The following is a 56,636-nucleotide window of genomic DNA, read 5'->3' on the forward strand; positions in this document are numbered from 1 at the left end:
ACGTGGTGGTGCTGGCCAACGGCGGACATCCGTTCCTCGAGCAGAACGAACACTGGGGCGCCGCCGAAGGCCTGGTGGTGAGCAGCTGGGACGTGCTCGACGGCACGGTCGAGCCAGGCAAGAACGTGCTGGTCTACGACACCATCTGCGAGTTCAGCGGCATGTCGGTGGCGGACTTCCTCGCCGACAAGGGCGCCCAGGTGGAGATCGTCACCGACGACATCAAGCCGGGCGTGGCCATCGGCGGCACCACCTTCCCCACCTACTACCGCAGCATGTATCCCAAGGAAGTGATCATGACCGGCGACCTCATGCTGGAGAAGGTCTACCGCGAGGGCGACAAGCTGGTGGCGGTGCTGGAGAACGAATACACCGGCGCGCGGGAAGAGCGGGTGGTCGACCAGGTGGTGGTGGAAAACGGCGTGCGCCCCGACGAGAGCCTCTACTACGCGCTCAAGCAGGGCTCGCGGAACAAGGGCCAGATCGACGTCGAGGCGCTGTTCGCGATCCAGCCGCAGCCCTGCCTCAGCCAGTCCGGAGAAGGCTACCTGCTGTTCCGCATCGGCGACTGCGTGGCCCAGCGCAACACCCATGCGGCGATCTATGACGCGCTGCGCTTGTGCAAGGATTTCTAAGACACGCCTCGTGGCATCCGACCGGCACGGCCGGCCCCCCTCTCCCGCAAGCGGGAGAGGAGGCCGATCCAGCGCCGCCTGACGTCCCGCAGGGAGACCAGAAATGCTCGACACCCTCCTCCCCGTCCTGCTCTTCGCCGCCCTGGCACTTGCCGTGCTCGGCGCCGCGAAGCGCTTCCTCATGTGGCGCCGCGGCCGACCCGCCAAGGTCGACTGGATCGGCGGCCTCATGCAGATGCCGCGTCGCTACCTGGTGGACCTGCACCATGTGGTAGAGCGCGACAGGTACATGTCCAGAACCCACGTCGCCACCGCCGGCGGCTTCGTCCTGGCGGCGCTGCTGGCGATCCTGGTGCACGGTTTCGGGCTGCACGGCCGGATCCTCGGCTTCGCCCTGCTGGCGGCCACGGCGCTGATGTTCGTCGGCGCGCTGTTCGTCGCCCGCCGCCGCCTCGACCCACCGTCGCGGCTGTCGAAGGGCCCCTGGATGCGCCTGCCGAAGAGCCTGCTGGCGTTCGCCGCGAGCTTCTTCCTCGCCACCCTGCCGGTGGCCGGGATCCTGCCGGAAGGCTTCGGCGGCTGGTTCCTCGCCGGCCTCCTCGCCATTGGCGTGGCCTGGGGCGTGTCCGAGCTGTTCCTCGGCATGACCTGGGGCGGGCCGATGAAGCACGCCTTCGCCGGTGCCCTGCACCTGGCCTGGCACCGCCGCGCCGAACGCTTCGGCGGCGGCCGCTCCACCGGCCTCAAGGCGCTCGACCTGGCCGATCCGCAGGCGCCGCTGGGCGTGGAAAAGCCCAGCGACTTCACCTGGAACCAGTTGCTCGGGTTCGACGCCTGCGTGCAGTGCGGCAAGTGCGAGGCGATGTGCCCGGCGTTCGCCGCCGGCCAGCCGCTGAACCCGAAGAAGCTGATCCAGGACATGGTCATCGGCCTGGCCGGAGGCAACGACGCGAAGTTCGCCGGCAGCCCCTATCCAGGCAAACCGCTGGGCGAGCACGGCGGCGGCCCGCACCAGCCGATCGTCGCGCTGGATGGCAAGGCCCTGGTCGACGCCGACACCCTGTGGTCCTGCACCACCTGCCGGGCCTGCGTCGAGGAGTGCCCGATGATGATCGAGCACGTCGACGCCATCGTCGACATGCGCCGCCACCTGACCCTGGAGAAAGGCGCCACACCGAACAAGGGCGCCGAGGTGCTGGACAACCTGATCGCCACCGACAACCCCGGCGGCTTCGCCCCCGGCGGCCGGTTGAACTGGGCGGCCGACCTGAACCTGCCGCTGATGAGCGAGAAGAAGAGCGCCGACGTGCTGTTCTGGGTCGGCGATGGCGCCTTCGACATGCGCAACCAGCGCACCCTGCGCGCCTTCGTGAAGATCCTCAAGGCGGCCGCGGTGGACTTCGCCGTGCTCGGCCTGGAGGAGCGCGACAGCGGCGACGTGGCGCGCCGGCTGGGCGACGAGGCGACCTTCCAGAACCTGGCCAGGCGCAATATCGCAACCCTGGCGAAATACCGCTTCACCCGCATCGTCAGCTGCGACCCGCACAGCTTCCATGTGCTGAAGAACGAATACGGCGCCCTCGGCGGCGACTACCAGGTACTGCACCACAGCACCTTCATCGACGAACTGCTGCGCGCCGGCACACTGCAACCGGGCCGCAGCAAGGCCGGCAGCGTCACCTACCACGACCCCTGCTACCTGGGCCGCTACAACGGCGAGTACGAGGCGCCGCGCAACGTGCTGCGCGCACTCGGCATCGAGGTCAAGGAAATGCAACGCTCCGGCTTCCGCTCGCGCTGTTGCGGCGGCGGTGGCGGCGCGCCGATCACCGACATCCCCGGCAAGCAACGGATTCCCGACATGCGCATGGCCGACATCCGCGAGACCGGCGCCGAGCTGGTGGCCGTCGGCTGCCCGCAGTGCACCGCGATGCTCGAAGGCGTGGTGGCACCGCGGCCGGAGATCAAGGACATCGCCGAGCTGGTGGCGGAAGCGCTGATAGAGCAGGCGGAAGCGCCGGCAAAAAAGCCGGTGCGGCGTGAAGCCGTGGCGGAGGTGCATTGATGAGAGTGTCGAGCTTCACATCGAATCCGCTGCTGACCGGGGCAGCACGGATAGCGGCCTCTCCCTCCAGGGAGGGGGCCGCGGGATCGGGTAGCCGCAGCCACAGGAAGCATTCCGCATGAACGACATCGTCCGTCGCGATCCACGCGCCGAATGGATCGCCCGCAACCGCCTGCATCCGCTGCATGCGGCCATGCAGTCCGCCCAAGGCGGCGAGGTGCGCTGGATGGGCCCCCACGGCGTGATCCGCAAGAACCCGCACGCCGTCGGCTTCCTCGGCCCCAACGGCATCCGCCGCATCGATCGCTCCGGCGGCCAGCAGGGCAGCGGCGCGCGCCGCGCCAGCGTAGCGCAGGAAGCGCAGTTGCCGCTGCATGTGGTCGAGCAACCGGCATTCCTCGTCGCGGTGGTCCCGGACATGGTCGGCGGCCGTCTCTCCAGCCACGACAAGGACCTCCTCGGACTGGCCCGCAAGCTCGCCGGCAACGACGGCGCGGTGCTCGCCGTGGTGTTCGGCGAACACAAGGAAAGCGCCTTCGACAGCGCCGGCGTCGACCGCCTGCTGCACCTCTCCGGCGGCGAGTACGACGGCTACGCGCCCGAGCAGCGAATACTCGCCCTGCGCAACCTGGAGAACCAGCTCGCCCCGCGCCACTGGCTGTTCCCGGACAGTCGCAACGGCGGCGGCGAACTGGGCCGGCGCCTGGCCGCCGCGCTCGGCGAGCGGCCGGCCGGTCGCGTCTGGCAGGTCGAGGACGGCCGCTGCATCGGCCGCGCCGGCGCCGGCCGCGAGGACATCCAGCGCGCCCTGCCGCGCCTGCTGCTGGCCGCGGCGGAATGCGCCGAGCCGGTCAGCGAGACCCGCCATGAGGTTCGCGAACTGCACATGGCCGAGCAGGTGGCGCGCAACCTGCCACGCATCGAGGACCTCGGCCCGGTGGCCGTGGACCCGGCGCGGATTCCCATGGCCGAGGCCGAATTCATTCTCTCCGGCGGCAACGGCGTGCAGGACTGGACGCTGTTCCACCAGGCCGCCGCCGTCCTCGGCGCCACCGAGGGCGCCTCGCGGGTGGCGGTGGACGACGGGCACATGCCGCGCAACCGTCAGGTCGGCGCCACCGGTACCTGGGTCACCGCGCGGGTCTACCTGGCGGTGGGCATCTCCGGGGCGATCCAGCACCTGCAGGGCATCGGCGCCTGCGACAAGGTGGTGGCGGTGAACCGCGACGCCGGCTGCGACATGATCAAGCGCGCCGATCTCTCGGTGATCGGCGACTCGACGGAAATCCTCCGCGCGCTGATCCGCCTGGCCGAGGCACACCGCAACGGCGCCGCCCGCGATGCGGCCTGAACCCGCTTCCACGTACCTTTCATCGGTATCGAACCATGACTGAGCTGAACATCGTCGCGCTGGTCTCCATCGGCGCCCATCCAGCCTCCGGACGCCCGCGCCGTGCCGAACAGGACGCCCGCGCGGTGGAACTCGGCCTGCGCCTGAGCGGCCCACGCCTACAGGTGCTGCACGCCGGCGACCCGCACGCCGAGGCGCTGCGCGGCTATCTCGGCATGGGCCTGGAACGCTTGTCCGTGCTGGAACAGCCGGCCGGCGCCGACGCCCTGCCCGCACTGGCCGAGCACCTGCGCGACTCTCGCGCGCAACTGGTGCTCACCGGCAGCCAGGCGGAAACCGGGGAAGGCTCCGGGATGCTGCCCTTCCTCCTCGCCGAGCGCCTGGGCTGGCCACTGGTGGTCGGCCTGGCCGAGGTCGAGAAGGTCGAAGACGGCAGCGCCCAGGTCCTCCAGGCTCTGCCTCGCGGCCAGCGACGCCGACTGCGGGTACGCCTGCCGTTCGTCGCCAGCGTCGACAATGCCGCGCCGGTGGCCCGGCAGAGCGCCTTCGGCCCGGCTAGGCGTGGCGAGATCGAGGCCCATGAGGTGGAGGTGGTCGACGACCCGCTGCTCGCCGAAGACAGCCTGCAACCGGCCCGGCCGCGCCCGAAGCGGCTCAAGGTAATCAAGGCGAAGACCGGCGCCGAGCGGATGAAAGCCGCCACCGCCAAGGCCTCCGGCGGTACCGGGCAGGTACTCAAGGATCTTTCGGTGGAAGCCGGCGCCGAAGCCATCTTCAAGCTCCTGCGCGAGGAAGGCGTGATCCGCTGAAGCGGGTCAGAACGCACTGTGCGCCAGATCACAAGTTATGACGTGGTGACGATAAATTATTGTATTACGATAATTTATTCCCTAGTTTCGCCATCCAGACGCGAAACACACAGGGGAACCCGGCATGGCGCTGTCCACGCATCTCAGCAACCACAAGCTCTATCTGCTCGGCATGCTCTGCGCCATCCTGGCCTGGGGCATGGCCTGCATCGAACTCGGAGCGAACACCCACCTCTGGTTCTCCGGCCTCAGCGAGCAGGGCTACCTGCAGGCCTGGAGTGATGAAATGCCGCGCCTGGCCAGCGACGGCTTCGTCCTGTCCTGGAGCAGCCGGGCGCTGCTGATGCTGCTGGACTACCTGCCGACCCTGCTTTCCGCGTTCGGCCTGGCGCTCACCGGCCTGTTCTTCCGCCGCCTGGCCAAGGGCGAACGCTGGTCGCAGCGCAACGCCAGGACCCTGGTGCACATCGGCCTGCTGTCCTTCCTGGCACTCTTGCTCCAGCCATTTATCAATACGCTGCAAGGTCTTGTACTATCTCTCGACCTGCCCGACGGCGAGCGTGTCCTGAGCGTTTCGATAGGACTCACTTCCGAAGCGGCCTACGAGTTTCTCAAGGCGATCTTTCTCTGCTCGTTCGGCCTGATGATGAGCGAAGCCAGGAAACTGGACGAAGAAGTAAGAGCCTTCATATGACGACCTCATGATCATCATCCGACTAGACGTCATCCTGGCGAAGAACAAGGTCCGCTCCAAGGAGCTGGCGGAAGCCATCGGTATCACCGAACAGAACCTGTCCCTGCTGAAGAACGGCAAGGTCAAGGGCATCCGCCTCGACACCCTGGAGAAGATCTGCGCCTTCCTGGACTGCCAGCCGGGCGACATCCTGGAATACGTCGCGGACGACTGATCCCCGCTCCACCCTTTCCCAACCAGAAACCATGAACAGACACCTGAACCTCTCGGGCGTTGCGCTCGCGCTCGCCCTGATCTCGGGCTGCGGCCCCTCCGTCCGCTACCAGTACGTGATGCCACCGAGCGAAGCGGGACGCACCTGCGTCGCCCAGTGCCGCACGCAACAGAGCCAGTGCGAAAGCCTCGCGCGCCTGGAATGGCAGAACGAAAACCGCCTGCGCGAAGCGGAACGGCGCAGCTACCACTATTGCAGCCAGGGCAAGAGCAAGAAGCAGGCGCGCAAGGAATGCCTGGCACCAGGCTATTCCTCCTCGTTCGGCTACAACGGCTTCGGCGGCTCCGGCAACTTCAACTGCAGTTCCGACTACGACCGCTGCTTCACCGACATCTGCGGCGGCACCATCCGCCGCATCGTCGAGCAACTTCAATGATCGGAGTATCCCCATGAGCCGACGCCTCTTCCCTCTCCTGCCGTTCCTGTTCCTGGTCGGCTGCGCCCAGGGCTATCCCTCCTTCTCCGGCATCCTTCCGGACGTCCGCGTCAGCGGCGACGAACGCAGCTACGCCGAGCGCGCCGAAGACTGCCTGAAACGGCGCAACTGCCCGCCGGCCACCGATCGCGATCCCTTCGTCGCCGACCCCGGGCACTACTCGCTGGGCGGCAGCTTTCACTGGTGAAGCCGGGTGCCGAAGCCTGGCAACCGACCACGGACCTGGCTTCGGCAGGCGCTTTTCTTTATCCTGCGCGCCCTTTGAACGACTGGGACGAGATCATGCTGAAGAACACCCTGGAACGCCTGGAAACCCTGGTAGCCGAGCTGCTGCAACAGAACCAGGCCCTGCGCGACAGCCACGACCAGCTTCAGCAGCAGCTGCGCCAGGCCACCGAGGAAAACGAAACCCTGCAACTCTCCATGCTCGAGCAGGAAGAAAAGCAGAGCGGCACCCAGGCCCGCCTGGAAGCCCTGGTCGAGCGCCTCAGCGCGCAGCAACCGGTTAGCGCATGAGCCGCGACGGCGTCCAGGTCCTGTCGATCCTCGGTCGGGACTATTCGATCCGCGTGCCGACCGGCGAGGAGAGGGCCCTAGCGGACGCCGCCGCGTTGCTGCAAGCGGAAGTGGACGCCAACAAGCGCAAGTTTCCCTACGTCACCAGCAACGAGCTGGTGGTGCTCTCCGCGCTCAATCTCTGCGCCCGCCAGCTCGGCGCGAACGACGGCGAGTCGCCGCGCCTGCGAGCGGTGGAGCAGCGCCTGGAAGCGCTGGTCGAGCGGATCGCCGGGGCATCCGGCTAGTCGCGCGCCTGCGGACTCGCCCAATACAGCCGCCGATGCCCGCGCGCCTGGTAGTCCTTGACCAGCGCGCAGGCCTCGTCGCGCGTCAGGTCGCGGCGCATGACGAAGGCATTGCCGTTGTCGTCCTGGCGCCACAGGCACCAGCGCGTTTCCTCCGCCGGCTTCGCCGCCACCGCGTCAGGCCTTCAGGGTCGAAGTCTTGCGCAAGCGCAGCGCGAGCATGACCAGCAACACGCCGAAGAACACCGCGTAGGCGCCGATCACCCAGACCACCGCCAGCGCCCCGGCGCCGGGGTTGGCGATCATCAGCACGCCGAACAGCACCGAGATGGCACCAGAGAGGATCATCCACCATTCGTTCTGGATCGACTTGCGCAGGCGGATCGCCGCGACGATCTGGAAGATGCCCATCGCCAGCGCCCAGCCGGCGATGATCAGGAGTAGGCCGATGGCGGTCAGTTGCGGCCAGAAGAACGCAACCAGGCCGGCCGCCACGCCGATCACCCCGACCAGCGCCAGCGGCCAGTTGAACTGCCCATCGCTGCGCATGTTGAACGCGGCGATCAGGGCGAACGCTCCGTCCACCAGCGCGTAGGCGCCCCAGAACAGCACCAGCACGGTCAGCGCCAGGGCCGGCGAGAGCAGGGTCAGGACGCCGAACACCAGCGCCGCCACGCCGCGCAGGGCCACCAGTTTCCAGTGCTTGCCCAGTTCGGCCCACAGGGGATTGTTTTCCACGCTTGCCTCCAGAGGCCGCCCTTGAGCGGCCCGTTCAGGTTGAGTCCTCCCACCTTAGTCCTTTTGCCGGGAGGCTGTCAGGGGGCGGAGGCGGGAGGCAAGGCGTGCGCGCGGGCTCAGGGCCGGGACTTCTCCGGCGGCCGCTGGCGGCGCCAGCAGGCGAACAGGTTCCAGGCCAGCAGCAGGCTGACGAAAGCGGAACTGACGTAGAACAGCAGATTGTCCATGACCTTTCCTCCGCAGCGGCGCCCCGCCAGGGGGCGCCTCGTCCGGCTCAGCTGCCGGCCACCTTGCGCACGTGGGCGGACTCCTCGCCGAGGTTGTTCAGCATGCGCTCGCTGTACCAGTCGAGGAAATTGATCACACCGAACTCGTAGGTCTTCGAGTATGGACCAGGCTGGTAGGCGTCGGAGTTGATCCCGCGCTGGTTCTCCTCGGCCAGCCGACGATCCTGGTCGTTGGTCGCGTCCCATACCTCGCGCAGGCGCGCCACGTCGTAGTCGACGCCTTCCACCGCGTCCTTGTGCACCAGCCATTTGGTGGTGACCAGGGTTTCCTGGGCGCTGATCGGCCACACGGTGAAGACGATCAGGTGGTCGCCCATGCAGTGGTTCCAGGAGTGCGGCAGGTGCAGGATGCGCATCGAGCCGAGGTCGGGGTTCTTGATCCGGCCCATGAGCTTCTTGCTGCCCTGCTTGCCGTCCATGGTCATCGACACCGTGCCGTCCAGCAGCGGCATGCGCACGATGCGATTGCGCAGGCCGAAGCTGGCATGGGCGTACGGGATCTTCTCGGCGTCCCAGGCGCTGGTGCAGGCCGCCACCTGGTCCTTGAACGCCTGGCTGGCGCGCGGGTCGGTGACGTCGTCCCACTCCAGCAGGGTCTTCAGCAGTTCCGGGTGGGAGCCGTTGCAGTGGTAGCACTCGCGGTTGTTCTCGATCACCAGCTTCCAGTTGGCGGCTTCGCGGATGGTGGTCTGCACCGCCACCTTGGCGTTCTCCATGTCGTACGGCTCCATGTAGTGCTCGAGCGTCGCCAGGAAGTCGTCGATGGCCGGCGGGTTCTCCGCCAGGCTGATGAAGATGTAGCCGCCGGCGGTCTTCACCTGGATCGGCTTCAGGCCGTACTCCTTCATGTCGAAGTCGGCGCCCATCTCGGTGCCGGCGAACAGCAGGCGGCCATCCAGCTCGTAGGTCCACTGGTGGTAGGGGCAGACCAGCTTGGCCACCTTGCCTTTCTCGCTCACGCACAGGCGCGAGCCGCGGTGCCGGCAGACATTGTGGAAGGCATGCACCTGGCCTTCGGCGCCACGGATCACCAGGACCGGGTTCTTGCCGATCTGCAGGGTGAGGAAATTGCCCTTGGCGGGAATCTCGCAGGTCATGCCGGCGATCAGCCATTCCTTGTGGAAGATCTCCTGCATGTCGATCTCGAACAGGCGCTGGTCGCAGTAGAAGGGCTGCGGCAGCGAGAAGCTGTGGTCGCGGCTGCGCAGCATGTCGGCGGTGGCCTTGCGGGCCGGTTCCAGGGGATCGCCGAGACTCAGGGTGGAAGTGACGTCCATCGGTAACTCCTCATGCCGCCCCCGCGCGGGTGGCGGCGGAAAAAGTGGCTGATACGGTTGCTACGCAAGGTGGCGTTCACAGCCTTCCTCATCCCGGCGCGGCGTCCGGAATCCCGCCCTGCCGATGGACGGGCCCCGCCGTGGCGGGAATGAAGGTCAGTCGCTCTACACGTCCGGGCTCTACCCTCCCGGGGTTCATGCAAACCCTCGTCTCGGCTGGTCTGGAGTGTGGGCCCGCGCCCGCCGCCGACCTTATCCATGGGCGACATGACCGCATCCGTTTCCGACGCTCCGGGCCGCGCCCCAGCAGGCAGGTCGCGATAAGCATGTAAATGTCGCTGGCAGGTAAATGAGCGGCCACGGCGATGCGCACAATCCGCCCCATCAGGCCATCGTTCGGCCCCGTGCGCACGGAGAGATCATCATGTCGAGCAACTTCCTCAATCCGGTCACCACCCAGACCTGGGCCAACGGCCGGCACCTCGTGCGCTGCGTCAAGGTCATCCAGGAAACCTGGGACGTGCGCACCTTCTGCTTCATGGCCGACCAGCCGATCCTGTTCTTCTTCAAGCCGGGCCAGTTCGTCACCCTGGAGCTGGAGATCGACGGCGAGCCGGTGATGCGCTCCTACACCATCTCCAGCTCGCCCTCGGTGCCCTACAGCTTCTCCATCACCATCAAGCGGGTGCCGGGCGGGCGGGTTTCCAACTGGCTGCACGACAACCTCAAGGAAGGCCAGGAGCTACCGGTGCACGGTCCGGTCGGCCTGTTCAACTCCATCGACTTCCCGGCCGACAAGGTGCTGTTCCTCTCCGGCGGGGTCGGCATCACCCCGGTGATGTCCATGGCGCGCTGGTTCTTCGACACCAACGCCAACGTCGACATGGTCTTCGTCCACAGCGCCCGTTCGCCGAAGGACATCATCTACCACCGCGAGCTGGAGCACATGGCCTCGCGGATCGACAACTTCAGCCTGCACATCATCTGCGAGCGCCACGGCCTCGGCGAAGCCTGGGCCGGCTACCGTGGCTACCTGAACCTGCGCATGCTGGAACTGATCGCCCCGGACTTCCTCGAGCGGGAAATCTTCTGCTGCGGCCCGACGCCCTATATGAGCGCGGTGAAGCACCTGCTGCAGGGCCACGGCTACGACATGAGCCGCTACCACGAGGAAGCTTTCGGGCCGACTCCGCCGGAGGTCCGCGCCGACGTCAGGGAACTGGCCGCGGAAGCCGCCGAGGCGCCGGAGGTACCGGTCGCCGACCAGCACCAGGTGGAATTCACCGCCACCGGCAAGAGCATCCGCGTCAGCCCCGGGGAAACCGTGCACGCCGCCGCCGCCAAGCTCGGCCTGCACATTCCGAAGGCCTGCGGGATGGGCATATGCGGCACCTGCAAGGTAATGAAGACCGCCGGCGAGGTGGAGATGGAGCACAACGGCGGGATCACCGACGAGGATGTCGCCGAAGGCTACATCCTCTCCTGCTGCAGCGTGCCCAAGGGCGACGTGGTCATCGACTACTGAGGGCGCGAGGGAAACGCCAGGCGCTCCCAGTAGCGCCGCCGCGGCAGTTCCTCGGCCGGCAGCCAGCGTCCGGCGCAGGCCCGCAGCGGCTCGGCGGGAGCCTTCAGCAGCGAGTCCAGGGCCAGCACGTAGCGCCCCGTCCCCGCGCAGCGGAAGCACAGGTCGTCGTCGAAGCTGTCGAAGCACGGGTACTCGCCGAGGTCGTCGCGGTAGCGACGCAACGTCCGCTCTTGCACGTCGAGCAGCAGCAGGCGCCACTGGTCCCGTTCCAGGTCGCTTTCCTCGTAGCGCTGGACGTGCCGGGTCAGCGCCAGGTAGCGACCGTCCGCCGACCAGATCATTGGCGCCGCCAGGTTGCCCAAGCCGATGCCCGACGCGGTCAGCAGGTAGCCGTCGCGGCTGAACCCGGCGCGCACGTCCTCGTCGCGGTGCATGCCCTCGTAGTGGAAACCGAAGCCCCAGGCGGCGTCCTCCGCGCCCACCGACGGCAAGACGAAGTCGCCGTCGCTCCAGGGCCGTGGCGCTGCGTCCAGCCAGCGCGACGTGGGGCACAGCCGCCAGGCCGTGCCATCGAACGCCACCCGCGCCTGCTCGTAGTAATGCCGCCAGTCGTCGTGGAAGCGGCCGAATGCGTGCCAGGCGCCGGGCTCGGGCAAGCCTTCGTCGAAGCGGCGCAACAGGCCGGGGTCGCCTTCGCCCGGCCCGCCCGGCGGCTGGTAGGCGTTGCGGCCGAGCAGGTGGAGCAAATGCACCTGGCCATCGATGAAACCTTGCAGGTGTAGATCGGCCAGCGGCTCGGCGAGCCACTCCAGGCGCCGCTCCCGGCTATCGAGTATGGCCAGGCGCTGCGGCAGGGTCGGCGCCTCGGCGAAGGCCACCACGGCCAGGTAGCGACCGCAATCGGACACGCGGTGGTCGAGCGTCCACTCGCCATCCAGGCGCCAGTCGCCCAGGCGCAAGGCATAGGCGCCGCGCTCCGCCTCCTGATCGTCGCGCAACCACTCCCAGACGGCCCGGCTGCCATCGGCCAGCGGTGCGCTCTGCAACAGGCATCCCGGCCTGCCGGCCGCGCCATCCAGGGGCAGCAACAGGTCCAGGCGCGGCATGTCGGCCTCGCGCCAGCGCGGCCGGTCGTCCGCATCGCGAGCGTGCAGAAGGTAGAGGCTGGAATGGCTGTACGAACCCAGCGTGCCGTAGCGTTCGTAGGTCAGGCAGGGTTGCGCCAGGTCCAGGCCGAAACGCAGCCAGCCATCCTCCAGCCCGAGCAGTTCGGGCCCGCCGGCATGGGGCTCGGCGGGCAACGCCGACCACGGCGCGCCCAGCGCACGCAGGCCGCCGTCCTCTCGCCAAAGCCAGTAGGCATCCTGCCCCAGCGGCTCGCCTGCTGCCTGCAGCGCCAGCGCCCGGCCGTCATCGCTCCAAGCCAATGGCGGCGCTTCCCGCGACAGGTAGAGGCCGCTGGCCTCGCCGTTTATCCACAGCTCGCCGCGGTTGGCGCGCAGCGGCGCGAAAGGATCGTCCAGGGCCAGCAGGCTGGCCGGCAGCCAGGGGCGGATTTCCAGCGCGGGCCCGCCAAGCGGGGACGGTAGCGGTTGCGCGCGCAGATCCCCGCTCCAGCGCTGCCATTCGCTTTCGGGCAGCCAGAGGTCGCCGATGGCAACGAAGGCCTCGGCCTCGCTGCCGGCCTTGAGCGCCTGCAGCTCGAGGCGCTGCGGTGCGTTGGACGTCAGCGGACTGTGCCGCCCGATCACCTCGCGCTCGGTGACGCTGTCCAGCTCCCAGAAGTTGTCCACGGCACAGCGGTAGAGCAACCGCTCCTGCCGGTCGAAGATCGCCAGGCCCCACGCGCCTCGGCTCGGTATCGGCGAAACGAAGTGGCGGCCATCGCTGGAAAAGCGTGCCGAAGGATTGCAGTCGGGGATGAAACAGCCGTCGGGCATCAGGTAGTGGCATACCAGCGGGCCGCCCATGGCGATCTCGCCGCCGTCGAACAGGCGGATCGCCTCGCCCTCGGGGGTCCGCTCGGGCGCTTCGCCGCCCCATGCGCTACCTCCGGCCGGCAGGGGTACGTCCAGCGCTTGCGGAGCCTGGCGCTCCAGGCGCAGGCCGCGCTCGAAGCGAATCTGCAACAGCACGCCGCCGATCACCGCCAGCAAGCCACCGCCCAGTCCCAGCCAGAAGCCCGGCAGTGCCTGGCCCAGGGCGATGCCGCCACCCAGAACCCAGAAGAACAGCGCCTGTTGCAGGCGATACGGCACCTTGCCGCGCCAACGATCCGTGGCCCACTCGGCGCCCAGCAGCAGCACCCAACCCAGCGCTACCAGCGGCAACGGAAGGAGGACGCCAAGGGCCACCAGCACGGCGATCCAGGCGATCTCGCCGAGGCCTTCGAGCAACAAGCGGCCGAGCGGCTTGTCTGACATCCGATCATCCATGATCCATCCCACTTTCCTGGCAAAAGCCAAGGGTAATCAAGGCTCCGATCAACCACCAGAGCCAAGGCGAAGCTGACCTTCTCATACTGGAAAACACCAGGGCGCCAAGGTTGTCCACATTCGGACTGGAATTCCATACAGGTGTTTCTTCGCCGCCTGGATGTCTGCCATGTGTTCACTCAAGCATTTGAAATAAAAGATAAATTCTACAAATTCAAGTGCATTTCAGGGCCGGCTACTCAGCCCGTCCCTGCCTCCGGGAAGCCCTTTCCAGGCTAGGTTGATCACAGACTTATCCACAAGTTGTGCAATCCATCGCCTCCTCTATGTCCTGCGGGTCCAGAAACAACATACCGACAATACCTCCTCCGTGGCGCGAGGGCTCCGCAAGCCCATCCGGCTTTCCTTCCGGGTAAATCGCACTTCGCCGCACGCTCGGCCTGGCCGCACTCTCCTGCTCATTTAACGATCAATGCGCCAGAGACCCCGCCGTACGGCCCCCCCAAGCGTGAGCGAACAACTTTTCCACAGGGCTTTACACTTCCCGTGGGGAAAAACAAAAAAATATTCACAGCATGAAGAAAAATCTCTGCTTTCTCAGGCAGTCCGGCTCTTCCCATGCGCACCGATCGTTTATTGATCAATCCACCGCAGGCTTAGCCCTATGCGGCTTCTGGCGCTATCCATACAGGTTGTCCACAAGACTTTCCAGGCCTTTTGTGGGCAACCCTGCATTTATACACAAGCTCCCTAAAGCAAGCCCGCCACCTGTTGACAGAACATCCGGTCAATTCTTGATCAATTCCCTGAAAGGCTCGCCCCACCGGGCTCTCCGCACTCTATAAACAGGCTCTTCACATCGACCTCAACAGGAATTGGGGGAAATTCCCCTCGGCGATTGCTTCCATTGTCCCAGCGACTTCGGAACGGAAGAATTTTGTCTTTTTCCTCAAGCCGTTACGTCCGCGCAGGGTGTTTTCGACTTTTGCGCCCACTTCGCTCCCCGTCTTTTCTATCCACAGGCTTGCATGGGCCCGGAGGGGACAATACCCGTCACCGTTTCGTCAGCGCGTTTCACCCGAACCGTCATCCTCTGTTCACAAACGGCTGTTTTCGCTCAAAAACCGACCAGCCTCCGGAGAGCCCGGCGGGGCGCTGCCCGGAAGCGACTGCGAACACGTTATTCACATTCGGTTCCACAGTGTTTGTGGATTGGACAGGTTATCCCGCCACTGGAGTGGAGCCGCGTGGATAAAGGCTTTCGGCGTCTCGGGCGGAGACAGGAAGGACGTTCCAGGGAGCACTTTTGCATAGCTCCCGAACAGTTAGCCCACAGAGTTATCCACAGGATTTGGGGAAAGAGCGGCCGCCCCGCGCCATGGGGGCGACCGAGAGCGGACTCAGGCGCCCATCACCAGGCGGATGTCCCGCGCCAGTTCGCGGACCCGCTCGATATCGGTATCCCAGGAACACATGAAACGCGCGCCACCTTCACCGATGAAGGTGTAGAAGCGCCAGCCGCGCGCGCGCAAGGCTTCGATCGCCGGCTCGGAAAGCTGTAGGAACACGCCGTTGGCTTCTACCGGGAACATCAGGCTGACGCCGGGAACGTCGGCCACCAGCTCGGCCAGCAGGCGCGCGCAGCGGTTGGCGTGATCGGCGTAGCGCAGCCAGGCATCGTCCTGCAGTACGCCGACCCAGGGCGCGGCGAGGAAGCGCATCTTCGAGGCCAGTTGGCCGGCCTGCTTGCAGCGGTAGTCGAAGTCCTCGGCCAGGTCGCGGTTGAAGAACAGGATCGCCTCGCCCACCGCCATGCCGTTCTTGGTGCCGCCGAAGCAGAGCACGTCGACCCCGGCCTTCCAGCTCAGCTCCGCCGGCGAGCAGCCGAGGAAGGCGCAGGCGTTGGAGAAGCGCGCGCCGTCCATGTGCAGGTGCAGGCCGAGCTCCTTGCAGGTGGCGCTGATCGCCTTCAGCTCGTCCGGGCGGTACACCGTGCCGACCTCGGTGGCCTGGGTGAGAGTCACCACGCGCGGCTTCGGATAGTGGATATCCTGGCGCTTGAGAGCGATGTCGCGGATCGACGCCGGGGTCAGCTTGCCGACCTCGGTCTGCGCCAGCAGCAGCTTGGAGCCATTGGAGAAGAACTCCGGCGCGCCGCACTCGTCGGTCTCGACGTGGGCGGTCTCCGAGCAGATCACGCTGTGGTAGCTCTGGCACAGCGCAGCCAGGGCCAGGGAGTTGGCGGCGGTGCCGTTGAAGGCGAAGAACACTTCGCAATCGGTCTCGAACAACTGGCGGAAGTAGTCCGAAGCACGCGCGGTCCACTGGTCGTCGCCATAGGCGCGTTCGTGGCCGCGGTTGGCTTCGGCCATCGCCGCCCAGGCTTCGGGGCAGATGCCGGAATAGTTGTCGCTGGCGAACTGTTGGGTGTGATCGGTCATGTGGGCCTCTGGAACGGTTGCCGAGCCCTTGTGGGGCTCCATGCGGTCGTGCCGGCACGGGTACGTGCCGGCACAGTCTGTCAGGGTAGCTTGGTCAGCTTCATCTGCTCGACGAACGGCACCAGCACCTGGCGCATCGCCGTGGCGCTGCCGCCATTGGGCGTGTCGCGGGTGCTGAGGGTCAGTACGTAGCGGTTCTTGATCACTCCGCTGAGGGTCGAGACGCCCTCCTCGCCCTTGGCCGGGACCATCACTCCCAGCGGGTCGCCCATCCGCGTGGTATCGATCAGCGGCAGGTAGTCCTCGCCGCCGAAGCGCTCGGCGGTGCCGTTCTTAAGGGCGGTCTCGCGGGTCTTGTGGAGCAGGGTCAGGTTGGTCTGGGTCATCTCGCGCAGCTTGTCCTGCGCCGCCCGATAGGACACCGCGTCGCCCTCGGTCGGCGGCGCCGGCAGGCCGGTGTCGGTGAGGACGATCTCCAGGCGCTTGCTGCCGTCGGCGGCGCCGAAGACCACGGTGGCATCGTTGTAGCCGCACTGGCGGGAGAGGAAGTCGTAGCCGAACAGTGGCTTGCCGGCCGGCGGCAAGGCCACTTCGAGTTCATGGCCGGTGCAGGAATCGGCCGGCAGCGCAGGCGCGGCGGCCTGCTTTTCATCGCCGCCCCCGCACCCTTGCAGGGATGCGCCGAGCAGCACGGCGGAAAGGAAGATCAGCGGGCGTTTCATGGTGTTCTCGCAAGACGAAGAGCACGCAGTTTAGCGCCAGCCCGGGGCGTTCCGCATCGGTTGCCGAATCCCACCGCCATGTCGCAAACGCACCTCCCCGTGGCGTGCATAGGCATCTGGGCCGGCAGGGCCGGTCATACCATCGCTGGCAAAGGGACCGCGTGTCCCGTTGCAGCCATTCCGGCGCGGTTCCGGCGCCGCAGGGAGACCCAGCGATGTTCAGCAAGCATGACCAGATCCGCGGCTACGACGACGAACTGCTCGCCGCGATGGACGCCGAAGAGGCCCGCCAGGAAGACCATCTCGAACTGATCGCCTCGGAGAACTACACCAGCAAGCGGGTCATGCAGGCGCAGGGCAGCGGCCTGACCAACAAGTATGCCGAGGGCTATCCGGGCAAGCGCTACTACGGCGGCTGCGAACACGTCGACAAGGTCGAGCAGTTGGCCATCGACCGCGCCAGGCAACTGTTCGGCGCCGACTACGCCAACGTCCAGCCGCATTCCGGTTCCTCGGCCAACGCCGCGGTGTACCTGGCGCTGCTCAACGCCGGCGACACCATCCTCGGCATGAGCCTGGCCCACGGCGGCCATCTCACCCACGGCGCCAAGGTGTCCTCCTCCGGCAAGCTGTACAACGCCGTGCAGTACGGCCTGGACACCGCTACCGGGCTGATCGACTACGACGAAGTCGAGCGCCTGGCCGTGGAGCATAAGCCGAAGATGATCGTCGCCGGCTTCTCCGCCTACTCCAAGACCCTCGACTTCCCGCGCTTCCGCGCCATCGCCGACAAGGTCGGCGCGCTGCTGTTCGTCGACATGGCCCACGTCGCCGGGCTGGTCGCCGCCGGCCTCTACCCGAATCCGATCCCCTTCGCCGACGTGGTCACCACCACCACCCACAAGACCCTGCGCGGCCCGCGCGGCGGCCTGATCCTGGCGCGCGCCAACGAGGAGATCGAGAAGAAGCTCAACTCCGCGGTATTCCCCGGCGCCCAGGGCGGCCCGCTGATGCACGTGATCGCGGCCAAGGCGGTGTGCTTCAAGGAAGCGCTGGAGCCGGGCTTCAAGGACTACCAGGCGCAGGTGATCCGCAACGCCAAGGCGATGGCCGAGGTGTTCATCGGGCGCGGCTACGACGTGGTTTCCGGCGGCACCGACAACCACCTGATGCTGATCAGCCTGGTGCGCCAGGGCCTGACCGGCAAGGAAGCCGACGCCGCCCTCGGCCGGGTCGGCATCACGGTGAACAAGAACGCCGTGCCGAACGATCCGCAGAGCCCGTTCGTCACCTCCGGCATCCGCATCGGCACCCCGGCCATCACCACCCGCGGGCTGCAGGAAGCGCAGAGCCGCGAACTGGCTGGCTGGATCTGCGACATCCTCGACCACCTCGGCGATGCCGACGTGGAGGCCAAGGTCGCCACCCAGGTCGCCGGTCTCTGCGCGGACTTCCCGGTCTATCGCTGAGCCCCCCGAAGACGGTCGGGGAGCCCGACGCGCCCCGGCCCAACCCTCTCCGCGGGAGAGGGAGCAACAGTTCAGGAGCATCCACATGCAACGCTACTCCGGCTTCGGCCTGTTAAAGCATTCACTGAGCCATCACGAGAACTGGCAACGCATGTGGCGCACGCCCACGCCGAAGCCGGTCTACGACGTGGTCATCGTCGGCGGCGGCGGGCACGGCCTGGCCACCGCCTACTACCTGGCCAAGGAACACGGCATCAGCAACGTGGCGGTAGTCGAGAAAGGTTGGCTGGGCGGCGGCAACACCGCGCGCAACACCACCATCGTGCGCTCTAACTACCTGTGGGACGAGTCCGCGCTGCTCTACGAACACGCGATGAAGCTGTGGGAGGGCCTGTCCCAGGACCTCAACTACAACGTGATGTTCTCCCAGCGCGGGGTCTACAACCTCTGCCACACCCTCCAGGACATGCGCGACGGCGAGCGCCGGGTCAGCGCCAACCGCCTCAACGGCGTCGACGGCGAATTGTTGAACGCGCAGCAGGTGGCGGAGGAGATTCCCTACCTGGACTGCAGCAAGAACACCCGCTACCCGATCATGGGCGCGACCATCCAGCGTCGCGGCGGCGTCGCCCGCCATGACGCGGTGGCCTGGGGCTTCGCCCGCGCCGCCAATGCCCTCGGCGTGGACCTGATCCAGCAGACCGAAGTCACCGGCTTCCGCAAGCAGGACGGCGCGGTGATCGGCGTCGAGACCAACCGCGGCTTCATCGGCGCGCGCCGTGTCGGAGTGGTCACCGCCGGCAACTCCGGGCACATGGCCAGGCTCGCCGGCTTCCGCCTGCCGCTGGAGTCGCACCCGTTGCAGGCGCTGGTCTCCGAGCCGCTGAAGCCGATCATCGACAGCGTGATCATGTCCAACGCCGTGCATGGCTACATCAGCCAGTCGGACAAGGGCGACCTGGTCATCGGCGCCGGCATCGACGGCTACAACGGCTACGGCCAGCGCGGCTCTTACCCGGTGATCGAGCACACCCTGCAAGCCATCGTCGAGATGTTCCCGGTGCTCTCGCGGGTACGCATGAACCGCCAGTGGGGCGGCATCGTCGACACCACCCCGGACGCCTGCCCGATCATCGGCAAGACTCCGGTGCAGAACCTGTTCTTCAACTGCGGCTGGGGCACCGGCGGCTTCAAGGCCACTCCCGGCTCCGGAAACGTCTTCGCCGCCACCCTGGCCAAGGGCGAACCGCATCCGCTGGCCGCGCCCTTCTCCATCGAACGCTTCCACAGCGGTGCGCTGATCGACGAGCACGGCGCGGCGGCAGTGGCGCACTGACAAAAGCCGCCCGAAGGGCGAAATCCGCTGCCCCTCGCCCTTCAGGGAGAGGGTGCCGGTCAACCGGCAAGAACAGTTTCCGGAGGCTACAAAATGCTGAATATCTTCTGCCCCCACTGCGGCGAACTGCGTTCCGAAGAGGAATTCCACGCCAAGGGTCAGGCCCACATCCCGCGCCCGCTCGACCCGAACGCCTGCAGCGACGAGGAATGGGGCGACTACATGTTCTTCCGCGACAACCCGCGCGGCCTCCATCACGAGCTGTGGGTGCACGCCGCCGGCTGCCGCAAGTACTTCAACGTCACCCGCCATACGGTGACCTACGAGATCCTCGAGACCTACCTGATCGGCGAGCAGCCCAGCGTCGTCGCCGACGGTGAGAAGAAAGCCGCCGTACAAGGGGAACCGGCATGAGCCAGATCAATCGCCTGTCCAGCGGCGGCCGCATCGACCGCAACCGCCCGCTGACCTTCAGCTTCAACGGCCAGCACTACCAGGGCTATGCCGGCGACACCCTGGCCGCCGCGCTGCTGGCCAACGGCGTCGACATCGTCGGCCGCAGCTTCAAGTACTCGCGGGCGCGCGGCATCGTCGCCGCCGGCGCCGAGGAGCCCAACGCGATCCTGCAGATCGGCTCCCGCGAAGCCACCCAGATCCCCAACGTGCGCGCCACCCAGCAGGCCCTCTACGGCGGCCTGGTGGCCACCAGCACCAACGGCTGGCCGAACGTGCAGAACGACCTGATGGGAATCTTCGGCAAGGTCGGCGGCAAGCTGATGCCGCCCGGTTTCTACTACAAGACCTTCATGTACCCGCAGTCGATGTGGATGACCTACGAGAAGTACATCCGCAAGGCCGCCGGCCTGGGCCGCGCGCCGACCGAGGTCGATCCGGACAGCTACGACTGGATGAACCACCACTGCGACGTGCTGGTGGTCGGCGGCGGCCCGGCCGGCCTGGCCGCCGCCCTCGCCGCCGCTCGCAGCGGCGCGCGGGTGATTCTCGCCGACGAGCAGGAAGAGTTCGGCGGCAGCCTGCTGGACACCCGCGAGACCCTCGACGGCAAGCCCGCCGCCGAGTGGGTCGCGGACGCCGTGGCCGAGCTGCAAGGCCTGCCGGAAGTCATCCTGCTACCGCGCTCCACGGTCAACGGCTACCACGACCACAACTTCCTCACCATCCACGAGCGGCGCACCGACCACCTCGGCGAGGTCGCCCCGCTCGGCCAGGTCCGCCAGCGCGTGCACCGCGTACGCGCCAAGCGCGTGGTACTGGCCGCCGGCGCCCATGAGCGGCCGCTGGTCTACGGCAACAACGACCTGCCCGGCAACATGCTCGCCGGCGCGGTTTCCACCTATGTACGGCGCTACGGCGTGGCACCGGGCAAGAAACTGGTGCTGGCCACCAACAACGACTACGCCTACCGCGTCGCCCTCGACTGGCAGGAAGCCGGCCTGCAAGTGGTGGCCATCGCCGACGCCCGGGCCAATCCGCGCGGCGAGTGGATCGAGGAAGCACGCCAACGCGGTATGCGGGTGATCACTGGCAGTTCGGTGATCGAGGCTCGCGGCGGCAAGCGGGTCAGCGGCGCCAAGGTCGCCCGGATCGACCTGCAGGCCATGCGCGCCAGCGGCGGCGAATGGCTGGACTGCGACCTGATCGCCAGCTCCGGCGGCTACAGCCCGGTCGTGCACCTGGCCTCGCACCTGGGCGGCAAGCCGGAATGGCGCGAGGAAATCCTCGCCTTCGTCCCCGGCGAAGGCCTGCAGAAGCGCATCTGCGCCGGCGCCGTGAACGGCGTGTTCGGGCTCGCCGAGGTGCTCGCCGACGGCTACCAGGCCGGGAGTCGCGCCGCCCTCGACGCCGGCTACAAGACCACCGCCGGCAGCCTGCCGAAGGTCCAGCCGCGCCGCGAGGAAGCGTCCGTCGCGCTGTTCCAGGTGCCCCACGAGAAGCCCACGGCACGCGCACCGAAGCAGTTCGTCGATCCGCAGAACGACGTCACCGCCGCCGCCATCGAACTGGCCTGCCGCGAGGGCTTCGAGTCCATCGAGCACGTCAAGCGCTACACCGCGCTGGGCTTCGGCACCGACCAGGGCAAGCTGGGCAACATCAACGGCCTGGCGATCGCCGCGCGGGCCCAGGGCAAGAGCATCGCCGACACCGGCACCACCATGTTCCGTCCGAACTACACCCCGGTGACCTTCGGCGCCGTCGCCGGCCGCCACTGCGGGCACCTGTTCGAACCGGTGCGCTTCACCGCCCTGCACGCCTGGCACGTGAAGAACGGCGCCGAGTTCGAAGACGTCGGCCAGTGGAAGCGGCCGTGGTACTTCCCGCGCCGCGGCGAGGACATGCACGCCGCCGTGGCCCGCGAATGCCGCGCGGTGCGCGAGGCGGTCGGCCTGCTCGACGCCTCGACCCTGGGCAAGATCGACATCCAGGGCCCGGACGCGCGGGAGTTCCTCAACCGGGTCTACACCAACGCCTGGACCAAGCTCGACGTCGGCAAGGCGCGCTACGGCCTGATGTGCAAGGAAGACGGGATGGTCTTCGACGACGGCGTGACCGCCTGCCTGGCCGACAACCACTTCGTCATGACCACCACCACCGGCGGCGCCGCCCGCGTACTGGAGTGGCTGGAGCTGTACCACCAGACCGAATGGCCGGAGCTGAAGGTGTACTTCACCTCGGTCACCGACCACTACGCGACCCTCACCCTGTCCGGCCCGAACAGCCGCAAGCTGCTCGCCGAAGTCACCGACATCGACCTGGACAAGGATGCCTTCCCCTTCATGACCTGGAAGGAAGGCAAGGTCGCCGGGGTGCCGGCGCGGGTGTTCCGCATCTCCTTCACCGGCGAGCTGAGCTACGAGGTGAACGTCCAGGCCGACTACGCCATGGGCGTGCTCGAAGCGCTCGCCGAGCACGGCGCGAAGTACGGCCTGACGCCCTACGGCACCGAGACCATGCACGTCCTGCGCGCCGAGAAGGGCTTCATCATCGTCGGCCAGGACACCGATGCCTCGGTCACCCCGGACGATCTCAACATGGGCTGGGCGGTGGGCCGCAGCAAGCCGTTCTCCTGGATCGGCTGGCGCGGCATGAACCGCGCCGACTGCCTGCGTGAGGATCGCAAGCAACTGGTCGGACTCAGGCCGAGCAACCCGCAGGAGGTACTGCCCGAAGGCGCGCAACTGGTGTTCGACACCCAGCAGGCGATCCCGATGAAGATGGTCGGCCACGTCACCTCCAGCTACATGAGCGCCAGCCTCGGCCACGGCTTCGCCCTGGCGGTGGTGAAAGGCGGCCTCAAGCGCATGGGCCAGAAGGTCTACGCGCCGCTGGCGGACGGCCGCTTCATCGAGGCGGAGATCTGCTCCTCGGTGTTCTACGACCCCAAAGGGGAGCGGCAGAACGTGGATTGACCGGAGAGGGATGCGCTCCTCTCCCCGGCCCTCTTCCCGAAGGGAGAAGGCAGACAGGCTACCAGGGCGCGCGGCGCCCCAAGGTGAAAACGAATGAGCAAGGCAAACGTCTACCAGCAACGCCCCGAACCCGGCGTCCACGCCGAATCGCCGCTGCACCATGCCGAGCTGCACAAGCTCGCCGGCAAGACCGCCGCGAAGGCCGGTATCGTCCTGCGCGAGAAGAAGCTGCTCGGCCACCTGGTGCTGCGCGGCGATGCCGCCGACCCGACCTTCGCCGCCGCCGTGCACCAGGCCCTCGGCCTGGAACTGCCGGTGGCCCTGACCCTGGTCGCCAGCGGCGAGACCTCGCTGCAATGGCTGGCCCCGGACGAATGGTTGCTGATCGTCCCCGGCGGCGAGGAATACGCCGTCGAACAGCGCCTGCGCCAGGCCCTGGGCGAGGAGCTGCACTACGCGGTGGTCAACGTCAGCGGCGGGCAGACGCTGCTCGAACTGAGCGGAGCGAACGTCCGCGAACTGCTGATGAAATCCACCAGCTACGACGTGCATCCGAGCAACTTCCCGGTGGGCAAGGCGGTCGGCAGCATCTTCGCCAAGTCGCAATGCGTGATCCGCCATACCGGCGAGGACACCTGGGAGCTGGTCGTGCGCCGCAGCTTCGCCGACTACTTCTGGCTCTGGTTGCAGGACGCCAGCGCCGAATACGGCCTGCAGGTAGCGGCATGAGCAGCCTTCCCCTCTCCCCGAGAGGGGATACCGGACCCGGAGCCTCGCGATGAGCCGTACCCCCGACACCTGGATCCTCACCGCCGACAGTCCCAGCCTGCTGGGCACCGTCGACGTGGTGACGCGCTACCTCTTCGAGCAGCGCTGCTACGTCACCGAGCACCACTCGTTCGACGACCGCCTGGCGCAACGCTTCTTCATCCGCGTGGAGTTCCGCGCCGGCGACGGCTTCGACGAAGCCTCCTTCCGCGCCGGACTGGCCGAACGGGTGGCACCGTTCGGCATGCGTACCGAGCTGACCGCGCCGGGCTACCGCAGCCAGATGGCGATCATGGTTTCCAAGGCCGACCACTGCCTGAACGACCTGCTCTACCGCCAGCGCATCGGCCAGTTGCCGATGGACGTGGTGGCGGTGATTTCCAATCACCCGGACCTGGAGCCGCTGGCGCGCTGGCACGGCATTCCCTACCACCACTTCCCGCTCGACCCGAACGACAAGCCGGCCCAGGAAGCCAGGGTCTGGCAGGTGCTCGAAGAGAGCGGCGCCGAGCTGGTGATCCTCGCTCGCTACATGCAGGTGCTGTCGCCGGAACTGTGCCGGCGCCTGGACGGCTGGGCGATCAACATCCATCACTCCCTGCTGCCCGGCTTCAAGGGCGCCAAGCCGTACCACCAGGCCTACCAGAAGGGCGTGAAGCTGGTCGGCGCCACCGCCCACTACATCAACAACGACCTCGACGAAGGGCCGATCATCGCCCAGGGCGTCGAGACGGTCGACCACGCCCACTACCCCGAGGACCTGATCGCCAAGGGCCGCGACATCGAGTGCCTGACCCTGGCGCGGGCGGTGGGCTACCACATCGAGCGGAGGGTATTCCTCAACGCCAATCGGACCGTGGTGCTGTAAGCGCGCCCTCTCTTCCCAACCCTCGCTGAAGGAAGAGGGCCAGGGAGAGGGGCGCTTCCCACGGCCTCGCGTCCCGAGCAACACCGACAGCCCGCCGGCTGCCAGCATTCTCCGGCCCTGTCGCGCAACAGACGACTTTCCAGTGCAAAGCCGCGCGGCCGTGGACGCCGCGCATTTGTACCCACAACGACAAAGAGGAAACGCGTATGTCTGGCAATCGTGGTGTGGTCTATCTCGGCCCGGGCAAGGTCGAGGTGCAGAACATTCCCTATCCGAAGATGCAGGACCCGCAGGGCCGGCAGATCGACCACGGGGTGATCCTGCGGGTGGTCTCCACCAACATCTGCGGCTCCGACCAGCACATGGTGCGCGGCCGCACCACCGCGCCGGAAGGCCTGGTGCTTGGCCACGAGATCACCGGCGAGGTGGTGGAGATCGGGCGTGGCGTGGAAACCATGAAGATCGGCGACCTGGTCTCGGTACCGTTCAACGTCGCCTGCGGCCACTGCCGTACCTGCAAGGAACAGCACACCGGCGTCTGCCTGACGGTCAATCCGGCGCGTGCCGGCGGCGCCTACGGCTACGTCGACATGGGTGGCTGGGTCGGCGGCCAGGCCGAATACGTGCTGGTGCCCTACGCCGACTTCAACCTGCTGAAACTGCCCAACCGCGAAGCGGCGATGGAGAAGATCCGCGACCTGACCTGCCTTTCGGACATCCTCCCCACCGGCTACCACGGCGCGGTCACCGCCGGCGTCGGCCCGGGCAGCACGGTCTACATCGCCGGCGCCGGTCCGGTCGGCCTGGCCGCGGCGGCCTCGGCACGCCTGCTCGGCGCGGCGGTGGTGATCGTCGGCGACGTCAACCCGACCCGCCTGGCCCACGCCAAGAAACAGGGCTTCGAGATCGCCGACCTGTCCAAGGACACCCCGCTGCACGAACAGATCGCCGCTCTGCTGGGCGAGCCGGAGGTCGACTGCGCGGTCGATGCGGTCGGTTTCGAGGCGCGCGGCCACGGCCATTCGGGCTCGCAGCAGGAAGCCCCGGCCACCGTGCTCAACTCGCTGATGGGCATCACCCGGGTCGCCGGCAAGATCGGCATTCCCGGCCTGTACGTCACCGAAGACCCGGGCGCAGTGGACGCGGCCGCCAAGCACGGCGCCCTGAGCATCCGCTTCGGCCTGGGCTGGGCCAAGTCGCACAGCTTCCATACCGGCCAGACCCCGGTGATGAAGTACAACCGCCAGCTGATGCAGGCGATCATGTGGGACCGGATCAAGATCGCCGACATCGTCGGGGTGGAAGTCATCACCCTCGACGATGCGCCGAAAGGCTATGGCGAGTTCGACGCCGGGGTGCCGAAGAAATTCGTCATCGACCCACACAACCTGTTCCGCGCGGCCTGAACCTCCGGCAACAACCGACGCGGCCCACGGGCCGCGTCGTCGTTGGCGCTATCCGGGGGAACTGCCGGCGATAAAATGGATCGGTGATACTGCTGCCATCCATTCGCCTCCCGGAGACCGCCATGAACACCGATAGCCCGATCAACCGCGTCGAACAGGTACAGGTCGACGACCTGGCCTGCTGGCGCATCCACACCGCCCATGGCGAGGCGCTGATCGCCCAGCAGGGCGCGCAACTGCTCAGCTACCAGCCCCACGAACAGCCGCCGCTGGTCTGGCTCAGCGACGAGGCCGGCTACCGGCGCGGGCAGTCGGTACGCGGCGGGGTGCCGGTGTGCTGGCCGTGGTTCGGTCCGCTGGAGCGCAACCCGCAGGAAGTCCGCGGCCAGGTGGAAGATGGCCTGAAGGCGCCCGCCCACGGGCTGGTCCGGGCAGTCGACTGGGAAATCGACGACATCGCCGAGGAGGACGGCGACCTCTGCGTCAGCTTCCGCCTCGACGCCCCCGATGGCCTCCCCGGCTGGCCGCACCCGGCGGCGCTGCGCATGCTGTTCCGCTTCGGCGAGCGCCTGACCCTGCGACTCACCAGCGAGAACCTCGGCAGCAAGCCGCTGGTGCTCAGCCAGGCGCTGCACACCTACTTCGCGGTCAGCGACAGCCGCGAGATCGCCATCGAGGGCCTGGAAGGCGCGCGCTACATCGAGACCCTGGAGAACTGGGAAGAACGCACTCAGCACGGCGCGGTACGGGTCAAGGGCGAACTGGACCGCATCTACCTCGGTCTCGAACGCGACCTGCTGATCAAGGACCCGCGCTGGGAACGCAGCATCCACCTGCACGCCCTCGACTCGCGTTCGGCGGTGGTCTGGAACCCCTGGGTGGACAAGTCCCGGCGTCTCTCGCAGTTCGCCGACGACGCCTGGCAGCAGATGCTCTGCATCGAGACCGGGCGGGTCTGGGACGACCTCATGGTGGTCGCCCCCGGGCGCAGCGAAAGCTTTGGCGTGCAGATCTGGAGCGAGCCGCTGAAACGGCCCTGAGCGGGACGGCGAGCGGACGGGGCGGCTCGCGTCGTCCGCCATGGGCCGTTGCGCAGGTGCCGGCCCTACAGGTCCGCTTCCTCCACCACCTTCACCCGCGCCTTGTCGATGGCGTAGGCGGCATCGGCCAGGTCATTGCTCACCTGCTCGATCTTCAGCGTGCCGCTGACCCACAGCGGGGTGTAGATATCGGTCAGCTTCAGCCCCTGTGGATAATGCACCAGGACGATCTGGTTCGGCGGCGGCGGCGGCACGTGGATGCAGGCGCCCGGATAGGGCACCAGGAAGAATTCGGTGACGCGGCCCTTGGCGTCGTTCTCCAGCGGCACCGGGTAGCCGCCGAGGCGGATCGCCTTGCCATCCAGGCTGGCGACGGTCTTGGCCGAATACATCACCGCCGGCATCTTCCGGTCCGACTGCTTCAGGCCCCCCTTGCTGGTGAAGGTGCCGGCGGCCTCCGGGGTGTCGTGGACGATGTCGGGCATTTCTTCCAGCGCCTTGCGGTCGGCCGGCGGCATCAGTTCCAGCCAGTCGGTCTCGGGCAGTTCGGCGTGGACCAGGGGTGAGGACAACAGGGCGAGCAGCAACAGGCGGGCGAACGGGAAGCGGCGCATGATGGCGGGAATACCGGCGAAGTGAGGAAACGCCGGCCCCCGCGGGGGCCGGCCAGAGCCATCAATTCTTCTTGATCAGGCCGTAAATGACCAGCAGTACGACGGCGCCGACCACCGCGCCGATGAAACCGGCCGCCTGGCCAGCCTGGTAGAAGCCGATCGCCTGGCCGCCGTAGGTGGCCAGCAGCGAACCGCCGATGCCGAGCAGGATGGTCATGATCCAGCCCATGCTGTCGTCACCTGGCTTCAGAAAGCGTGCAACGAGACCAACGATCAGTCCGACGATGATGGTTCCGATTAATCCCATGACAGTCCCTCCTTACGGGTGTATGCGCATGTATTGCGCCTGCCATGGGACAGTGTAGAAAAGCCTTGGGTTCAGTGCCGCCCGCCAACCCAAGGATGGGCGGGCGGCAATCGCTCACGCCTCGATCAGCGCCTCGACCTCGGCGATGCGCGCCTGCAGCGTCGCCCGGTCGGCACAACGCAGGGTGGCGTGGCCGACCTTGCGGCCGTTCTTGAAGGCCTTGCCGTAGTGATGCAGGTGGCAATCGGCGACGGCGACCACCTGAGCCACCGGGGGGACCGCGCCGATGAAATTGAGCATCGCGCTCTCGCCGACCTTGGCGGTCGAGCCCAGCGGCAGGCCGGCGACGGCGCGCAAGTGGTTCTCGAACTGGCTGCACTCGGCACCTTCGATGGTCCAGTGCCCGGAGTTGTGCACGCGCGGGGCGATCTCGTTGGCCTTCAGGCCGCCGTCCACCTCGAAGAACTCGAAGGCCAGCACGCCGACGTAGTCGAGCCGGGCCAGCACGCGGCCGACGTAGTCCTCGGCCAGCGCCTGCAACGGATGCCCGCTGCTGGCCACGGAGAGCTTGAGGATGCCGCTGTCGTGGGTGTTGTGCACCAGCGGGTAGAAACGCGTCTCGCCATCGCGAGCGCGCACCGCCACCAGCGAGACTTCCCCGGTGAACGGCACGAAGCCCTCGAGGATGCACGGCACGCTGCCCAGTTCGGCGAACGCGCCCTGCACGTCGGCCGGCTGGCGCAGGACCTTCTGGCCCTTGCCGTCGTAGCCCAGGGTGCGGGTCTTGAGCACCGCCGGCAGGCCGATGGCGGCTGCGGCGGCATCGAGGTCGGCCTGGGACTGGACGTCGGCGAAGTCCGGAGTGGGAATGCCGAGGTCCTTGAACATCGACTTCTCGAACCAGCGGTCGCGGGCGATGCGCAGCGACTCGGCGTTCGGGTAGACCGGCACGAACTGGGAGAGGAAGGCCACGGTTTCCGCCGGCACGCTCTCGAACTCGAAGGTCACCAGGTCGACCTCGTCGGCCAGTTGCCGCAGGTGCTCCTGGTCGCCGTAGTCGGCGCGGATGTGCTCGCCCAGGGAGGCCGCGCAGGCGTCCGGCGCCGGGTCGAGGAAAGCGAAGTTCATGCCCAGCGGGGTTCCCGCCAGGGCCAGCATGCGGCCCAGCTGGCCGCCACCGATGACACCGATTTTCATGGTTCGAGCCTTACCTTCTCAGAGCCTGTCTCACGCATCGCGCGGGTCGGGATTGTCCAGCACGGTTTCGGTCTGGTTGGCGCGGAACTGCTTCAGCGCCTCGTGGTACTGCGGGTGCTTGGCGCCGAGGATGCTCGCCGAGAGCAGCGCCGCGTTGACCGCGCCGGCCTTGCCGATGGCCAGGGTGGCGACCGGTACGCCGGCGGGCATCTGCACGATGGAGAGCAGCGAGTCGACACCCGACAGCATCGACGACTGTACCGGCACGCCGAGTACCGGCAGGTGGGTCTTGGCCGCGCACATGCCCGGCAGGTGGGCGGCGCCGCCAGCGCCGGCGATGATCACTTCGAGGCCGCGGCCTTCGGCTTCCTCGGCGTACTGGAAGAGCAGGTCCGGGGTGCGGTGGGCGGAAACCACCTTCACTTCGTAGGGGATGCCCAGCTTGTCCAGCATGTCCGCGGTGTGACTGAGGGTGCTCCAGTCCGATTTGGAACCCATGATCACGCCAACCAGTGCGCTCATCGTCGTGCCTCTCTCAAATGCGCCGTCCGGCGCGTCAGAAACCAACAAGCCACGCTTCGTCGAGGGGCGTGGCTTGTACTGGGCCGAGCCGGCGGGCAGTGCCGGTTCGAAGGCGGCGCAGTATACCGCAAAGGCAGGCCGGGCGCGCGCCGGGGGCTACCGTCCGTCCCGTTTTTTCGCGCCATGGCGGGAAACTTGCCGCAACTCAATGCGCGCCTACCACGAGCGGCCAGACTGGTTGTCGCGGCGCGCTCCGAGGGAGCGGCGGCCGCGCCGGTTCCGCAGCCTGTCGCGGTGCCCGTCAAAGGCGCCGCGACAGGCGCTCAGCCCCGTCCAAGGAGATGACCATGACCCTGCCACAGACCATGAAAGCCGCGGTCGTGCACGCCTACGGCGCGCCGCTGCGGATCGAGGAAGTCAAGGTTCCGCTGCCCGGCCCCGGGCAGGTACTGGTGAAGATCGAAGCCTCCGGCGTCTGCCACACCGACCTGCATGCCGCCGAGGGCGACTGGCCGGTGAAGCCGCCGTTGCCGTTCATTCCCGGTCACGAAGGCGTCGGCTACGTCGCCGCGGTGGGCAGCGGAGTGACCCGGGTGAAGGAAGGCGACCGGGTCGGCATCCCCTGGCTGTACACCGCCTGCGGCTGCTGCGAGCACTGCCTGACCGGCTGGGAGACCCTCTGCGAGAGCCAGCAGAACACCGGCTACTCGGTGAACGGCGGCTATGCCGAATACGTATTGGCCGACCCGAACTACGTCGGAATTCTGCCGAAAAACGTCGAATTCGCTGAAATCGCGCCGATCCTCTGCGCCGGCGTCACCGTCTACAAGGGGCTCAAGCAGACCAACGCGCGCCCCGGCCAGTGGGTGGCGATCTCCGGCATCGGCGGCCTCGGCCACGTCGCCGTGCAGTACGCCAGGGCCATGGGCCTGCACGTCGCCGCCATCGACATCGACGACGCCAAGCTGGAACTGGCGCGCAAGCTCGGTGCCAGCCTGACGGTCAACGCCCGGCAGGAAGACCCGGTGGAGGTGCTCCAGCGCGACATCGGCGGCGCCCACGGGGTGCTGGTCACCGCGGTATCCAACAGCGCCTTCGGCCAGGCCATCGGCATGGCGCGCCGCGGCGGCACCATCGCCCTGGTCGGCCTGCCGCCGGGTGACTTCCCGACGCCGATCTTCGACGTGGTGCTCAAGGGCCTGCACATCGCCGGCTCCATCGTCGGCACCCGCGCGGACCTTCAGGAAGCCCTCGACTTTGCCGGCGAAGGCCTGGTCAAGGCGACCATCCATCCGGGCAAGCTGGACGACATCAACCAGATCCTCGACCAGATGCGCGCCGGGCAGATCGAGGGGCGCATCGTCCTCGAGATGTGACCTGCGGGGCGGCGTCCCGGCGCCGCCCTTGCCTGTCTACTCGACGCTGCCCAGCCCGCCTTCCAGCTTGCGCCAGAGCAGGCGGATCGCCGCCTTGCGTACCAGCGCGCAGCGGTACAGGCGGATTTCCTGCGGCACGAACCATTGCGGCCCGCCACAGATCGCCAGCTCACCGCGCTCCAGTTCGTTGACCACGCTCAGCCGTGGCACCCAGGCCACGCCCATGCCTTGCAGCGCCATGCTCTTCAGGCTGTCGGCCATCGCCGTCTCGTAGACCGTGGTGTAGCGCAGGTTGCGCTGGCGCAGCAGCAGGTTGACCCCGCGGCCGAGGAAGGCGCTGGCGCTGTAGGCGAGCAGCGGCACGCTCTGGCCGTTCTCCAGGTCGAACAGCGGCTGGCCCTCGGCGTTCACCGCGCAAACCGGCAGCATCTCGGTGCGCCCCAGGTGCAGCGAGGGGAAGATCTCCGGGTCCATCTGCAACGCGGCGTCAGGGTCGTAGAACGCCAGCATCAGGTCGCAGCTACCCTCGCGCAGGGAATGCACCGCCTCGCCGACGTTGGTGGCGATCAGCCGGCTGGCGATGTTCAGCCCCTCGTTGCGCAGCCGCGCGATCCACTGCGGGAAGAAGCCCAGCGCCAGCGAGTGGGCGGCGGCGAACTGCAGCACCTCGCCCTGCCCGCCTTCCAGGTGGTGCAGGTGGCGCACCACCTGGCCGAGCTGCTCGACCACGCTGCGCGCGGTGACCAGGAACAACTGCCCGGCCTCGGTCAGTTCCACCGGCGTGCGCTGGCGATTCACCAGGGTCAGGCCGAGGGCGTCCTCCAGGCTGCGAATGCGCCGGCTGAAGGCCGGCTGGGTGACGAAGCGTTTCTCCGCCGCCTGGGAAAAGCTGCGGGTGCCGGCCAGGGCGATGAAATCCTCCAGCCACTTCAGTTCGAGGTTCACGACGGGAAAGGCTCCGGTAATGCGATGACACGTCCGCCATCATACCAGCGTCACATCCAACATTATGCCGTTTGTGCATGAGGCAGCGTTTAACAGCATTGGCCACGAAATCGTCACATCCTTAGTCTAGTGGGCATCGCGGCACTGGCCGTGTCCCTCTGAGACAAATCCCGTCATGTCCCCCGTTGCATCTTCCCGTATCGAGAAAGACCTGCTCGGCACCCTCGAAGTGCCCGCTGACGCCTACTACGGCATCCAGACCCTGCGCGCCGTGAACAACTTCCGCCTCTCCGGGGTGCCGCTGTCGCACTACCCGAAGCTGGTCGTTGCCCTGGCCATGGTCAAGCAGGCCGCCGCCGACGCCAACCGTCAGCTCGGCCATCTCCCGGAAGACAAGCACGCCGCCATCAGCGAGGCCTGCGCCCGCCTGATCCGCGGCGATTTCCACGAGCAGTTCGTGGTGGACATGATCCAGGGCGGCGCCGGCACCTCCACCAACATGAACGCGAACGAAGTGATCGCGAACATCGCGCTGGAAGCCATGGGCCATACCAAGGGTGAGTACAAGTACCTGCACCCGAACAACGATGTGAACATGGCGCAGTCGACCAACGACGCCTACCCGACCGCCATCCGCCTGGGCCTGCTGCTCGGCCACGACACCCTGCTGGCCAGCCTCGACAGCCTGATCCAGGCCTTCGCCGCCAAGGGCGTCGAATTCGCCGGCGTACTGAAGATGGGCCGCACCCAATTGCAGGACGCCGTGCCGATGACCCTCGGCCAGGAATTCCACGCTTTCGCCACCACCCTCGGCGAAGACCTCGATCGCCTGCGTCGCCTGGCGCCGGAGCTGCTCACCGAAGTGAACCTCGGCGGCACCGCCATCGGCACCGGCATCAACGCCGACCCCGGCTACCAGAAGCTCGCCGTCGAGCGCCTGGCCGCCATCAGCGGGCAGCCGCTGAAACCGGCCGCCGACCTGATCGAAGCCACCTCCGACATGGGCGCCTTCGTGCTGTTCTCCGGCATGCTCAAGCGCACCGCGGTCAAGCTGTCGAAGATCTGCAACGACCTGCGCCTGCTCTCCAGCGGCCCGCGCACCGGCATCAACGAGATCAACCTGCCGCCGCGCCAGCCGGGCAGTTCGATCATGCCGGGCAAGGTCAACCCGGTGATCCCGGAAGCGGTCAACCAGGTCGCCTTCGAAGTGATCGGCAACGACCTCGCCCTGACCCTGGCGGCCGAAGGCGGCCAGTTGCAACTGAACGTGATGGAGCCGCTGATCGCCTACAAGATCTTCGACTCGATCCGCCTGCTGCAACGCGCCATGGACATGCTCCGCGAGCACTGCATCACCGGCATCACCGCCAACGTCGAGCGCTGCCACGAACTGGTCGAGCACAGCATCGGCCTGGTCACCGCGCTGAACCCGTACATCGGCTACGAGAACTCCACGCGGATCGCCAAGACCGCCCTGGAGAGCGGCCGCGGCGTCCTGGAACTGGTACGCGAGGAAAAGCTGCTGGACGAAGCCACCCTGGCCGACATCCTGCTGCCGGAAAACATGATCGCGCCGCGCCTGATTCCGCTGCGCGCCTGATCCGATACGAGATCGAGCGCGCCCAGGTCCGGCTGTCGACGCAGCCGGGCCGCAGCGCAGCCGATCGAAGAAGGCTCACCGGTAGAGGGGGAGTACTACCCCCTCGACCTTTAGGGATGGATACCCTTCATCCCTTCTTTTATACCCGGCGCCCCGGCCCAGCCGCGGCGCCACGCTCACCGGTCGAGAGGGATACCAACTTTCCCTCTCTACACTCTGAGGGACACGGCGACCTGCGGTGTCCCTTCTTTTTTTCACCGCTCAGGACGGCCCGCAGATCTTCCCCGTTGCCGAGGTGTTGTGTGGCTGCGCTCACCTGTGGATAACGTCCGCGTCATACGTCCTACGAAGGCATATCCCCTCTCAACACCCCGTCAACCCTTGCTCCCGCCGCTCCTCCGGGAAGAAATAAGGCCTCAATACCCGTACCCCGACGCTGTTGCCGGCAAACGCCGCCACCAACCACAACCAGCCATGCAGGCTGCCGGACGCGATCCCGCTGAAATACGCGCCGATGTTGCAGCCATAGGCCAGGCGCGCGCCGTAGCCGAGCAGCAGCCCGCCGATCACCGCCGCCGCCAGCGAACGGCGCGGGATGTCCAGGTTCGGCGCGAAGCGTCCGGCCAGGCCGGCGGCGAGCAGCGCGCCGAGGACGATGCCGATGTCCATCACGCTGGTGATGTCTTCCCACAGCGGCGCGGCCAGCGCCTTGGCGTTCGCCGGCGTCTGCCAGAAGGCCCAGGCGCCGACGTCCAGGCCCACGCCCTGGGCGATCTTCGCGCCCCACAGGGCGAAGGCCGACGTGATGCCCCAGGGGCGTCCGGCGAGGTACAGGGTGAGGAAGTTGAGCAGCGCCAGCGCCAGCGCCCCCCAGACCAGCGGCCAGGGGCCGCGGAGGAAGCGCCGCCAACCACGCCATTCGGCGCTCGGCGGGGTTTCCAGGGTGCCGTGGCGGGCCTTCTCCATGCGTACCGTGACCCCGGCGATGCCGATGAACACCGCCAGGCTCAACACCAGCGCCGGTGCCAGGCCCAGTTCGGCGACCAGCGAGATCGGCGGCAGCGACGGCAGGGCGAACCACCAGCCGACATGCTGGGTGGCGATCAGCGAGCCGAGGATGAAGAACAGCAGGGTCACCAGCATCCGCGCGTTGCCGCCGCCGACGGTGAACAGGGTGCCGGAGGCGCAGCCGCCGCCCAGTTGCATGCCGATGCCGAAAATGAAGGCGCCGACGATCACCGAAGTGCCGACCGGCGAGACGAAACCGCTCACCGGCTGGCCGAACAGGCTGCCCGCCGCCAGCGCCGGGAAGAACAGCAGCACCGCCAGCGCCAGCATCACCATCTGCGCGCGCAGCCCGGCGCCACGCCGTTCGCGGATGAATACCCGCCAGGCGGAGGTGAAGCCGAAGGCGGCGTGGTAGAGGGTCAGGCCCAGGGCGCCGCCGACGATGAAGAGGATGGCCTGGCGCGCGCTGACCGCGTTGAACAGGAACAGCCCGCCGAGCACCAGCAGGGCGAAGGCGATCAGGGGGGCGGCGAGCTTGCGCTCGGGCGCGGCGGAAAGGGCGACACTCATGGCTACTCCTGGGCGCGAGGGTGATCCGGGGGCATTCTAGTCAGTCGCGACGACGGGTCCAACCAGGGCCTCCCGCCGCCAGGCCTTGCGCAACGCCCGCAGCGCCTCGTCGATACGCGCCTCGGGTACTGCCGCGAAGCCCAGCACCAGGCCCGCGCGGTCGTCTGGCGCAACGCTGGAGTCGTCCATCCAGTAGTCGCTCAAGGCGCTGACTTCCACCCCGGCGGCTGCCGCCGCGGCGATCAGGGCCCGCTCCCGCGCCAGGCTGTCGACCCGCACGCACAGGTGCAGCCCCGCCTCCACCGCCGGCAACGGCTGGCAACCCGGCGCCTCTGGCCAGCCCCGCAGCAAGGCGTCGCGGCGGGCGCGGGCGGCGCGGCGCATGCGGCGGACGTGGCGCTGGAAATGCCCTTCGGCGATGAAGTCGGCCATGACCCGCTGGGTGCCCACCTCCGAATGGCGTACCTCGATGGCCCGCCGCTGGCGGAAGCGCTCGACCAGCGCCGGCGGGACCACCAGGTAGCCCAGGCGCAACGCCGGGAAGGCGATCTTGCAGAAGGTCCCGACGTAGAGCACCCGGCCCTGTCGGTCCAGCGCGGCCAGCGGCGCCAGCGGCGTACCGCTGTAGCGATACTCGCCGTCGTAGTCGTCCTCGACGATCCAGCCGTCGGCGCGCTCGGCCCACTCCAGCAGCTCCAGGCGCCGCGCCAGCGACAGGGTGACGCCGGTGGGGTACTGGTGTGACGGCGTGACATAGGCCAGGCGGCAGCCGGCGATGCCCGCGAGCCGGTCGCTGCGCAGGCCCTCGGCGTCGAGGTCGATCCCGTGCGGTACCGCGCCGGTCGCGGCGAAGGCCAGGCGCGCCGCGCGGTAGCCAGGGTTTTCCACAGCCACCGGATCGCCGTTCTCGAGCAACACCTGGGCGCACAGGCGGATGGCCTGCTGCGCGCCATGGGTGACGATCACCTGTTCCGCCTCGCAGCGCAGGCCGCGCGCGCTGCGCAGGTAGGCGGCGATCAGCTCGCGCAGGCGCGCCTCGCCGGCCGGGTCGCCGTAGCCCAGGCAGTCCGCCGGCGGGTTGCGCCAGAAGCGCGCCTGTAGCCGCGCCCAGGTGTCGAAGGGGAACAGGTCGAAGGCCGGCACGCCGACGCGGAACGCTCGCGGCGCGCCTTCCGGTGGCGGCGCCAGGGCCGCCGGGCCGCGCGGCGCGGGAGCGCTCGGGGCGACGGCGGGGGCCCTGCCTGGGATTTCCTGCAACTCGGCAACGTAGGTCCCGTCGCCTGTGCGCCCGTCGATATAGCCCTCGGCGTGCAACTGTTCATAGGCCCGCACCACGGTGTTGCGCGAGACCTTCAGGGCCTGGGCCAGCTCGCGGCTGGCGGGCATCCGCGTGCGGCTGCCGAGGCGGCCGTCGAGGATCCGTTCGCGCAGCGCGGCGTAGAGCTGGCGGGCCAGGCCCTGGGCGGGGTCGAGGTGGATGCCGGCGGCGTCGAAGGGCAGTACGGTGGCCATGGCGGTCTCGCAGGGAAGAAAGCGCCAGTGTGGATTGGACCTGTGGAATTGACCAGCAATGGATCTTCTAGCGGACCATTTCCCGGCCTAGTCTGGAGGCACCTTTACCCGGACATGGAACCGAGCCATGAGCACGTCCCTGCAGATTCGTCCCGTCGGCGCCGGCGACCACGCCGCCTGGCTGCCGCTGTGGGAGGGCTACCAGCGCTTCTACAAGACCGAGATCGCCGCCGCTACCAGCGACGCCACCTGGCAGCGCTTCCTCGACGCCGACGAACCGATGAACGCCGCCCTCGCCTGGCTCGACGAGCGCGCCGTGGGCCTGGTGCACTGGATCTACCACCGCTCCTGCTGGACCGTCGGCGACTACTGCTACCTGCAGGACCTGTTCGTCGCCGAGGGCCTGCGCGGCAAAGGCATAGGGCGCCGGCTGATCGAGCATGTCTACGCCGAGGCCGGCGCCGCTGGCTGTTCGCGGGTGCACTGGCTGACCCACGAGAGCAACAGCGACGCGATGAAGCTGTACGAGCGCATCGCCGACAAGTCCGGTTTCCTTCAGTACCGCAGGATTCTCTGAGGCCCACCATGCGCGAACCCTTGAACTGGCGCCCCGTCGCCACTCCACCCCACGCCCCGCTCGACGGCCGCTTCGTCAAGCTCGAACCGCTCGATCCGCAACGCCACGGCGACGACCTGTGGGACGCCCTGCAAGGGCCTGGCGCCGACCCGTTGCTGTGGGAATACCTGGCCTACGGCCCGTTCGCCGAGCGCCCGGCGTTCGACGCCTGGCTGGCCGGCCAGGCGGCCAGCCGCGACCCGCAGTTCTTCGCCGTGCGCGAGCGGCGCACGCAGCGCGCCGTCGGCCTGCTCAGCTACCTGCGGATCACGCCGAAGGATGGCGTCATCGAAATCGGTCATATCGCCTTCGGCGCGCCTATGCAGCGCACACCGGGGTCTACCGAGGCGGTCTACCTGCTCGCCGAACTCGCCCTCGGCCGCCTCGGCTACCGCCGCCTGGAGTGGAAGTGCAATGCCGGCAACGCCCGTTCGATGCGCGCCGCCGAGCGCCTGGGCTTCACCTACGAAGGCACCTTCCGCCAGCACATGGTGGTCAAGCAGCGCAACCGCGACACCGCCTGGTTCTCCCTGCTCGACAGCGAATGGCCGGCGCGACAGGCGGCGTTCGAGCGCTGGCTCGATCCTTCCAACTTCGACGCCGAAGGCCGCCAGCGGCAGACGCTGGAGGCGCTGCGCGACTAGCCCCTGGCAGGGACTGCCGGTCGCTCAACGGTACTCCGGCAGCCAGTGCAGGCTGGCCAGGATGTGCGCGACCGCGTTGGCCACGCCGAACAGCAGCACCAGCACGATCGCCGGCGTGCCGCCCCAGGCGCGGAACAGCGGGCTGCCGAAGCGCTTGCGCGAGGCCCGCGCCATCAGCGCCGGAACGATCACCGCCCAGAACGCCGCGGCCAGCCCGGCGAAACCGATGGCGTAGATGAAGCCGTTGGGGAACAGCAGCCCGCCGATGGTCGGTGGGACGAAGGTCAGCAACGCGGTCTTGAAGCGCCCGAAGTGGCTGTCGTCGAACTTGCACAGGTCGGCCAGGTAGTCGAACAGGCCGAGGGTCACGCCGAGGAAGGAGCTGGCCACCGCCAGGTTGGAGAAGGTGGTGAGCAACGCGTTCAGCGAATCCGACGCGGTGATCCGGTGCAGGTATTCCACCAGGGTGCCGACGTTGCTGCCGCCGGCGATGATGCCCTTGAACTGCTCGCGCGGGATGGTGCCCAGGGTGCTGGCCTGCCACAGCAGGTAGATGGCCAGGGCGATCAGGGTGCCGATCCACAGCGAACGGCTGATCCGCTGCGGGTCCTTGCCGTAGTACTTCATCAGGCTCGGCACGTTGCCGTGGTAACCGAAGGAAGTCAGGCAGAACGGCAGGGTCGCCAGCAGGTAGGGCCAGTAGACCGCGTCCGGCTCGCCGCTGTTGAACAGGATCGCCGGCTGGATGCGCCCGAGCAGGCCGCTGATGGAGAGGCCGAAGGTAATGATCATGCCGCCGAGCATCAGCGTGGTGATGCGGTCCACCGCGCGGGTGCTCCACCACACCACCAGCGCCACCGCCAGGGCGAACAGCAGCCCGGCGAGCTTTTCCGGCAGGGTCACGCCGAGGCCGCTGGACAGGGTGTAGCCGATGATCGAGCCGCCGCCGGAGATATAGGCATAGGTGAGGATATAGAGGACGAAGGCGATGCTCAGCCCGTTGACCACATTCCAGCCCTGGCCGAGCAGGTCGCGGGTGATGGTCGAGAAGCTCGAGCCCACCGGGTAGTTGAGGTTGGCCTCGAGGATCATCATCCCCGACAGCAGCATGCAGAACCAGGTGAGCAGGAACACCGCCACCGACCAGCCGAACCAGATGCCGGACATGGCGATGGGCAGGGAGAACATTCCGGCACCGACGGCGGTGCCGGCGATGATCATCGAACCGCCGAGCAGCGAGGGCCGGCGGCTGGGCGTTTGAGCTGGAGAGGACGACACCTGGACTTCCCGATAGTCAGCGCCTGCGGCGCGACGCGCCGTTGGGCAGAGGCGGCATTCTAGGCGGCGCGCGCGCCGGGCGCACCCTGGCAGGGCGAACAGCCGGCCGACGCGGCAACCGATGCCGATAAAAAAAGGGGAGCATCATGCTCCCCCAGGGACTTTAACCGTCTGTCGCGGTCAGCCCGCAATCTCGATCAGGATCTCGCCCGGGTTGACCCGGTCGCCCTTGGCCACGTGGATCGCCTTGACCGTACCGGCGATGCCGGCCTGGACCTCGGTTTCCATCTTCATCGCCTCGGTGATCAACACCGCCTGGCCGGCCTTGACGCTATCGCCTTCCTTCACCAGCACGTCGACGATGTTGCCCGGCATGGTGGTGCTGACGTGGCCCGGCTCGCTGGCATGCTTGCGGCCGCTGGCGGAGCCGGCGACATATTCGTTGAGCGGCTCGAACACCACTTCTTCCGGCATGCCGTCGATGGACAGGTAGAAGTGCCGCTTGTTGTCGCTCTTCACGCCGACCCCGGTGATGTCGACGCGGTAGGTCTCGCCGTGCACGTCGATGACGAACTCGGTCGGGGTGCCTTCCGCGCCAGCGGCGGCGACGCCCTTGCCGGTGGGAATCGGCAGCAGTTCCTCGGGCTTCAGGGTGCCGGCCTCACGCTCTTCGAGGAACTTGCGCCCGATGTCCGGGAACATCGCGTAGGTGAGTACGTCTTCCTCGGACTTGGCCAGGTTGCCGATCTCGCTGCGCAGCTTGTTCAGCTCCGGCTTGATCAGGTCGGCCGGGCGCACGTCGATGACTTCCTCGCTGCCGATGGCCTGGCGCCGCAGTTGCTCGTTGACCTCGCCGGGGGCCTTGCCATAACGGCCCTGCAGGTACAGCTTCACTTCGTTGGTGATGGTCTTGTAGCGCTCGCCGGCGAGCACGTTGAAGAACGCCTGGGTGCCGACGATCTGCGAAGTCGGCGTCACCAGCGGCGGGAAACCGAGGTCGGCGCGGACCCGCGGGATTTCCTCGAGCACCTCGCCCATACGGTTCAGCGCGCCCTGCTCCTTGAGCTGGTTGGCCAGGTTGGAAATCATCCCGCCCGGCACCTGGTTGACCTGCACGCGGGTATCCACGCCGGTGAATTCGCTCTCGAACTGGTGGTACCTCTTGCGCACCGCGTGGAAGTACATGCCGATCTCCTGGATCAGCTCCAGGTCCAGGCCGGTGTCGTAGGGGGTACCGCGCAGCGCCGCGACCATCGACTCGGTGCCCGGGTGGCTGGTGCCCCAGGCCATGCTGGAGATCGCCGTGTCGATACGGTCGGCGCCGTTTTCCACGGCCTTGAGCTGGCACATGCTGGCGACACCGGCGGTGTCATGGGAATGCACCACCACGTCCAGCGGCAGGGCGTCCTTCAGGGCCTTGACCAGGTCGCCGGTGGCATAGGGGGTGAGCAGGCCGGCCATGTCCTTGATGGCGATGGAGTCGACGCCCATGTCGGCCATCGCCTTGCCCTGGGCGACGAAGGCCTCGATGGTGTGCACCGGGCTGGTGGTGTAGCAGATGGTGCCCTGGGCGTGCTTGCCGGCGGCCTTCACCGCCTCGATGGAGACGCGCAGGTTACGCACGTCGTTCATCGCGTCGAAGATGCGGAACACGTCGATGCCGTTGACCGCCGCCTTGGCCACGAAGGCGCGCACCACATCGTCGCTGTAGTGGCGGTAGCCGAGCAGGTTCTGCCCGCGCAGGAGCATCTGCAGGCGGGTGTTGGGCAGCGCTGCCTTGAGCTTGCGCAGGCGTTCCCACGGGTCTTCCTTGAGGAAGCGCACGCAGGCGTCGAAGGTGGCGCCGCCCCAGACTTCCAGCGACCAGTAGCCGACGCGGTCGAGCTTGTCGCAGATCGGCAGCATGTCCTCGGTGCGCATGCGGGTCGCCAGCAGCGACTGGTGGGCATCGCGCAGGATGGTATCGGTGACGCCGGTCTTCTTCGCTTGGATGGTGTTGCTCATGTTCTGCTCCTTCCCTTACAGGCCGGCGTGGGCCGCGATGGCGGTGGCGATGGCGATGGCCAGGTGCGACGGGTTGCGCTTGATCGAGTACTGGGTCAGTTCCGGGTGGCTTTCGACGAAGCTGGTGTTGAACTGGCCGCTGCGGAATTCCGGGTTGCGGAGGATTTCCTGGTAGTACGGCGCGGTGGTCTTGACCCCTTGCACGCGCATGTCGTCGAGGGCGCGCAGTCCGCGATCGAGGGCCTCTTCCCAGGTCAGCGCCCAGACGATCAGCTTCAGGCACATCGAGTCGTAGTACGGCGGGATGGTGTAGCCGGTGTAGATCGCCGTGTCGGTACGCACGCCGGGGCCGCCGGGGGCGTAGTAGCGGGTGATCTTGCCGAACGAGGGCAGGAAGTTGTTCTTCGGGTCCTCGGCGTTGATGCGGAACTGCAGGGCGTAGCCGCGATGGACGATGTCGTCCTGCTTGACCGACAGCTCCAGCCCGGAAGCGATGCGGATCTGCTCGCGGACCACGTCGATGCCGGTGATTTCCTCGGTGATGGTGTGCTCCACCTGGACCCGGGTGTTCATCTCCATGAAGTACACCTCGCCGTCGGCGAGCAGGAACTCCACGGTGCCGGCGTTCTCGTAGCCCACCGCCTTGGCCGCGCGCACCGCCAGATCGCCGATGTAGGCGCGCTGCTCGGGGGTGAGCTGCGGGCTCGGGGCGATCTCGATGAGCTTCTGGTTGCGGCGCTGGATCGAGCAGTCGCGCTCGAACAGGTGCACGGTGTTGCCGAAGGAATCGGCGAGGATCTGCGCCTCGATGTGCTTGGGATTGACGATGCACTTCTCGAGGAATACTTCGGCGCTGCCGAAGGCCTTGGTCGCCTCGGAGATCACCCGCGGGAACGCCTGTTCCAGCTCCTCGCGGCTGTTGCAGCGACGGATGCCGCGACCGCCGCCGCCGGAGGTGGCCTTGAGCATCACCGGGTAGCCGATCCGCTCGGCTTCGCGCAGGGCCTCGGCGAGATCGGCGACGTTGCCTTCGGTGCCGGGGGTGCAGGGCACGCCGGCGGCGATCATGCTGCGGCGGGCTTCGGTCTTGTCGCCCATGCGGCGGATCACTTGCGCCGACGGGCCGATGAACTTGATACCGCGCTCGGCGCAGATTTCCGCCAGCTCGGCATTTTCCGAGAGGAAGCCATAGCCGGGGTGCAGGGCGTCGCAGCCACTTTCCACCGCCAAGTTCACCAGGGCGCGCGGGTTGAGGTAGCCGGCCAGCGGGTCCGCGCCGATGCTGTGGGCTTCGTCGGCGCGCTTGACGTGCAGCGCGTGGCGATCGGCCTCGGAGTAGACGGCCACCGAGCGGATGCCCATCTCGGCGCAGGCGCGCACGATGCGGACGGCGATCTCGCCGCGGTTGGCGATCAGGATCTTCTTGATCACGGAGGTCTCCCTCTTCGGGGTTGGGAACCTGGTACGGTCGATCCGGATATTCCGGTCGCTGCATGACCGGCAGGCAGCTCCCGGTCGCACTTTTACCCTACCCCCGCGAGGGTGATTAACAAAAATCAATAATTATTGGGATAGCCATTAGAAAAGCTTTATAGTCGCCCGACCGATCTCGGTCAGAGTGTGACTGGAATGCGTAAGTCGTTGATGCGTATGACATTACGGCAGCTTCAGGTTTTCCGTGCCGTATGCGAGAGCCGCTCCTACAGCCGGGCGGCGGAGGAAATGGCCCTGACCCAGCCGGCGGTCAGCCTGCAGATCCGCCAACTGGAAGAGCTGGTCGGCCAGCCGCTGTTCGAGTACGTCGGCAAGAAGCTCTACCTGACCGATGCCGCCGAAGCCCTGCTGAAGACCAGCACCGACCTGTTCCAGCGCCTGGAAAGCCTGGACATGCAGCTCTCGGACCTGAAGGGCTCGCTGCAGGGCCAGTTGCGCCTGGCGGTGGAGTCCAGCGCCAAGTACATCACCCCGCACCTGTTCAAGGCGTTCCAGAACCTGCATCCGGAAGTCAGCCTGAGCCTGACGGTGGTCAACCGCACCCAGGTGATCAAGCGCCTGGCCGACAACCGCGACGACCTGGTGATCATGTCCCTGGTACCGCAGGACATGGCCCTGGAGTTCCTGCCCTTCCTGAACAACCCGATCATCGCCGTGGCGCCGCCGGACCATCCGCTGTGCAACGCCGCGAAGCTGGCCCTGAAGGACCTGGAGCCCTTCCCGCTACTGGTCCGCGAACCGGGCTCCGGCACCCGCAAGGCTTGCGAGGAGTTCTTCCAGCAACGCCGCGCGCACTTCTCGCAGATCCAGGAGATCGCCTCGCTGGAGTCCCTGCGCGAAGGGGTGATCGCCGGCCTCGGCCTGGCCCTGCTGCCGCGCCATGCGGCGCACCAGGAACTGGCCAACGGCCTGCTGCGCGAACTACCGGTGGAGGAATTGCCGCTCTATCGCAGCTGGTGCCTGGTGCACGCCAAGGGCAAGCGCCTGAGCCCGGTGGCCCAGGCGTTCGTCGCCTTCGTCCGCGAGGAGCGGGCGCTGATCAGCCAGCTCGCTGGGCGCTTCGCCGGCCCTGGCGGTTCGAGCTGAGGTAGGCGGCGGCTACCAGCTCGGGGTAGTCGGCCAGTTCCTGGCGCAGGCGCAGTTCTTCGCAGTGGTCCTCGATCGCCCGGCGGAATTGCATGCGCCGCTGGTCTTCGAGCTTGCGGCGGGTTTTCGAATCCACGTGCTGGGCATTGGCATCGCTATGACGGGGCATCTCGCGTCTCCCATGGCCGACTGGCTGGAGTCGCGAGCATCGCGCAGCAATGTGACGGTTTGGCGGCAGGCCGGTGAAGACTGCGTTATGCCTTCCCGGCGGCGCCTCAGGACGGCTCGCCGCGCTCTTCCTGGTTCTTCATCACCTTCGGCGACAGGCGCAGGCTGCGCAGGCTGCGCTTGACGCTCTTGAGGTGGTTGACCAGGTCCGGGCCGCGGGCCATGGCCACGCCCATCGCCAGCACGTCGATCACCACCAGGTGGGCGATGCGCGAGGTCAGCGGGGTGTAGATGTCGGTGTCCTCGTGCACGTCGATCGCCAGGTTGACCGTGGCCAGGTCGGCCAGCGGGGTCTGGCTCGGGCACAGGGTGATCAGCGTGGCGCCGGCCTCGCGGACCAGGTTGGCGGTGATCAGCAGGTCCTTCGAGCGACCCGACTGGGAAATGCAGATGGCCACGTCGCTGGGCTTGAGCGTCACCGCCGACATCGCCTGCATGTGCGGGTCGGAGTAGGCCGCCGCCGACAGCAGCAGGCGGAAGAACTTGTGCTGGGCATCCGAAGCCACCGCGCCGGAAGCGCCGAAGCCGTAGAACTCCACGCGCTGGGCGTGGGCGATGGCGGCGATGGCGCGCTCCAGGGCGTGGGTGTCCAGGTGCTCGCGGACTTCCATCAGGCTGTGCAGCGTGGTGTCGAAGATCTTCAGGCTGAAGTCGGCCACCGAGTCGCTCTCGTGGATCGAGAACTGGCCGAAGCTGGCGCCGGCCGCCAGGCTCTGCGCCAGCTTCAGCTTGAGGTCCTGGAAGCCGCTGCAGCCGATGGCGCGGCAGAAGCGCACGATGGTCGGCTCGCTGACCCCGACCCCATGGGCCAGTTCGGCCATGGAGCTGTGCATGACCGACGCCGGATCGTTGAGAACGTGATCGGCGACCTTGAGTTCCGACTTGCGGAGCTGTTGGCGGGACTGGGCTATGTGCTGCAGCAGGTTCACAGGCTGGGCTCGATTCTCTGTAGTAACCTTGTAGTTATACTACAAACAGTCAGCCACGCCCAGCCAACGCCGTCGGGAGCTTGCCTTGAGTACACCAGCCACTCCAACGTCCTGCGACATCCTGGTCTTCGGCGGTACCGGCGACCTGGCCCTGCACAAGCTGCTGCCGGCGCTCTATCGCCTGCACCGGGAGGACCGCCTGCCGGCCGATACACGGATCTTCGCCCTCGCCCGCAGCGCGCTGGACAACGCCGCCTTCCTCGCCCTCGCCGAGCGCAACGTCCGCGCGGTGGTGGCGCGCAGCGAGTTCGCCGCCGAACAATGGAAAGGCTTCGCCGCGCGCCTCGACTACCTGGCCATGGACGCCTCGCAGAGCGCCGACTTCGGCCGTCTCGCGCGGCACCTGAAGAGCAGCGAGGGCCGGGTGCTGGTGCACTACCTGGCGACCTCGCCGAGCCTGTTCGCGCCGATCGCGCAGAACCTCTCCATCGCCGGCCTCGCCGGGCCGCAAGCGCGCATCGTGCTGGAAAAACCGCTGGGCCATTCGCTGGACTCGGCGAGGGCGATCAACCAGTCCATCGGCCGGGTGTTCGACGAGTCGCGGGTGTTCCGCATCGACCACTACCTGGGCAAGGAAACCGTGCAGAACCTGATGGCCCTGCGCTTCGCCAATGCGTTGTTCGAGCCGGTCTGGCGCGCGGCGCACATCGACCATGTGCAGATCAGCGTCAACGAGACCCTTGGCGTGGAGAACCGTGGCGGCTACTACGACCACGCCGGGGCGATGCGCGACATGGTGCAGAACCATCTGCTCCAGTTGCTCTGCCTGGTGGCGATGGAGGCGCCGGTGCGTTTCGACGCCGAGGCTGTGCGCAACGAGAAGCTCAAGGTGCTGCAGGCGCTGAAGCCGATCTCCGGGCTCGACGTGCAGGACAAGACGGTACGCGGCCAGTACGCCGCCGGCAGGATCGGCGGCCAGGAGGTGCCGGCGTACTACTTCGAGAAGAACGTCGACAACGACAGCGATACCGAGACCTTCGTCGCGCTCCAGGCCGAGGTCGAGAACTGGCGCTGGGCCGGGGTGCCGTTCTACCTGCGCACCGGCAAGCGCATGGCGCGCAAGTGCTCGGAAATCGTCATCCAGTTCAAGCCGGTGCCGCACAGCCTGATCGACGGCGGCGGCGGGCCGGCCAACCGCCTGTGGATAAGGTTGCAGCCGGAGGAGCGGATCAGCGTGCAACTGATGGCCAAGACCCCGGGCAAGGGCATGCAACTGGAACCGGTGGAGCTGGACCTCAACCTGGCCGAGGCCCTCAGCCGCAACAAGCGGCGCTGGGACGCCTACGAGCGCCTGCTGCTGGACGTGATCGAGGGCGACTCGACGCTGTTCATGCGCCGCGACGAGGTAGAGGCCGCCTGGGGCTGGGTCGACCCGATCCTCGCCGGCTGGCGCGAGCACTACCAGAGCCCGCGGCCCTACCCGGCCGGCAGCAACGGCCCGGAACAGGCGCAACTGCTGCTGGAACTGCAGGGTCGACGCTGGCTGGAATGACGCGGACATTGATCCGGCTCAGGATCGCCCGGCGCGCGCTCGGCTAGAGTCGCGCGCCCACGTCGTTGCGAGCCCGAACCATGACCGCCACCGCCCTCCGCCCCGAACTGCTGTGCCCCGCCGGCACCCTGAAAAGCATGCGCTATGCCTTCGCCTACGGCGCCGATGCCGTCTACGCCGGGCAGCCGCGCTACAGCCTGCGGGTGCGCAACAACGATTTCGACCACGCCCAACTGGCCGAAGGCATCGCCGAGGCCCACGCGCTCGGCAAGCGCTTCTACGTGGTGGTCAACATCGCCCCGCACAACGCCAAGCTGAAGACCTTCCTGCGCGACCTGGAGCCGGTGGTCGCCATGGGTCCGGATGCGCTGATCATGTCCGATCCCGGCCTGATCATGCTGGTTCGCCAGCATTTCCCGCAGATGCCCATCCACCTGTCGGTGCAGGCCAACGCGGTGAACTGGGCCGCGGTGCAATTCTGGCGGCAGCAGGGCCTGACCCGGGTGATCCTTTCCCGCGAGCTGTCGCTGGAGGAGATCGAGGAAATCCGCCAGCAGGTGCCGGACATGGAGCTGGAAGTGTTCGTCCACGGCGCCTTGTGCATGGCCTATTCCGGGCGCTGCCTGCTGTCCGGCTACATCAACCGCCGCGACCCCAACCAGGGCACCTGCACCAATGCCTGCCGCTGGGAATACAAGGCGGTGGAGGGCCGCGAAGACGAGCTGGGCAACGTGGTGGCGCGGGAGCCGACCCTGGGACGCGGCGCGCCGACCGAGCAGGTGTTCCTCCTCGAGGAAGGCAACCGTCCCGGCGAACCGATGGCCGCCTTCGAGGACGAACACGGCACCTACATCATGAATTCCAAGGACCTCCGCGCCGTACAGCACGTCGAGCGGCTGGCGCGGATCGGCGTGCACTCGCTGAAGATCGAGGGCCGCACCAAGTCCCACTACTATGTGGCGCGCACCGCCCAGGTCTACCGCCAGGCGATCGACGACGCGGCGGCCGGCAAGCCGTTCGACCGCGGTCTGATGGACACCCTGGAGTCCCTCGCCCACCGCGGCTACACCGAGGGCTTCCTGCGCCGCCACGTGCACGACGAGTACCAGAACTACCAGCACGGCCATTCGTTGTCCGAGCGCCAGCAGTTCGTCGGCGAACTCACCGGCGAACGCCGCGACGGACTGGCCGAGGTGGAGGTGAAGAACCGCTTCCAGCGCGGCGACAGCGTCGAACTGATGACTCCGCGAGGCAACCTGAGCCTGCGCGTGGAGGACCTGCGCAACGCCGCCGGCGAGGCCATCGAGGTGGCGCCGGGCAATGGCCACGTGGTCTACCTGGCGCTGCCGGAAGGCCTGGACCTGCGCTACGCGCTACTGATGCGCGATCTCCAGCCCGGCCAGGATACCCGCCAGCCGCAGGCCGAACGCAGCGGCGGGTGTGCCGGCAAGGGCGCTTGCGGCTGCGCTCACTGAGGGTTGAGCAGGAACACCACGTAGCCCCTGAACCAGGGGCTCTTTTCCAGGTAGTCGGGGGCTTGCCAGTCGCCGCCCTGGACCAGGCCGATCCGGTACGGCAGCTGCAGGCGGCTGACCCGCGGGAGGTAGGCGGCGTGGTTGGGAATGCTGTGACGCCCCTGGTAGGTCTGCACCACCACTTCATCGACCACGCCCTTGAGCCGGTTGATCGCCGCCGGCTCGGCGTTGCTGCCCCAGTCGAGCAACCCGGTGATGCTCAAGCGGTATTCGCGGGGCAGGCGCCGGCGCAGGTCGCGGAGGAAATCGACGTACTCGTCGAGGTAGCGGGTACGCGCATCGAAGTCGATCTGGATGCCGACCACCGGGTTGCCGGCACGCTTCCAGCGCTGCACCTGGTTCAGCACGGCCTGGTAGATCTGCGGCGTCCAGCGCAGGGTATGGGCGCGGTACACCACCCAGACCTCGCCCCGCGCCAGGCGTGGCACCGAGATGCCCTGGGCGATCAGCCGCACGCCCTCGCCGGGGCGCCGGCGCGACTGGCTGATCTGTCCCTGCAGGATGTACAGCGTCTCGGCCCGCGCCAGCACCGGCTGCGGCGCGACGCCGCTCCACAGCCAGAAGGCGCCGTAGTCCTCGGCGCGCACCGCGGCCTCGACGGACGGCAACAGCGGCAGGCCCAGCAACAGGCCCGCCAGCCAGGCTCGCCAGCGCCTCACCAGTAGTACTTCAGTTCCTTGGCCCAGGAGCTGTCGGCGTAGGTCGACTTGAGCGTACGGAACCATTGCTTGCGCTCGGCCTGCGGGATGTCCTGCTGGCCGCAGGTGTTGTAGCCGGCCGGCGCGAAGCAGTTGATCGCGCGGAACAGCGCGTAGGCCTTGTCTTCGCGCGGAGCCTTGGGGTTGTCCATGACCAGGCGATAGCCATCCAGCCGGGAGTACACCTCGCCCTTGAAGCCGCTCGGGGTGCCGCCCAGCTCGTTGGCCTCGGGCTGGCTGTCCAGCGGCATGCCGTCGAGACCGTTGCGCAGGATGAATTCGCCCAGGCAGTTCAGGCCCTTCGGGTCCTTGTCATCGGCGGCCAGCGCCGCGGCCGACTCGGCGATGGCCGGGCAAACGTAGCCGGACTCGGCCTTGTCGCCCTTCCAGCGGAACAGCTCCAGGCTGTTACCGGCGCCGTAGACATAGCCGAGGCTGGTGCCCAGCTTGGTCTGCGAGGGGGTTTCGCCGAGCAGCGCGAAGTCCTTGCCGAAGTCGGCGAAGCGGCTGCGGCGCAGGTCCTTGTAAAGGAGAGTGAACAGCGCGGTATCGCGCTCTTCCGCCGTCGCGCCCTGCTTGGCCTGGCGGCGCAACAGCGCGGCGTCGGCGACGTTGCGCAGGAGGATGCTGCGCAGCAGCGGCTCCTGGACCGGCGAACCTTCGGCGAAGACCTTTTCCAACTGGCCGCTGCGCTCGTAGTTGAGCGCCAGGGCCAGCTGCAACTGGCCCTTCTGGTACGGCTGCGCGGCCTGCGGCAACAGTTCCAGCCAGAGCGCCTCGGCGGCTTTCCAGTCCTTCTGCTGCTCCAGCGCCAGCCCGCGCAGGGTCTGCTGGCTGAAGCCGACGTAGTCGAGGCTGCCGACCTTTTGCGGCAGCGCTTCGAGGGTCTTCGCCGGATCCTGGTCGACATAGAAGCGATAGGCCGCCTGCAGGTAGGCGAACAGTTCGGGATGCGCGGCGAAGCTGGCCTGTTGGGCCTGCAGCGTTTCCCAGGTGAAGCTGCGCGGGGTCGACGGATCGTGGGCGCGCATCTGCACCAGGTCGGCCACCGCCAGCAGCAGCGGGGTCTGGATGTCGCCGAGCTGGATACCGGTCAGGAGCTTGTTGTCGACCTCCTGGACCAGGTCTTCCAGGGCCATGTTGCGCTGCCCTTGCTCGGCTTCGGCGAATTGCGCGGCATAGTCCTGGGCCAGCAGCTTCTGGTCGCCGGCCAGCCAGTGCACGCGCCGTTGCAAGCCCTTGGCCGAGGCGGCGTAGAGCCCCTTCGGATACGCCTGCAGGTAGGCCTCGAGGGCGCTGCGGGTCTGTTCCAGGCGAGCCTTGTCGACATTCTGCAGCTCGGGGAAGCCCATGTCGTCGAAGGCGTTCTGCTGGGCGGCGTTGAGCAGGGTGCGCGCCTGCAGGTACAGGGCGGTTTCCTTCAGCCAGGGCTGCGACACGTCCTGCAACGCCTTGAAGCCCTGTTCGGCTTCGTCGAAGCGACCGCTGTAGAAGTTGGCCGCAGCCTCCAGGTACGTGGCCAAGGCCTTGCCTGCGGCCGACTCGACGCCTTGCGCGAGCACACCGCCCAGTTCCTCTTGTTCCCAGCCGCAGGCACCGAGCAGGTCCAGGCGGCTGTTGGCCAGGGCCTTGGTCTCCGCCTCGCCCAGCCCGGCGTCACGCACCTGGCGAAGAAACGCCAGCGCGCTGTCCTGGTCGTTGCTGCGGCAGCGGCTGCCCTCGCCCTCGAAGAATTCGGCGCCGGCGATCTTTTCCGGTAGCGCTTCGGCGCCCATCTGCCGGGCCAGTTCGGCGAGCGGCGAGGGCGCTGGCGCAGGCGGCGGTGTCTCGGCCTCGCTCGCCGCCGGCGGCGCGGGCGGCTGGCTGCCGTCGCCGGGCAGCAGGCGGAACAGGCCGAACGGTACCAGGCCGTAGCCTTCGAGCTTCTCTTCCTCCGACGGCGGCGCCTCCACCAGCCGCCAGTGGCCGGCGTCGGCCAGCAGCAGGCGCAGGTTGGCGCGGGTGTCGTTGCCCGGGGCGAGGAACGGCAGGGTATCGCAGACACCGCCGCCGACCAGCGACCAATCGGGATAGCAGGAGTCGTCGCTGCTGGCCTGGGCCAGCGGGGAGAGACCGGCGCCCACCAGCAGGAGGGCGGGAAGAAGCGGCTTCGAGCGCATGAATCGTCCTTAATTCGTGGGAGTCGAAAGTGCTACAGCATACTCCGCCGGATCGCGTTCAACGAGCCTGGCGCAAACCTTCCTCCAGGGCATGGGCCGGCAACGGCCGGCCGATCAGGTAGCCCTGCAGCTCGTCGCAACGCTGGGCCACCAGGAAGTCCCGCTGTTCGATGGTTTCCACGCCTTCGGCGACCACCTTCAGGTCGAGGCTGTGGGCCATGGCGATGATCGCCCGGATGATCGCCGCATCCTCGCTGTTCTGGGTCAGGTCGCGGACGAACGACTGGTCGATCTTCAGGTAGTCCAGCGGCAGGCGCTTCAGGTAGCTGAGCGAGGAATAGCCGGTGCCGAAGTCGTCGACCGATAGCTTCACCCCCATCTCGCGCAACTGGCGGAAGGTCGCCAGGACACTATCGAGGGCGTCCAGCCACTGGCTTTCGGTCAACTCCAGCTCCAGTTGCGCCGCCGGCAGGCCGCTGTCGGCAAGCGCCGAGCGCACTACGTCGAGCAGGTCGCCCTGGCGCAACTGGTGGACCGAGAGGTTCACCGAGACCCGCAGGTTCAGGCCCCGCTGGCTCCACTCGGCGGCCTGCAGGCAGGCCCGGCGCAGGACGAATTCACCGATCTCGCCGATCAACCCGCACTCCTCGGCGAGGCCGATGAAGGTCGACGGCGGGATCATGCCCTCCTCCGGATGGTGCCAGCGCACCAGCGCCTCGACCGAGTCCGGGCGGGCGCTGGCCAGGCACAGCTTGGGCTGGTAATGCACGTCCAGCTGGCCCTCCTCGACCGCCTTGCGCAACCGGGTTTCCAGGCGCAGGCGTTCGAGGGTGCTGTCCTGCAGGTTGTCGCGGAAGAACTGGAAGGTATTGCCGCCGAGTTGCTTGGCATGTTGCATCGCCAGGTTCGCCTGGCTCATCAGCACGGAGATTTCCCGTGCCTGCTCGGAAAACAGGCTGATCCCCAGCGAGGCGCCGAGGATCAGCTCGTGGCCGAGCACGCTCACCGGCTGGCGCAACTGGACCAGCAGGCGTTCGGCCAGGCGCGACAGGGCCGCGGTGCCGGTGCCGCCATCGAGGAGAATGGCGAACTCGTCGCCGGCCAGACGCGCCAGGGTGTTGGCTTCCGGCGCGGTGCGCCGCAGGCGCTGGGCCATCTCCCTGAGCAACTGGTCGGCGACCTCGTGGCCGAGGCTGTCGTTGAGCAGCTTGAAGCGGTCCAGGTCGATCAGCAGCAGGGCCAGCCCGCCCTCCTCCTGGCGCGCCCGCTGGGCCGCCTCGTGCAGCCGCTCGCGGAACAACCGGCGGTTGGCCAGGCCGGTCAGTTCGTCGTAGTGCAGCAGGTGACGCAGGCGCTCCTCGACGTCGCGGCGGGCACTGAGATCGGTGAAGAAACCGACGATGTGGGTCGCCTCGCCATTGCCGTCGCGCAGCAGGTTGAGCTGCAGCCATTGGGGATAGGGATCGCCATTCTTCCGCGTATCCACCAGTTCGCCCTGCCACTGCCCGTGCTGGCGCAGCTCGGCGCGGATCTGCCGGTAGTGGCGCTGGGCCTCGGGGGTATTCACCAGCAGGCTGGCGTTGCGCCCGACCACGTCCTCGCGGCGATAGCCGGTGATGCGACTGAAGGCCTGGTTGACCGCCAGCAGGTTGTAGGCCGGATCGAGGATCACGATGCTCTCGCTGGCCGCCTCGAACACTGTCGCGGCCAGTTGCTGCTGCTCTTCCAGGCGCTTGCGCGCGCTGATGTCGCTGCGCGTGCCGAGCATCCGCGTCACCCGTCCCCGCGGGTCGCGAGCCATGGCCCGGCCACGATCCTCCAGCCAGCGCCAGCCGCCCTCCCGGTCGCGCACGCGGTACTCCACCCGGTATAGCTCGCTGCGCCCCTTGAGATGTTCGGCGAGGGCGCGACGGATGCGCGGCAGGTCGCCGGGGTGGATGCTTTCGATCAGCCTGCGATAGTCCTCGGGACCGTCCCCGGCGTCGCTGAAGACCGCCTCGAGATAGGAATGCTGGACCCGGCCGCTCTCCAGGTCCCAGTCCCACAACCCCAGTTCGCTGGCCTCCAGGGCCATGGCCAGGCGCGCCTCGCTCTGGCTGAGCGCCTGGCTGGTCGCGCCAAGCTCCTCGGTGCGCGCCTCCACCCGGCGCTGCAAGGCGTCGCGGGCGGCGCGCAGCTCGCGTTCGACCAGGCGCCGCTGGCCGACCTCCTGGGCGAGCTTGCGATTGAGCGCTTCGGCCTCCGCATTGACGCGTTCCAGGTGCAGGTTCAGCGCCTGGGTCTGGAAGCGTCGCAGCAGCGCGCCCTGCACCAGCCGGTGGATCTGCCCGGCGACCACCAGCAGCGCCACCAGCAGGATCAGGCCGAGCACGCCCCAGCCCTGCAACAGGCTATGCGGCTGCAACAGCAGGAAAACGATGGATGGCAGCAGGCCCGGCAAGGCGAAGGTGAGGAAGGCCGGCAGGCTCACCGCATAGGCGACGCTGGCGGAGAGGATCGCCGCCGCCACCAGGCCGAACACCAGCACCTGCTGGAGGAAGGCATCGGCCGGGACCAGCATGATCACCGCGAACGCCAGGGTCAGGCCCGAGGCGCCGGCGCCGCACAGGAAGGTCCGCCGCCAGTGGCGGCTGGCCTGGCGACGGCTGTCGGCCTGCTGGAAGGCGGCGACCTGCAGCAGGCGCAGGACGGCGAGCAACACCAGCCAGACCAGCCAGCCGCCGAGCAGCCAACTGCTGACCTTGCCCCACACCAGGCAGGCGCTGGTCACGCCGCCGAGCAGCATGAGCAGGGTCGGCGTGCGCGAGCCGAGATAAAGGAGCCGGGTACGCTCGATGGCGATTTCGCGGGCGTAGAGCCGCAGTACATCGGTGCTGCCGCCCGGCAGCGCCAAGGGCTCGACATGGACGGTCATAGGCGCTTGTTCTTGTAGTGGTTTGCCTTGAAGTGGCCGGAGCATAACCGAGCAGGGGCAGGCTGCCCAAGGCCGGGATAGAGCATTTTTCCGCAGCCAGGCCCGACGCTGCGCCGGCCTGCGCCGAATGGCGGCCCGGTTTGCCCGGCTTTTCCCCGCCCCGGTAGAATGCCGCGATGAACGACGACCTCTCCCTCCTGCTGAACTCCCTCAACGACCCGCAGCGCCAGGCCGTGGCCGCGCCGCTGGGCCGCCAACTGGTCCTCGCCGGCGCCGGCTCGGGCAAGACCCGCGTGCTGGTGCACCGGATCGCCTGGCTGATCCAGGTCGAGCACGCCTCGCCCTACAGCATCCTGTCGGTGACCTTCACCAACAAGGCGGCGGCGGAGATGCGCCACCGCATCGAGCAGTTGCTCGGGATCAATCCGGCGGGCATGTGGGTCGGCACCTTCCACGGCCTCGCCCATCGCCTGCTGCGCGCGCACTGGCGCGAGGCCGGGCTGAGCGAGAACTTCCAGATCCTCGACAGCGACGACCAGCAACGCCTGGTCAAGCGGGTGATCCGCGAACTCGGCCTCGACGAGCAGCGCTGGCCGGCGCGCCAGGCCCAGTGGTTCATCAACGGGCAGAAGGACGAGGGCCTGCGGCCGCAACACATCCAGCCCGGCGGCGACCTGTTCCTCGCCACCATGCTGAAGATCTACGAAGCCTACGAGGCGGCCTGCGCCCGCGCCGGGGTGATCGACTTCTCCGAGCTGCTGCTGCGCGCCCTGGACCTCTGGCGCGACCATCCCGGCGTGCTCGAGCACTACCAGCGGCGCTTCCGCCATATCCTGGTGGACGAGTTCCAGGACACCAACGCCGTGCAGTACGCCTGGCTGCGGATTCTCGCCAAGGGCGGCGACAGCCTGATGGTGGTCGGCGACGACGACCAGTCGATCTACGGCTGGCGTGGCGCACGGATCGAGAACATCCAGCAGTTCAGCGACGACTTCGCCGACGCCGAGGTGATCCGCCTGGAGCAGAACTACCGTTCCACCGCGTCGATCCTCAAGGCCGCCAACGCCCTGATCGCCAACAACCAGGGACGCCTGGGCAAGGAGTTGTGGACCGACGGCGAGGACGGCGAGTCGCTGAGCCTGTACGCCGCGTTCAACGAGCACGACGAGGCGCGCTACGTGGTCGAGTCGATCGAGAGCGCGCTCAAGGGCGGCCTGGCGCGCAGCGAGATCGCCATCCTCTACCGCTCCAACGCCCAGTCGCGGGTGCTGGAGGAAGCCCTGCTGCGGGAGAAGATTCCCTACCGCATCTACGGCGGCCAGCGCTTCTTCGAGCGTGCCGAGATCAAGAACGCCATGGCCTACCTGCGCCTGCTCGACGGCCGCGGCAACGACGCGGCGCTGGAACGGGTGGTCAACGTGCCGGCACGCGGCATCGGCGAGAAGACCGTGGAGAGCATCCGCGAATTCGCCCGCGGCAACGATGTGTCGATGTGGGAGGCGATCCGCCTGATGATCGCCAACAAGGTCCTGCCCGGCCGCGCCGCCAGCGCCCTGACCGGCTTCGTCGAGCTGATCGAGAATCTTTCGGCGAAGGTCATGGACATGCCGCTGCACCTGATGACCCAGACGGTGATCGAGCAGTCCGGACTGATCAGCTACCACAAGGAAGAAAAAGGCGAGAAAGGCCAGGCCCGGGTGGAGAACCTCGAGGAACTGGTCAGCGCCGCCCGCGCCTTCGAGAACAGCGAGGAAGAGGAAGACCTCACCCCGCTGCAGGCCTTCCTCAGCCACGCCTCCCTGGAGGCCGGGGAAACCCAGGCCGACGCCCACGAGGACAGTATCCAACTGATGACCTTGCACAGCGCCAAGGGCCTGGAGTTCCCGCTGGTGTTCCTGGTCGGCATGGAGGAAGGGCTGTTCCCGCACAAGATGAGCCTGGAGGAATCCGGCCGCCTGGAAGAGGAACGCCGCCTGGCCTACGTCGGCGTCACCCGCGCCATGCAGCGACTGGTCCTGACCTACGCGGAGACCCGCCGGCTCTACGGCAGCGAGACCTACAACAAGGTTTCGCGCTTCATCCGCGAGATCCCGCCGGCGCTGATCCAGGAAGTGCGCCTGTCCAATACCGTCAGCCGCCCCTACGGCGGCACCTCGCGCAGTGCCGGCGGCAACCTCTTCAGCGGCGCCGGGGTGCCGGAGACGCCCTTCTCCCTCGGCCAGCGGGTGCGCCACGCGCTGTTCGGCGAAGGGACTATCCTCAACTTCGAAGGCGCCGGCGCCCAGGCCCGGGTGCAGGTGAATTTCGAGAGCGAAGGCAGCAAGTGGCTGATGCTCGGCTACGCCAAGCTGGAAGCCCTGTAGCGGCGCAGCCGCTGGAGAAGGCCCGGAGGAGGACGACATGCTGGCATCCTGGGCCTTCTGGGCACTGCTTTCGGCGCTGTTCGCCGCGCTGACCGCGATCTTCGCCAAGATCGGCCTCGACCGGGTCGATTCGGACTTCGCCACCTTCATCCGCACCCTGGTGATCCTCGTCACCCTCGGCGGCATCCTCGCGGTCCTGGGCAAGTTCCAGGCCCCGGGAAGCATCCTGCCGCGCAGCTGGCTGTTCCTGGTGCTCTCCGGGCTGGCCACCGGTGCCTCCTGGATCTGCTATTTCCGCGCCCTCAAGCTCGGCCCGGCGTCGCTGGTGGCGCCGCTGGACAAGTTCAGCGTGGTGCTGGTGGCACTGCTCGGCGTGGCCTTCCTCGGCGAACGCCTGGACCTGCGCCAATGGCTCGGCGTAGCCCTGGTGACAGCGGGCGTGGTGGTCCTGGCAATCCGCCCATAAGCCCGCTGAATGGCGCTTCGACCTTGGTATAAAGGCGAAAAATCGCGGAAACCCTAGACTGGCGGCCTCTAATAATTCGTCGTCTGAGGTTCGTTCCATGTACCGTGATCGCGTGCGCCTGCCCTCCCTGCTCGACAAGGTGATGAGTGCGGCCGAAGCCGCCGACCTGATCCAGGACGGCATGACCGTCGGCATGAGCGGTTTCACCCGCG

Annotated in this window: 50 protein-coding genes (2 of these 50 running past the window's edge); 29 read left to right on the plus strand and 21 right to left on the minus strand. The window is 67.6% G+C overall.

Annotated features, from left to right (window positions below; genetic code table 11):
- The 10 genes from dgcA to ACM0M4_RS30150 all read left to right on the plus strand — a co-directional run.
- On the plus strand, nt 1-635 hold the 3' end of the coding sequence (dgcA, locus tag ACM0M4_RS30105; RefSeq protein WP_003107280.1) for a dimethylglycine demethylation protein DgcA. Its footprint begins 1,426 nt before the window's first position; the window shows 635 of its 2,061 coding nt (coding positions 1,427-2,061); the start codon falls outside the window, past its left edge; its stop codon occupies nt 633-635.
- 103 nt (nt 636-738) lie between these two features.
- On the plus strand, nt 739-2,700 hold the full coding sequence (gene dgcB, locus ACM0M4_RS30110) for a dimethylglycine demethylation protein DgcB (RefSeq protein WP_003096746.1): 1,962 nt from the start codon (nt 739-741) through the stop codon (nt 2,698-2,700).
- Between the two features lie 118 nt (nt 2,701-2,818).
- Nucleotides 2,819-4,051 (plus strand): electron transfer flavoprotein subunit alpha/FixB family protein, encoded by a 1,233-nt coding sequence (locus ACM0M4_RS30115; protein WP_003114448.1) that lies wholly within the window; start codon nt 2,819-2,821, stop codon nt 4,049-4,051.
- A gap of 35 nt (nt 4,052-4,086) precedes the next feature.
- Entirely contained in the window at nt 4,087-4,860 is a 774-nt protein-coding gene (locus ACM0M4_RS30120) for an electron transfer flavoprotein subunit beta/FixA family protein (protein ID WP_034017043.1), read from the plus strand.
- A gap of 124 nt (nt 4,861-4,984) precedes the next feature.
- Nucleotides 4,985-5,554, plus strand: a complete 570-nt coding sequence (locus ACM0M4_RS30125; protein ID WP_003096751.1) for a hypothetical protein — start codon at nt 4,985-4,987, stop codon at nt 5,552-5,554.
- 7 nt (nt 5,555-5,561) lie between these two features.
- On the plus strand, nt 5,562-5,768 hold the full coding sequence (locus tag ACM0M4_RS30130) for a helix-turn-helix domain-containing protein (RefSeq protein ID WP_003096753.1): 207 nt from the start codon (nt 5,562-5,564) through the stop codon (nt 5,766-5,768).
- 31 nt (nt 5,769-5,799) lie between these two features.
- Nucleotides 5,800-6,204, plus strand: coding sequence for a hypothetical protein (locus ACM0M4_RS30135; RefSeq protein WP_003105714.1), 405 nt, complete (start codon nt 5,800-5,802; stop codon nt 6,202-6,204).
- Nucleotides 6,205-6,217: 13 nt separating this feature from the next.
- The gene (locus tag ACM0M4_RS30140; RefSeq protein ID WP_003105712.1) at nt 6,218-6,451 is read left to right on the plus strand and encodes a hypothetical protein; all 234 of its coding nucleotides are present in this window, start codon (nt 6,218-6,220) and stop codon (nt 6,449-6,451) included.
- Nucleotides 6,452-6,546: 95 nt separating this feature from the next.
- Entirely contained in the window at nt 6,547-6,780 is a 234-nt protein-coding gene (locus tag ACM0M4_RS30145; RefSeq protein WP_023115670.1) for a hypothetical protein, read from the plus strand.
- Entirely contained in the window at nt 6,777-7,067 is a 291-nt protein-coding gene (locus ACM0M4_RS30150) for a cell division protein ZapA (protein ID WP_003117181.1), read from the plus strand. Before ACM0M4_RS30145 ends, ACM0M4_RS30150 begins: the two co-directional genes overlap by 4 nt.
- On the opposite strand, the gene ACM0M4_RS30155 is transcribed toward ACM0M4_RS30150, so the two are convergent.
- The 3 genes from ACM0M4_RS30155 to gbcA form a co-directional block, all read right to left on the minus strand.
- Nucleotides 7,064-7,240 (minus strand): hypothetical protein, encoded by a 177-nt coding sequence (locus ACM0M4_RS30155; RefSeq protein WP_034017042.1) that lies wholly within the window; start codon nt 7,238-7,240, stop codon nt 7,064-7,066. The two genes, ACM0M4_RS30150 and ACM0M4_RS30155, sit on opposite strands and share 4 nt — an antisense overlap.
- 4 nt (nt 7,241-7,244) lie before the next feature.
- Nucleotides 7,245-7,805: an HdeD family acid-resistance protein gene (locus tag ACM0M4_RS30160; RefSeq protein ID WP_003096765.1), complete on the minus strand. Its 561-nt coding sequence runs from the start codon at nt 7,803-7,805 to the stop codon at nt 7,245-7,247.
- A 274-nt stretch (nt 7,806-8,079) separates the two neighbouring features.
- Complete coding sequence (gbcA, locus tag ACM0M4_RS30165) at nt 8,080-9,369, minus strand: glycine-betaine demethylase subunit GbcA (RefSeq protein WP_003096766.1); 1,290 nt, start codon at nt 9,367-9,369, stop codon at nt 8,080-8,082.
- A 424-nt stretch (nt 9,370-9,793) separates the two neighbouring features.
- On the opposite strand from gbcA, the gene gbcB reads away from it, so the two are divergent.
- Complete coding sequence (gene gbcB / locus ACM0M4_RS30170) at nt 9,794-10,894, plus strand: glycine-betaine demethylase subunit GbcB (RefSeq protein ID WP_033988263.1); 1,101 nt, start codon at nt 9,794-9,796, stop codon at nt 10,892-10,894.
- On the opposite strand, the gene ACM0M4_RS30175 is transcribed toward gbcB, so the two are convergent.
- The 3 genes from ACM0M4_RS30175 to ACM0M4_RS30185 form a co-directional block, all read right to left on the minus strand.
- Nucleotides 10,888-13,317 carry a hypothetical protein gene (locus tag ACM0M4_RS30175; RefSeq protein ID WP_034017040.1) on the minus strand — a complete coding sequence of 810 codons (2,430 nt, stop codon included), beginning with the start codon at nt 13,315-13,317 and terminating at the stop codon, nt 10,888-10,890. The two genes, gbcB and ACM0M4_RS30175, sit on opposite strands and share 7 nt — an antisense overlap.
- Nucleotides 13,318-14,729: 1,412 nt before the next feature.
- A complete protein-coding gene (locus ACM0M4_RS30180) occupies nt 14,730-15,770 on the minus strand; it encodes a low specificity L-threonine aldolase (RefSeq protein ID WP_003105702.1) in 1,041 nt (346 codons plus the stop codon).
- A gap of 80 nt (nt 15,771-15,850) precedes the next feature.
- Nucleotides 15,851-16,492, minus strand: coding sequence for a hypothetical protein (locus ACM0M4_RS30185; protein WP_003105700.1), 642 nt, complete (start codon nt 16,490-16,492; stop codon nt 15,851-15,853).
- Nucleotides 16,493-16,707: 215 nt separating this feature from the next.
- Between ACM0M4_RS30185 and glyA the strand changes: the two genes are divergently transcribed.
- The 8 genes from glyA (at nt 16,708) to ACM0M4_RS30225 (ending at nt 26,807) form a co-directional block, all read left to right on the plus strand.
- Nucleotides 16,708-17,961: a serine hydroxymethyltransferase gene (gene glyA / locus ACM0M4_RS30190; protein ID WP_003117183.1), complete on the plus strand. Its 1,254-nt coding sequence runs from the start codon at nt 16,708-16,710 to the stop codon at nt 17,959-17,961.
- A gap of 85 nt (nt 17,962-18,046) precedes the next feature.
- Complete coding sequence (locus ACM0M4_RS30195; protein WP_023130566.1) at nt 18,047-19,297, plus strand: sarcosine oxidase subunit beta; 1,251 nt, start codon at nt 18,047-18,049, stop codon at nt 19,295-19,297.
- Between the two features lie 93 nt (nt 19,298-19,390).
- Nucleotides 19,391-19,711, plus strand: coding sequence for a sarcosine oxidase subunit delta (locus ACM0M4_RS30200; protein ID WP_003161125.1), 321 nt, complete (start codon nt 19,391-19,393; stop codon nt 19,709-19,711).
- The gene (locus ACM0M4_RS30205) at nt 19,708-22,725 is read left to right on the plus strand and encodes a sarcosine oxidase subunit alpha (RefSeq protein WP_003117184.1); all 3,018 of its coding nucleotides are present in this window, start codon (nt 19,708-19,710) and stop codon (nt 22,723-22,725) included. Before ACM0M4_RS30200 ends, ACM0M4_RS30205 begins: the two co-directional genes overlap by 4 nt.
- Nucleotides 22,726-22,818: 93 nt before the next feature.
- On the plus strand, nt 22,819-23,454 hold the full coding sequence (locus ACM0M4_RS30210) for a sarcosine oxidase subunit gamma (RefSeq protein WP_012614698.1): 636 nt from the start codon (nt 22,819-22,821) through the stop codon (nt 23,452-23,454).
- Between the two features lie 49 nt (nt 23,455-23,503).
- The gene (locus ACM0M4_RS30215; RefSeq protein ID WP_115288916.1) at nt 23,504-24,361 is read left to right on the plus strand and encodes a formyltetrahydrofolate deformylase; all 858 of its coding nucleotides are present in this window, start codon (nt 23,504-23,506) and stop codon (nt 24,359-24,361) included.
- Between the two features lie 206 nt (nt 24,362-24,567).
- Nucleotides 24,568-25,767, plus strand: coding sequence for a formaldehyde dehydrogenase, glutathione-independent (gene fdhA, locus ACM0M4_RS30220; RefSeq protein WP_003096788.1), 1,200 nt, complete (start codon nt 24,568-24,570; stop codon nt 25,765-25,767).
- 83 nt (nt 25,768-25,850) lie between these two features.
- Nucleotides 25,851-26,807: a D-hexose-6-phosphate mutarotase gene (locus tag ACM0M4_RS30225; RefSeq protein ID WP_003122353.1), complete on the plus strand. Its 957-nt coding sequence runs from the start codon at nt 25,851-25,853 to the stop codon at nt 26,805-26,807.
- 65 nt (nt 26,808-26,872) lie between these two features.
- Here ACM0M4_RS30225 and ACM0M4_RS30230 read toward each other — a convergent pair whose 3' ends face one another.
- The 4 genes from ACM0M4_RS30230 to purE all read right to left on the minus strand — a co-directional run bounded on the left by ACM0M4_RS30230 (nt 26,873) and on the right by purE (nt 29,447).
- Entirely contained in the window at nt 26,873-27,421 is a 549-nt protein-coding gene (locus ACM0M4_RS30230) for a DUF3299 domain-containing protein (protein ID WP_031757079.1), read from the minus strand.
- Nucleotides 27,422-27,482: 61 nt separating this feature from the next.
- On the minus strand, nt 27,483-27,728 hold the full coding sequence (locus tag ACM0M4_RS30235; protein ID WP_003096795.1) for a GlsB/YeaQ/YmgE family stress response membrane protein: 246 nt from the start codon (nt 27,726-27,728) through the stop codon (nt 27,483-27,485).
- A 114-nt stretch (nt 27,729-27,842) separates the two neighbouring features.
- A complete protein-coding gene (locus ACM0M4_RS30240) occupies nt 27,843-28,925 on the minus strand; it encodes a 5-(carboxyamino)imidazole ribonucleotide synthase (RefSeq protein ID WP_003096798.1) in 1,083 nt (360 codons plus the stop codon).
- Nucleotides 28,926-28,955: 30 nt separating this feature from the next.
- Nucleotides 28,956-29,447 carry a 5-(carboxyamino)imidazole ribonucleotide mutase gene (gene purE, locus ACM0M4_RS30245; protein ID WP_003106314.1) on the minus strand — a complete coding sequence of 164 codons (492 nt, stop codon included), beginning with the start codon at nt 29,445-29,447 and terminating at the stop codon, nt 28,956-28,958.
- A 347-nt stretch (nt 29,448-29,794) separates the two neighbouring features.
- Here purE and adhP point away from each other — a divergent pair, with 347 nt between their 5' ends.
- Nucleotides 29,795-30,823 (plus strand): alcohol dehydrogenase AdhP, encoded by a 1,029-nt coding sequence (gene adhP, locus ACM0M4_RS30250; RefSeq protein WP_003096816.1) that lies wholly within the window; start codon nt 29,795-29,797, stop codon nt 30,821-30,823.
- Between the two features lie 36 nt (nt 30,824-30,859).
- Here adhP and ACM0M4_RS30255 read toward each other — a convergent pair whose 3' ends face one another.
- On the minus strand, nt 30,860-31,768 hold the full coding sequence (locus tag ACM0M4_RS30255) for a LysR substrate-binding domain-containing protein (RefSeq protein ID WP_003096819.1): 909 nt from the start codon (nt 31,766-31,768) through the stop codon (nt 30,860-30,862).
- 175 nt (nt 31,769-31,943) lie between these two features.
- Between ACM0M4_RS30255 and aspA the strand changes: the two genes are divergently transcribed.
- A complete protein-coding gene (aspA, locus tag ACM0M4_RS30260) occupies nt 31,944-33,368 on the plus strand; it encodes an aspartate ammonia-lyase (protein ID WP_003096822.1) in 1,425 nt (474 codons plus the stop codon).
- Between the two features lie 363 nt (nt 33,369-33,731).
- Here aspA and ACM0M4_RS30265 read toward each other — a convergent pair whose 3' ends face one another.
- Entirely contained in the window at nt 33,732-34,946 is a 1,215-nt protein-coding gene (locus ACM0M4_RS30265; RefSeq protein ID WP_003106317.1) for a YeeE/YedE family protein, read from the minus strand.
- A 36-nt stretch (nt 34,947-34,982) separates the two neighbouring features.
- Nucleotides 34,983-36,458: a PLP-dependent aminotransferase family protein gene (locus ACM0M4_RS30270; protein ID WP_003136388.1), complete on the minus strand. Its 1,476-nt coding sequence runs from the start codon at nt 36,456-36,458 to the stop codon at nt 34,983-34,985.
- Nucleotides 36,459-36,585: 127 nt separating this feature from the next.
- On the opposite strand from ACM0M4_RS30270, the gene ACM0M4_RS30275 reads away from it, so the two are divergent.
- Together ACM0M4_RS30275 and ACM0M4_RS30280 are read left to right on the plus strand one after the other, a co-directional pair.
- Nucleotides 36,586-37,035 carry a GNAT family N-acetyltransferase gene (locus tag ACM0M4_RS30275; protein ID WP_034017039.1) on the plus strand — a complete coding sequence of 150 codons (450 nt, stop codon included), beginning with the start codon at nt 36,586-36,588 and terminating at the stop codon, nt 37,033-37,035.
- A gap of 8 nt (nt 37,036-37,043) precedes the next feature.
- The gene (locus ACM0M4_RS30280) at nt 37,044-37,718 is read left to right on the plus strand and encodes a GNAT family N-acetyltransferase (protein WP_054375670.1); all 675 of its coding nucleotides are present in this window, start codon (nt 37,044-37,046) and stop codon (nt 37,716-37,718) included.
- Between the two features lie 24 nt (nt 37,719-37,742).
- On the opposite strand, the gene mtr is transcribed toward ACM0M4_RS30280, so the two are convergent.
- The 3 genes from mtr to ACM0M4_RS30295 form a co-directional block, all read right to left on the minus strand.
- Nucleotides 37,743-38,996 carry a tryptophan permease gene (gene mtr, locus ACM0M4_RS30285; protein WP_003146817.1) on the minus strand — a complete coding sequence of 418 codons (1,254 nt, stop codon included), beginning with the start codon at nt 38,994-38,996 and terminating at the stop codon, nt 37,743-37,745.
- 180 nt (nt 38,997-39,176) lie between these two features.
- Nucleotides 39,177-41,000, minus strand: coding sequence for a sodium-extruding oxaloacetate decarboxylase subunit alpha (gene oadA / locus ACM0M4_RS30290; protein WP_054375669.1), 1,824 nt, complete (start codon nt 40,998-41,000; stop codon nt 39,177-39,179).
- 15 nt (nt 41,001-41,015) lie between these two features.
- On the minus strand, nt 41,016-42,431 hold the full coding sequence (locus tag ACM0M4_RS30295; protein ID WP_003096848.1) for an acetyl-CoA carboxylase biotin carboxylase subunit: 1,416 nt from the start codon (nt 42,429-42,431) through the stop codon (nt 41,016-41,018).
- Between the two features lie 213 nt (nt 42,432-42,644).
- Here ACM0M4_RS30295 and pycR point away from each other — a divergent pair, with 213 nt between their 5' ends.
- Nucleotides 42,645-43,580: a LysR family transcriptional regulator PycR gene (gene pycR, locus ACM0M4_RS30300; RefSeq protein ID WP_003121355.1), complete on the plus strand. Its 936-nt coding sequence runs from the start codon at nt 42,645-42,647 to the stop codon at nt 43,578-43,580.
- Here pycR and ACM0M4_RS30305 read toward each other — a convergent pair.
- On the minus strand, nt 43,534-43,749 hold the full coding sequence (locus ACM0M4_RS30305; RefSeq protein WP_003105559.1) for a PA3496 family putative envelope integrity protein: 216 nt from the start codon (nt 43,747-43,749) through the stop codon (nt 43,534-43,536). The genes pycR and ACM0M4_RS30305 overlap by 47 nt on opposite strands.
- Before the next feature lie 106 nt (nt 43,750-43,855).
- A complete protein-coding gene (hexR, locus tag ACM0M4_RS30310; protein WP_003096857.1) occupies nt 43,856-44,737 on the minus strand; it encodes a transcriptional regulator HexR in 882 nt (293 codons plus the stop codon).
- 85 nt (nt 44,738-44,822) lie between these two features.
- Between hexR and zwf the strand changes: the two genes are divergently transcribed.
- Both zwf and yegQ read left to right on the plus strand, forming a co-directional pair.
- On the plus strand, nt 44,823-46,289 hold the full coding sequence (gene zwf / locus ACM0M4_RS30315) for a glucose-6-phosphate dehydrogenase (RefSeq protein ID WP_003096859.1): 1,467 nt from the start codon (nt 44,823-44,825) through the stop codon (nt 46,287-46,289).
- An 80-nt stretch (nt 46,290-46,369) separates the two neighbouring features.
- Nucleotides 46,370-47,764: a tRNA 5-hydroxyuridine modification protein YegQ gene (gene yegQ, locus ACM0M4_RS30320; RefSeq protein ID WP_003142098.1), complete on the plus strand. Its 1,395-nt coding sequence runs from the start codon at nt 46,370-46,372 to the stop codon at nt 47,762-47,764.
- Here the strand turns inward: yegQ and ACM0M4_RS30325 are convergent.
- Genes ACM0M4_RS30325 through ACM0M4_RS30335 form a run of 3 tightly spaced genes read right to left on the minus strand, consistent with a single transcriptional unit; the run spans nt 47,758 to nt 53,595 of the window.
- A complete protein-coding gene (locus ACM0M4_RS30325) occupies nt 47,758-48,483 on the minus strand; it encodes a DUF3142 domain-containing protein (RefSeq protein ID WP_003096864.1) in 726 nt (241 codons plus the stop codon). The genes yegQ and ACM0M4_RS30325 overlap by 7 nt on opposite strands.
- Nucleotides 48,480-50,681 (minus strand): hypothetical protein, encoded by a 2,202-nt coding sequence (locus ACM0M4_RS30330; RefSeq protein ID WP_054375667.1) that lies wholly within the window; start codon nt 50,679-50,681, stop codon nt 48,480-48,482. Before ACM0M4_RS30330 ends, ACM0M4_RS30325 begins: the two co-directional genes overlap by 4 nt.
- A gap of 58 nt (nt 50,682-50,739) precedes the next feature.
- The gene (locus tag ACM0M4_RS30335) at nt 50,740-53,595 is read right to left on the minus strand and encodes a putative bifunctional diguanylate cyclase/phosphodiesterase (RefSeq protein ID WP_003096868.1); all 2,856 of its coding nucleotides are present in this window, start codon (nt 53,593-53,595) and stop codon (nt 50,740-50,742) included.
- A gap of 176 nt (nt 53,596-53,771) precedes the next feature.
- Between ACM0M4_RS30335 and uvrD the strand changes: the two genes are divergently transcribed.
- The 3 genes from uvrD to ACM0M4_RS30350 all read left to right on the plus strand — a co-directional run.
- A complete protein-coding gene (gene uvrD, locus ACM0M4_RS30340; protein ID WP_054375666.1) occupies nt 53,772-55,958 on the plus strand; it encodes a DNA helicase II in 2,187 nt (728 codons plus the stop codon).
- A 37-nt stretch (nt 55,959-55,995) separates the two neighbouring features.
- Entirely contained in the window at nt 55,996-56,424 is a 429-nt protein-coding gene (locus ACM0M4_RS30345) for an EamA family transporter (protein ID WP_003114104.1), read from the plus strand.
- A gap of 97 nt (nt 56,425-56,521) precedes the next feature.
- On the plus strand, nt 56,522-56,636 hold the 5' end (the start) of the coding sequence (locus ACM0M4_RS30350) for an acetyl-CoA hydrolase/transferase family protein (protein ID WP_003096875.1). Its footprint extends 1,379 nt past the window's final position; the window shows 115 of its 1,494 coding nt (coding positions 1-115); it begins with the start codon at nt 56,522-56,524; the stop codon falls past the right edge of the window.

It is taken from the genome of Pseudomonas sp. 18-147, assembly GCF_051048045.1.
Lineage (GTDB): Bacteria > Pseudomonadota > Gammaproteobacteria > Pseudomonadales > Pseudomonadaceae > Pseudomonas > Pseudomonas aeruginosa.

What these genes read in the sequence shown, in the direction of transcription:
- ACM0M4_RS30335 (WP_003096868.1), bottom strand. Translation starts at nt 53,595, where the DNA reads ATGACCGTCCATGTCGAGCCCTTGGCGCTGCCGGGCGGCAGCACCGAT.
- pycR (WP_003121355.1), top strand. Translation starts at nt 42,645, where the DNA reads ATGCGTATGACATTACGGCAGCTTCAGGTTTTCCGTGCCGTATGCGAG.
- ACM0M4_RS30270 (WP_003136388.1), bottom strand. Translation starts at nt 36,458, where the DNA reads ATGGCCACCGTACTGCCCTTCGACGCCGCCGGCATCCACCTCGACCCC.
- ACM0M4_RS30240 (WP_003096798.1), bottom strand. Translation starts at nt 28,925, where the DNA reads ATGAAAATCGGTGTCATCGGTGGCGGCCAGCTGGGCCGCATGCTGGCC.
- oadA (WP_054375669.1), bottom strand. Translation starts at nt 41,000, where the DNA reads ATGAGCAACACCATCCAAGCGAAGAAGACCGGCGTCACCGATACCATC.
- ACM0M4_RS30115 (WP_003114448.1), top strand. Translation starts at nt 2,819, where the DNA reads ATGAACGACATCGTCCGTCGCGATCCACGCGCCGAATGGATCGCCCGC.
- ACM0M4_RS30305 (WP_003105559.1), bottom strand. Translation starts at nt 43,749, where the DNA reads ATGCCCCGTCATAGCGATGCCAATGCCCAGCACGTGGATTCGAAAACC.
- uvrD (WP_054375666.1), top strand. Translation starts at nt 53,772, where the DNA reads ATGAACGACGACCTCTCCCTCCTGCTGAACTCCCTCAACGACCCGCAG.
- ACM0M4_RS30265 (WP_003106317.1), bottom strand. Translation starts at nt 34,946, where the DNA reads ATGAGTGTCGCCCTTTCCGCCGCGCCCGAGCGCAAGCTCGCCGCCCCC.
- gbcB (WP_033988263.1), top strand. Translation starts at nt 9,794, where the DNA reads ATGTCGAGCAACTTCCTCAATCCGGTCACCACCCAGACCTGGGCCAAC.
- glyA (WP_003117183.1), top strand. Translation starts at nt 16,708, where the DNA reads ATGTTCAGCAAGCATGACCAGATCCGCGGCTACGACGACGAACTGCTC.
- ACM0M4_RS30185 (WP_003105700.1), bottom strand. Translation starts at nt 16,492, where the DNA reads ATGAAACGCCCGCTGATCTTCCTTTCCGCCGTGCTGCTCGGCGCATCC.
- ACM0M4_RS30120 (WP_034017043.1), top strand. Translation starts at nt 4,087, where the DNA reads ATGACTGAGCTGAACATCGTCGCGCTGGTCTCCATCGGCGCCCATCCA.
- ACM0M4_RS30135 (WP_003105714.1), top strand. Translation starts at nt 5,800, where the DNA reads ATGAACAGACACCTGAACCTCTCGGGCGTTGCGCTCGCGCTCGCCCTG.
- aspA (WP_003096822.1), top strand. Translation starts at nt 31,944, where the DNA reads ATGTCCCCCGTTGCATCTTCCCGTATCGAGAAAGACCTGCTCGGCACC.
- ACM0M4_RS30150 (WP_003117181.1), top strand. Translation starts at nt 6,777, where the DNA reads ATGAGCCGCGACGGCGTCCAGGTCCTGTCGATCCTCGGTCGGGACTAT.
- ACM0M4_RS30275 (WP_034017039.1), top strand. Translation starts at nt 36,586, where the DNA reads ATGAGCACGTCCCTGCAGATTCGTCCCGTCGGCGCCGGCGACCACGCC.
- ACM0M4_RS30215 (WP_115288916.1), top strand. Translation starts at nt 23,504, where the DNA reads ATGAGCCGTACCCCCGACACCTGGATCCTCACCGCCGACAGTCCCAGC.
- adhP (WP_003096816.1), top strand. Translation starts at nt 29,795, where the DNA reads ATGACCCTGCCACAGACCATGAAAGCCGCGGTCGTGCACGCCTACGGC.
- ACM0M4_RS30130 (WP_003096753.1), top strand. Translation starts at nt 5,562, where the DNA reads ATGATCATCATCCGACTAGACGTCATCCTGGCGAAGAACAAGGTCCGC.
- gbcA (WP_003096766.1), bottom strand. Translation starts at nt 9,369, where the DNA reads ATGGACGTCACTTCCACCCTGAGTCTCGGCGATCCCCTGGAACCGGCC.
- ACM0M4_RS30280 (WP_054375670.1), top strand. Translation starts at nt 37,044, where the DNA reads ATGCGCGAACCCTTGAACTGGCGCCCCGTCGCCACTCCACCCCACGCC.
- ACM0M4_RS30210 (WP_012614698.1), top strand. Translation starts at nt 22,819, where the DNA reads ATGAGCAAGGCAAACGTCTACCAGCAACGCCCCGAACCCGGCGTCCAC.
- ACM0M4_RS30205 (WP_003117184.1), top strand. Translation starts at nt 19,708, where the DNA reads ATGAGCCAGATCAATCGCCTGTCCAGCGGCGGCCGCATCGACCGCAAC.
- ACM0M4_RS30140 (WP_003105712.1), top strand. Translation starts at nt 6,218, where the DNA reads ATGAGCCGACGCCTCTTCCCTCTCCTGCCGTTCCTGTTCCTGGTCGGC.
- ACM0M4_RS30145 (WP_023115670.1), top strand. Translation starts at nt 6,547, where the DNA reads ATGCTGAAGAACACCCTGGAACGCCTGGAAACCCTGGTAGCCGAGCTG.
- ACM0M4_RS30125 (WP_003096751.1), top strand. Translation starts at nt 4,985, where the DNA reads ATGGCGCTGTCCACGCATCTCAGCAACCACAAGCTCTATCTGCTCGGC.
- ACM0M4_RS30180 (WP_003105702.1), bottom strand. Translation starts at nt 15,770, where the DNA reads ATGACCGATCACACCCAACAGTTCGCCAGCGACAACTATTCCGGCATC.
- purE (WP_003106314.1), bottom strand. Translation starts at nt 29,447, where the DNA reads ATGAGCGCACTGGTTGGCGTGATCATGGGTTCCAAATCGGACTGGAGC.
- ACM0M4_RS30230 (WP_031757079.1), bottom strand. Translation starts at nt 27,421, where the DNA reads ATGCGCCGCTTCCCGTTCGCCCGCCTGTTGCTGCTCGCCCTGTTGTCC.
- ACM0M4_RS30175 (WP_034017040.1), bottom strand. Translation starts at nt 13,317, where the DNA reads ATGTCAGACAAGCCGCTCGGCCGCTTGTTGCTCGAAGGCCTCGGCGAG.
- fdhA (WP_003096788.1), top strand. Translation starts at nt 24,568, where the DNA reads ATGTCTGGCAATCGTGGTGTGGTCTATCTCGGCCCGGGCAAGGTCGAG.
- dgcB (WP_003096746.1), top strand. Translation starts at nt 739, where the DNA reads ATGCTCGACACCCTCCTCCCCGTCCTGCTCTTCGCCGCCCTGGCACTT.
- ACM0M4_RS30200 (WP_003161125.1), top strand. Translation starts at nt 19,391, where the DNA reads ATGCTGAATATCTTCTGCCCCCACTGCGGCGAACTGCGTTCCGAAGAG.
- yegQ (WP_003142098.1), top strand. Translation starts at nt 46,370, where the DNA reads ATGACCGCCACCGCCCTCCGCCCCGAACTGCTGTGCCCCGCCGGCACC.
- ACM0M4_RS30195 (WP_023130566.1), top strand. Translation starts at nt 18,047, where the DNA reads ATGCAACGCTACTCCGGCTTCGGCCTGTTAAAGCATTCACTGAGCCAT.
- ACM0M4_RS30330 (WP_054375667.1), bottom strand. Translation starts at nt 50,681, where the DNA reads ATGCGCTCGAAGCCGCTTCTTCCCGCCCTCCTGCTGGTGGGCGCCGGT.
- ACM0M4_RS30345 (WP_003114104.1), top strand. Translation starts at nt 55,996, where the DNA reads ATGCTGGCATCCTGGGCCTTCTGGGCACTGCTTTCGGCGCTGTTCGCC.
- ACM0M4_RS30235 (WP_003096795.1), bottom strand. Translation starts at nt 27,728, where the DNA reads ATGGGATTAATCGGAACCATCATCGTCGGACTGATCGTTGGTCTCGTT.